The sequence below is a fragment of the Streptomyces sp. x-19 genome, from assembly GCF_046549115.1.
Classification (GTDB): Bacteria; Actinomycetota; Actinomycetes; order Streptomycetales; family Streptomycetaceae; genus Streptomyces; species Streptomyces albulus_C.
Genome location: NZ_JAJPWK010000003.1, coordinates 336897 through 393627, shown reverse-complemented (window position 1 = coordinate 393627; position 56731 = coordinate 336897). Strand labels below are relative to the sequence as shown.

The following is a 56731-nucleotide window of genomic DNA, read 5'->3' as shown; positions in this document are numbered from 1 at the left end:
GCCGGCCCGGAACTCGTCGACCTGCTCGGCCGGTACGGGCTGCGCGGCCGCCTCGGTCCCGGCGACGGCCGCCCCGACGCCCCGGAGCCCGCCGACCCGGCGCCGGACCACACCACCCTCGCCGTGAACTGGTCCGGTGAGGCCGCCCTCGACGTCTGCGCCCTGGTCTGCAAGGGCACCGCCGTGCTCGACGACGACCACTTCGTCTTCTTCAACAACCCCGCCACGCCCGACGGTTCGGTGCGGATGCTGGCCGGCGTGACGGAGGACCGGGCGGCGCTGCGGGTGCGGTTCGCGGACCTGCCGCCGGCCGCGGACCGGCTGGTCCTGGTCGCCGCGGTCGACCCGGAGACCGACCCGGACGCCGATCTCGGCGGCTTCACCGACGCCCGGATCCGCCTGCTGGACGCCGCCGGGACCGAACGGGACCGGCTGCCGGTCTCCGACGGGCGGCCCGGCGAGCGGGCGCTGGTGCTCGGCTCGTTCCGCCGGCGCGGCGACGACTGGCACTTCGTCCTGGGGGGCAGGGGTTACCCCGGGGGGTTGGCCGAGCTGATCGGCGACTTCGGGATCGAGGTGGCCTGACGGCGGTGGTGGCGCCCCGGGCCGACCGGGGCCCGGCCCGGCCGCCCGGTCAGCCCTGCCACAGCCGGGTCAGGACCTCGTTGACGACGTCCGGCCGGTCCTGGTGCGGCATGTGGTCGGTGCCCGGCACCTGCACGTGGCGGGCGCCGATCATCTCGGCGAGGTACTCCCCGCAGGCGGCCAGCGCGTCCCCCACGAACTCCCGGTACGCGGTGTGCGCGGTCTCCCACGTCCCGTTGACGACGGTCTTCGGCATCCGGGCCCGGGCCAGCGGCGCCAGCGGGATCTGCGCGTCCCAGACGGGCCGTTCCCGCATCGCGGTGCGGACCGCCCGCAGGACGCGGGGCGTGAACTCCGGCAGCCGCATCCCGTACGCCTCGGTGGACTGCCGCAGGTACTCCTGCGGGCTCACCTCCCCGGTCTCCTCGGCGCTCGCGTACGCGGCCCGGATCCGCTCCACCGCCGCCCGCACCACGGGGTGCGCGGCGGCGGTGCGCAGCGGCGACGGCTCGATCAGGGTGAGCGACTGGACGGCCTCCGGTCGGGCCGCGGCGGCCAGCATCGCGGCCGCCGCCCCGTACGAGTGCCCCACCAGGTGGGCCCCGTCGCCGAGCAGCCGGCCGAGGTCCTCGGCGTCCACCGCGTAGTCGCTGCGCTCGACGTCGGGGCTGTCGCCGAAGCCACGCCGGTCCACCAGCTCCAGCCGGAACGCCCCGGCCAGCGGCCGCTGCGCCGCGAAGCAGTCGGTTCCCCAGCTCATCGTGCCGTGCACCAGCAGCGCCCGTGGAGCGCCGGGCAGTGCCTCGTCCCACACCGTCACGTGAAGCGGTTCGTCATTCATACCGGGCCACCCTAGGGCCGGCCGGGTCCCCCGGCCCACCAACAGGCCGGGGGGAGGTGGCGTGTTGCGGGGGATCGGCGGACAACGCCTGGACGAAGGAGATGAGTTGCGCGCGCGACGGCGTCTGGAGCCCTCCGGTACCGGGGCGGGGCGGGGCCCGTCGGCCGCCGGGCCCCGCGGGTCGTGGAGCTGCGGGGGAGGCGGATCCCGGGCGCGCCGGTGCCCGGGCCTGTGACGCTCGGGCGTGCGGTCCGTGCGGTCCGGGCCGGCCTCCGGTACCGGGGCCGTCCGAGGGACAGCGTCGGACACCCCGCCGTGCGGTCATATTCCGAGGGGAAGTGACTGATATCTGTCGGACATGAGCGCGTTCACCCGGTATGCGACGGCGGTGCTGCTCGTCGGGCTGGCCGTCGGCTGCGGCGCCCGGCCGGACGACCCGCCGCGCGCCCCCCGATCCACCCCGCCGCCCGCCGAGCGCCGCCCCGCCCCGCCCGCTGAGCCGCCCGCCCCGCACCACCGCGCCCGCCCCGCCGACGCCGCCCCGGCCCGGCCGTTCACCCTGGTCGCCACCGGTGACGTCATCCCCGCCCACCCCGACGTGCTCGACACGGCGCGGGACGACGCGCCGGTGGACGGCGGCTACGACTTCCGGCCGATGCTCCGCGGCGTCGCCCCCGTCGTCGCCGGCGCCGACCTGGCACTGTGTGACCTCGAAGCGCCGCTCGGCCCACTGAACGGCCCGTTCACCGGCTACCCCGAACTCCAGGCCCCGCCGCAGATCGCCACCGCCCTCAAGGCCATCGGCTTCGACTCCTGTGCCACCGCCTCCAACCACGCCCTCGACCAGGGCGAGGAGGGCGTGCGCCGGACCCTGGAGGCGCTGGACACGGTCGGCCTGCGGCACACCGGCACGGCCCGGAACCCCGTCGAGGCCGCCCGCCCCGCCCTGCTGCGGGCCCCCGGCGGCGCCCTGGTGGCCCACCTGGCCTACACCTACGACGCCGAGGGCGTCCGGCCCCCCGAGGACGCGCCCTGGATGCTGAACCCGCTCGACCCGGCGCGGATCGTCGCCGACGCCCGGGCCGCCCGCCGGGCCGGCGCCGACGTGGTGGTCGTCAGCCCCTACTGGGGCACCGAGTACCGCACCGCCCCCGACGCCCGCCAGCTCCGGCTCGCCCACCTCCTGGCCGCGGCCCGCACCGACGGCCGCCCCGACATCGACCTGATCGTCGGCAGCCGCGCCCACACCCCGCAGCCCTTCGAGAAGGTCGGCGGGACCTGGGTCGTCTACGGGCTCGGCGATCAACTCGCCGGTGTGATGACGCAGGCCCGCGGCGACTGGGGCGCCGCCGCCCGCTTCCGGTTCGCCCCGCCCGCCCGACCCGGTGGGCGCTGGCGGGTCACCCGCGCCGAGTACGTCCCGCTGCTGACCGACGTCGGTCCGCCGGTGCGGGCCCTCGACCTCACCCGCACCCGCGGCCACGACGACGTCCGGAAGGAGATCGACCGGGCCGTGCTGAGCCGGGGTGCCGCGGACGACGGGTTGGTGCGCCGCCGCTGAGCGGCGGTCCGCGGCGCGGGCGCCGACGGGCCGGACCGTGGTCCTCCGGTACGGTCCGCCCGCGCGGTGTGAAACCCTGGTGAAAGAGTGACGACCCCGCCGACGACCGGATCGGCCAGGCCAGGAAAGGACCGGAGGGCAGTGAGCGAGAGTGCGGCCGTCCGGCCCCGTAACCCGCGGGGGCAGGGCGAGCGTCTGCGGGAGGAACTCCTGCGGGCGACCGAGCGCCTCCTGGAGGAGGTCGGCAGCGAGGACGCGCTGTCGCTGCGCGCGGTGGCTCGGGAAGCCGGCGTCGCCGCGCCGAGCATCTACCGGCACTTCGCCGACAAGACCGAACTGGTCTGGGCGACCCTCGAAGTCAGCTACGAACGGCTGGCGCACGCGATGACCGACGCCGCCGCGCAGGCCGAAGAGGACGACCCGGTGGCCCGGCTGCGCGCCCAGCTGCGGGCCTACTGCCGCTACGCCATTGAGCACCCCGCGAACTACCGCCTGCTCTACGAGACCCGGCAGACGCCGGTCGGCCCCGAGCGGCTCGCCGGCCACCCGGCCGGACTGCTGGTCCGCAGCTGGCACCACGCGCTGACCGCCTGCGAGGAGGCCGGCTGGCGGGTGCGCGGTTCGCGGGCCGAGGCGCCGTACCTGCTGTGGTCGGCGGTGCACGGCCGGGTGATGATCTGGCAGGTCATGCCGAGCCGCAAGGACACCAGTCGACTGGACGGGTTCGTGGAGGAGCTCCTCCAACTGCTGCTGGAGCACTGACCCCTCCCCGGACCGTTCGCCCCTCTCCCCGAGGCCCCCTGAGGCCCCGGCCGCCCGTCGGCCGGGGCCTCACGCGTACCCGCCGCCGGCGGTCGAGGAGTGTTCCGTTCGTCACGTTCCCCGGGAAACCCCGAGGCGTTTACCCGATCATTACGGATGTAAGTTTACGGTTGTTAGGCGATGGATCGACTCATGGCGCACACCCGACCGGTGTGCGCGCGAGGAGCGAGATGACCGAGATGACCGACACGACAGTTCCCGCCGCCCCGGCACCGCTGCCCGTGGAACCCCCCAGCGGCTGCCCCTTCGACCCCCCGGCCGAGTTCGGCGCCCTGCGCACCGAGGAGCCGATCTCCAAGATCTCGCTCCCCGACGGCAGTTGGGCCTGGCTGGCCACCCGCTACGCCGACATCCGCGCGATCCTCGGCGACACCCGCTTCAGCTCCGACACCACCCTGCACGGCTACCCGCTCAGCGGCATGACCGGCGGCGGCAACCAACAGAACCGCGGCTTCATCCGCATGGACCCGCCCGAGCACACCCGGCTCCGCCGGATGGTCACCCGCGAGTTCATGGTCAAGCGCGTCGAGGCGCTGCGCCCCGAGATCCAGCGCCTCACCGACGAGCTGTGCGACGCCATGGAGCGCCGCTCCGGCGAGCCCGTGGACCTCGTCGAGGCGCTCGCCCTGCCCGTCCCCTCGCTCGTCATCAGCCTGCTGCTGGGCGTCCCCTACGACGACCACGACGTCTTCCAGCGGCTCACCGGCAAGCTGCTCTCCCGCACCATCGCGGAGCCGGAGCGCGAGGCCGCGCGGGGCGAACTCCGCGACTACCTCGACGCGTTGGTCACCGCCAAGGAGAAGGAGCCGGGCGACGACATCCTCGGCCGGCTGATCGTCGAGCAGCAGCGCACCGGCGAGATCACCCACGACGACGTCGCCGCCTTCGCCGCCCTGCTGCTGATCGCCGGGCACGAGACCACCGCCAACATGATCGGCCTCAGCGCCCTCACCCTGATGCAGGACCCCGACTCCGCCGAGCGGCTCCGCCAGGACCCGACGCTGATCCGCGGCGCCGTCGAAGAACTGCTCCGCTTCCACAGCATCATCCGCAACGGCCCGCGCCGCGTCGCCACCACCGACATCGAGATCGACGGACAGCTCATCCGCGCCGGCGAGGGCGTCGTGGTGGCCGTCCCGTCCGCCAACCGCGACGCCACCGTCTTCGCCGACCCCGACCGCCTCGACGTCGGCCGGGCCAACGCCCAGCACCACGTCGCCTTCGGCTACGGCATCCACCAGTGCCTCGGCCAGGCCCTGGCCCGGGTCGAACTCCAGGTCGTGATAGCCACCCTGCTCCGCCGCTTCCCCACGATGCGGCCCGCCGTGCCGGTCGAGGAGATCCCGTTCCGCACGGACATGGCCATCTACGGCTGCCACGCCCTGCCCGTCACCTGGTGACCGGCCGCACCGGCCGACCCACCGCCCCCACCGACCCCCACGGAGCCACCGCCATGAAGATCACCCTCGACGCCGACAAGTGCTGCGCCGCCGGCCAGTGCGTGCTGATCGCCCCCGAGGTCTTCGACCAGCGCGACGAGGACGGCGTGGTCGTCCTGCTCGACGCCGCACCCCCCGCCGAACAGCACACCGCGGTCCGCGAGGCCGCCGCCATCTGCCCCGCCGCCGTGATCGAGGTGCAGGAATGACGACCCGCCCGATCGCCGTCGTCGGCGCCTCCGCGGCCGGGATCACCGCCGCCGAGGCCCTGCGCCGGGCCGGCTGGACGGGCCCGCTGACCCTGATCGGCGACGAACCCCACCTCCCGTACGACCGGCCGCCGCTGTCCAAGCAACTGCTGCACGGCGCCTGGGAACCAGCGCGGCTGATGCTGCGCACCGCCGAGCAGCTCGCCCCGCTCGACCTCGACCTGCGGCTCGGCACCCGGGCCACCGGCCTCGACGTCGCCACCCGCACCCTCACCCTCGACGACGGCCAGCGCCTGGCCTGCGCCGGCGTCATCATCGCCACCGGCGTGGCCGCCCGCACGCTGCCCGCCGCCGACGGCCTCACCGGCGTCTTCACCCTGCGCACCCTCGACGACGCGCTGGCGCTGCGCGACCGACTGTCCGGCGGAGCCCGCCGGCTGGTCGTGGTCGGCAACGGCGTCCTGGGCTGCGAGGCCGCCGCGGTGGCCCGGGAGCTCGGACACGAGGTCACCCTGATCGGCCGGGAACCCGTCCCGATGGCCGCCGCCGTCGGGCCCGGCATGGGAGAACTCCTCGCCGACGAGCACCGGGCCCGCGGCGTCCGGCTGCTCACCGGCGAGGTGGCCGCCTTCGAGCCCGCCGACGCCGCCGCGGACCGCCCGGTGCAGGTCGACGGCGTCCGCCTGGCCGACGGCAGCCGGCTCCCCGCCGACCTGGTGCTGCTCGCCATCGGATCCGAGCCCGCCGTCGGCTGGCTGACCGACCCGGCACTGGACACCACCGACGGCCTGGGCTGCGACGCGTACTGCGCCGCCGCCCCCGGAATCTACGCCGCGGGCGACGTGGCCCGCTGGGAGCACCCGGTGCACGGCCGCCCGCTCCGCTTCGAGCACCGGATGAACGCCACCGAGCAGGCCATGGCGGCCGCCCGCAACCTCGTCGCCGAACTCACCGCCGAAGCCGTCAACGGCACCGCGGAAGCCGCCGGAGACGGTGCGGAGCCGCCGGAGCGCCGACCGTTCGCCCCCGTGCCGTACTTCTGGTCCGACCAGTACGGCCTCAAGCTCCAGGCGTACGGCCTGACCACCGGCGCCGACCAGGTGGAGACCACCGTCCTGGACCGGGACGCCCGCCGCGCCGTCGCGCTCTTCGGCCGCGCCGGCCGGGCCGTCGGCGTCCTGGCCTGCGCCCTGCCGCCGCGTCAACTGCGGGCGCTGCGCGCACTGGTCGCCACCCCCGTCCCCTGGGAGGAGGCACGCGACCGGGTCCGGGAGGCCACCACCGTCGGCTGACGCCTGCGCCCGCCGCGCACGGGTGCCGTGCGCACCGCGGACGGTGTCCGATCATGGAGGGATGACCGACTCGTACGTCCGGGTGCGCGGCGCCCGTGAGCACAACCTCCGTGGCATCGACGTGGACATCCCGAGGGACGCGCTGGTCGCGTTCACCGGGGTGTCCGGATCGGGCAAGTCCTCGCTCGCCTTCGGCACCCTCTACGCTGAGGCGCAGCGCCGCTACTTCGAATCGGTCGCCCCGTACGCCCGGCGACTGATCCACCAGGTCGGCGCGCCCAAGGTTGAGGAGATCAGCGGGCTGCCGCCGGCCGTCGCGCTGGAGCAGCGGCGCTCCGCGCCCACCTCCCGCTCCTCCGTCGGCACCGTCACCACCCTCTCCAACACCCTGCGGATGCTGTTCTCCCGCGCCGGCGACTACCCGCCCGGCAGCACCGGGCGGCTCGACTCCGACGCCTTCTCACCCAACACCGCAGCCGGCGCCTGCCCGGAGTGCCACGGACTGGGCACCGTCCACCGCGTCACCGAGGACTCCCTCGTCCCCGACCCGTCGCGCTCGATCCGCGACGGCGCCGTCGCCGCCTGGCCCGGCGCCTGGCAGGGCAAGAACCTCCGCGACATCCTCGCCACCCTCGGCCACGACGTCGACCGCCCCTGGCGCGACCTCCCGGCGGCCGACCGGCACTGGATCCTGTTCACCGACGAACAACCCGTCGTCACCGTCCACCCGGTCCGCGAGGCCGGCCGCATCCAACGCCCCTACCAGGGCCAGTACATGAGCGCCCGGCGCTACGTCCTGCACACCTTCGCCGACTCCAAGAGCGAGACGCTGCGCAAACGCGTCCGCCAGTTCCTGACCGCCGAGCCCTGCCCCGTGTGCGACGGCCGGCGGCTGCGCCCCGAGGCGCTGGCGGTCACCTTCGAGGGCCGCGACATCGCCACCCTCGCGGGCCTCCCGCTCGGCGCCCTCGCGGAGTTCCTCCGCCCCACCGTCGCCCGCCCCGACGACGACCCCGCCCCGACCCTCGCCCGCGACCTGGTCGCCCGCATCGAGGTCCTCACCGAACTCGGCCTGGGCTACCTCAGCATGGACCGGCCCGCCCCCACCCTCTCCGCCGGCGAACTCCAACGCCTGCGCCTGGCCACCCAACTGCGGTCCGGCCTCTTCGGCGTGGTCTACGTCCTCGACGAACCCTCCGCCGGCCTGCACCCCGCCGACACCGAAGCCCTGCTCACCGTCCTCGGCCGCCTCAAGGAAGCCGGCAACACCCTCTTCGTCGTCGAACACGACATGGACGTGGTCCGGCACGCCGACTGGCTCGTGGACATCGGCCCGCGCGCCGGGGAGCACGGCGGCCGGGTGCTGCACAGCGGCCCCGTCGCCGCCCTCGCGCACGCCGAGCACTCCGCCACCCGCCGCTTCCTCTTCGCCGCCGAACCGCCGCCCGCCCGCACCCCGCGCACCCCCACCGGCACCCTGACCCTGCACGGCGTCACCCTGCACAACCTCCGCGACCTGGACGCGGCCTTCCCGCTCGGCGTCTTCACCGCCGTCACCGGAGTCTCCGGCTCCGGCAAGTCCACCCTGGTCACCCGGGTCCTGGCCGAGGCCGTCCAGGACCGCCTGGGTGCCGCGGCCGCCCGCCCGGACACCGACGAGCCCGGCGACGACCACGACACCGGGCCGGCGGTGCGCGCCCGGCTCACCGCCACCACCGGACTGGACGCCGTCGACCGCCTGGTCCGCGTCGACCAGAGGCCCATCGGCCGCACCCCGCGCTCCAACCTCGCCACCTACACCGGCCTGTTCGACGCCGTCCGCAAGGTCTTCGCCGCCACCGACGAGGCCCGCGCCCGCGGCTACACCGCCGGCCGGTTCTCCTTCAACGTCCCGGCCGGCCGCTGCGGGACCTGCCAGGGCGAGGGGTTCACCGCCGTCGAACTCCTCTTCCTGCCAGGCACCTACGCCCCGTGCGCCGACTGCCACGGCGCCCGCTACAACCCCGAGACCCTCCAGATCACCCACCGCGGCCGCACCATCGCCGACGTCCTCGGCCTGACCGTCGACGACGCCGCGGAGTTCCTCGCCGACGTCCCCGCCGCCGCCCGCAGCCTGCGCACCCTGAAGGACGTCGGCCTCGGTTACCTGCGCCTCGGCCAGCCCGCCACCGAACTCTCCGGCGGCGAGGCCCAGCGCATCAAACTCGCCGCCGAACTCCAGCGGGCCCGCCGCGGCCACACCCTCTACCTCCTCGACGAGCCCACCACCGGCCTGCACCCCGCCGACACCGAGGTGCTGCTGCGCCAACTGCACGGCCTGGTCGACGCGGGCAACACCGTGGTGGTCGTCGAACACGACATGGGCGTCGTGGCCGGCGCCGACCACGTCATCGACCTCGGTCCGGGCGGCGGCACGGAGGGCGGCCGGATCGTCGCCGCCGGCACCCCCGCCGAGGTCGCCGCCGCCCCCGGCAGCCGCACCGCCCGCTATCTCGCCCGCTACGGGGCCCACCGGGACCGTTCTTGACGGTCCGCTAATGTACGCGGGTCAGATCACCCCGCGGTTCCGGCACACGGCGGCCGCGGCACGACGAAGGGGCACCACCCGTGGCAGACATAGAGCAGGCCAGGGCCACGTTCGCGCGGTTCGACGCGGACGGCGACGGCCGGGTCACGCCGGACGAGTTCAAGCACGCGATGGCCGAGATGGGCGACCACCTGGTCACCGGCCCGGTGGCCGAAGCGGTCATCAAGGCCAAGGACACCGACGGCGACGGCCTGATGTCGTTCGACGAGTTCTGGAAGTCCGTCCAGGGCTGAGCCGCGGGACCGGGCCCGCGGCCCGGTCTCACACCCCCTCCGCCGTCCGTTCGTCCACGACCTCGCGCAGCGCCGCCACGGCGCGGGCGAACGGGGGCTGCCCGGCACTGCCGCGCCGCACCACCACCACGAAGCGCCGCACCAAAACCGGCGCCCCGCGCTGGCGGCACCCGCACCAGCGGCGCGAACCCGGCCGACGCCCACGCCGCCAGCAGGAGCCGGTGCCGGTCGGCCGGATCGCCGGCCCGGAATCTGGCTTCCGCCGCCGTGCTCTCAGCGCTCGCCCTGGTCGTGCTGGTGCGGGGGTGAGGCGAGCGCCCCCGGCGTGCCCACCGGCGGCGGGGCCGCCCGGTCACCGGTGCCCCACCGCGACGGCTCGGGGCCCACCGCGAAGCGGAGTCCACGGCCGGCGCGCAGGTCGGCGGTGGTCAGGTAGGTGCGGTCCCGGGGTGTGCCGTCGAGCCGTACGGACTGCACGTAGCGGTGGCTGGTCGACGTGCCGGGGGCCGTGATGGTGAACCGGCCGGCGGGGTAGTAGCGCCGGTCCAGTGCCAGGTCCACCCGGTCGAAGACCGGGGTGCTCAGGCCCCAGGTGTCGGTGCCCGGCTGGACCGGGAAGACACCGATCGCGGAGAGCACCATCCAGGCCGACATCGTGCCCAGGTCGTCGTTGCCGGTCATGCCCGTGGGAGTGTCGGTGAACAGTGTCAGCGCGGCGTGCACCACGTCCGTGGTCTTCCAGGGCTGGCCGGTGGAGAGGTAGGTGTACGGGGCGATCAGGTCGGGTTCGTTCTGCGGGTTGTACTTGTCGGCGTTGTAGTAGTCGTAGGGGCCGTTCACCCACACCTCACGGGCGGTCCTCGCCGGATCGGCGAGCAACTGCCGGTAGGCGAAGAACGAGTCCAGCCGTTCCGTGGCCGCTGTCTTGCCGCCGATCAGGGCCACCATCCCCGGCAGGTCCTGCGGCACCAGCCACTGGTACTGCCAGGCCGTGCCCTCGTGGAAGCCCTCGCTCTTGGCCGGGTCGGCGGGGCCGGTGAACGCCCCCTGCCCGTCCCGGGCCCGGAAGAAGCCGGTGGAAGGGTCGTGGAGGGCGCGGTAGTTGAGGGCCCGGGCGGCGTAGCGGTCGGCGTCCGCGTGGTGGCCGAGGTCGTGGGCCATCTGCGCGAGCATCGCGTCCGCCAGGGCGTACTCCAGGGTCGCCGAGGCGCTGTGGTCGAAGTCGGAGTCACCGGGCTTGGTGTGCGGACGCCCCTTGAGGTACGGCGCGTACCCGTTCTTGAGGTACGCGGCGTTGGCCTCCCGGCCGACGGCGGGGGAGTTTGCCGGCGGCACCCCGTCGGCGTTCTTCTTCAGCGCCGCGTACGCCTCCTCCTCGTGGCCCTTGAGCAGCCCCTGCCGGTGGGCGTTGGTCAGGAACGGGGTCACCGGATCGCCGGTCATGATGTTGGTCTCGACCGTCCCGTAGCCCCACTTGGGCAACCAGCCGCCCTCCGCGTCGACGCGCAGCACCGACAGGGCCATGTCGCGCGCCTCCTGGGGTGCGAGCAGGGACAGCAGCTGGGTCTGGGTCCGGTAGGTGTCCCACAGCGACCAGTTCTGGTAGTAGGTGAACCCCTTTTCCCGGTGCGGGCGTTGGTCCCATCCGGTGTAGCGGCCGTCCACGTCGCTGCCGACGTTCGGGGCGAGGAAGGAGCGGTAGAGGGCGGAGTAGAAGGTCCGGCGCAGCGTGCGGTCGCCGCCGCGGACGCGCACCGTGCCGAGCCGCCGCTCCCAGGCCGCGTCCGCCGCCGCCTTCGCCGCGTCGAAGGAACTCCCGCCCTCCGCACGGAGGTTGCGGGAGGCGCCGGCCGCGTCCACGTAGCTGAGCGCGGTCGTCGCCTCGACGACGCGGTCGGCGCGGGTGTCGAACCGGACATAGGCGCCGTGCCGGCCGGGCGCGGTGGAGTCCCGCGAGCCGGGCGTGACGGTGTCGCCGCGCCACGTCCCGTACGCGGTGAACGGCCGGTTGAAGCGGGTGACGGTGTGGACGGTGTACGGCCGGGTGTCCTGGCAGAAGCCGCGGCCGGTGATCGTGGTGCGGATGGTGCGGGAGTCGACCACCTCGACGTGCGTGGAGACCGTCCGGTGCAGCGACTGGCCGGCGTTGAGCAGCACGTTGGCCTTGTCGGTGGCGGGGAAGGTGTAGCGCTGCTTGCCGGTGCGGGCGGTCGCGGTCAGCTCGGCGGTGATCCCGCCGTACGAGGTGAGTCGGACGCGGTAGGAGCCCGGCCGGGCCGCCTCGCCGTCGTGGGTGTACCCGGCGGCGTACTTCGCGTAGTCGGTCTCGGTGACGTCGCCGGTGGTCGGCAGCACCGGCAGGTCGCCGCCGAGCCCGCAGCCGACGCCGGAGACGTGCACCGCGCTGAAGCCGCGGATGTGGGCGTCGTCGTAGTCGTAGCCGGTGGTGTGCCCGGTGTCAGGAGAGAGCTGCACCATGCCGAACGGCACGGCGGCCCCGGGGTAGGTGTTGCCGTCGTTCTTGCTGCCGATGAAGGGGTTGACGAGGTCGGTGAGGCGGCCGTCGGGCGGCTGGGCGGGGGCGGCGTGCGCGGCCGGGGCGGTGAGCACGCTCCCGAGGAGCACGGCCGCCACCGCGGCGCCCGCGGTGCGCGGCCGGTTGCGTCTGGTCCAGGGCATGGGCAGACCTCCAGGAGTGCCGACAACGTTGTCAAGGCGGGGTCATTCTTGGGTCCCGACCACGGCGCGTCAAGGGCGCCCGATGCGCCACCCCCGCTCGCCCACGGTGGTGCCGTGCAGCCGTCAGAACCGCCTCCGACCGGCCCGGACCAGGCCGTTCCCGCGCCCCTGCCCGTCGCGTCCGTCCGGTACGCCGTCGCACTGGACGCGGCCGAACTCGCCATCGGGCCGGCCCTCACCCCTCCGCACCCCGCGGCGATCCTGCCCCGCGTCGCGCGGACGCTGGAGCGGGCCTCGGAGACGGTCGACGCCGGCTGTGCCACCAGGGCGGCGTCGCGCCGGCCCACACCGCCCGGCTGCACCGCACGGTGGAGGCCCGCTGTCTCGAACTGCTGCGCCGCTGCCCGCGCGACACGGAGCCCGACGTGGACATCTGGGCGTACGTTCCGCGCCGCCGCCTGCCCTGGTGGCTGTGGTGGCACCGGATCGTCGGGCAGCGGTGGCCCGCGGTGCGGCGGCGGACGGGGCGTCGCGGCCGACCCCGTCCGGCGTCAGGCGTCGTGCCCGGCACCCGCCCCGGTCGCCGTGTGGAGTGCCGGTTGCGCCCGCAGCCCGGGCGCCAGCACCGCCGTCACCGCCAGCGACGCCCCGGCGAGCGTCGCGATGGCCCGCCCCGGTGCCGTCCACTCGGCCAGCGCACCGGCCAGGGCGGCGCCCACCCCCTGGAGCGTGAGCATGCCGGCGGAGTGCAGCCCGAGGGCGTGACCGCTCAGCTCCTCGGGGGTCAGCGCCATCAGCCGGTCCTGGAGCAGCAGGCCCGAGGCGTAGCCGACGGTGGCGAGCAGCACCGCCGTCAGCGCCACGGCCGTCGGCGGCCGCACCGCGAAGACCAGGTACGGGCCGGCCAGCAGCAGGCACAGCGGCACCACCAGGCGCTCCGCCCGGCGGCGCGGCACGAACCGGCCGACAACCGTGTCCCCGACCAGCATGCCGAGCGCACCACAGGCGAAGAGCGACCCCGCCAGCGCGGGCGCGTACGGCACGTAGAGCGACTCGGCGCCGACGATCAGGCCGCCCGGCACCCACAACGCGAGGTAGACGCGGCGCCGCCGCCGGTCGGCCCACAGCACCGCGTTGGTGCGCCAGGTCGCGGCCGGCGAGGGGCGGCCGGTGGCGCGCGGCGGTCGCCGGGCCAGTCCTTGGCGGGCCGCTACCGCACCGGCGGCGTGCAGCCCGGCCGCGACCAGCAGCGCCCCGCGCGGCGACACCGCCGCCACCAGCGCCCCGCCCGCCGCGAAGCCGCAGATCTGCACCACCCCGGACGCCATGGCGAACACCGAGCGGCCCAGCAGGTACCCGTCCCGCGTCAGCAGTTCGCCGAGCAGCCCGTAGCGCACCCCGCCGCCCAGCGACGAGAGCACCCCCAGCACCATCAGCACGGCGAACGACGCGGCCACCGGCAGGCCGGGGACGGCCTGGACGGCGGTGCCCGCGCCCAGCAGCAGCCCCAGGGCACCCAGCGCGGCGCGCGGCGGGAGCCGGTCGGCCGCCGACAACAGCGTGGCCGCGCCGACCATCTGCGCCAAGGACGGGCCGAACATGGCGAGCGACGACAACAGCGGGGAGCCGGTCGTCCCGTACACCAGCGTGCCGAGGGCCAGGCCGCCGACCGTCTGGCCGGCCACCTGCCCGGTGGAGGCGATCAGGAGCGGACGGAACTCCGGGGTGCGGAAGAGCTCGCGGTAGCTGCGCATGGCGGGAGTGTCCGGGCCGCCGGGGCGCGCGGCGTACAGTTTCGCGGACCTGCGAAACCCGTGCGGGGGCCGCGCCGGGCGCGCACGGTGGGAGCACGGAACGGGGGCGGTGGCGTGGGCTGGTGGGAGATCACGGCGGACACCCTCGCCGCGGGCCGGTTCGCCCTCTCGCCGCTGGCCGAGACCACCGCGGCCCTGAAGACGCTGCACCGCGGCACCGCCGCGCACCCGGGCGAACGCGCCTGGCTCGACGCCCACCTGCCCGCCTACCGCGCCCGTCTGGCCGCCGACCCGCCCACCGCCCTCCTGGTGCGCTGCGCCCTGCGCCCCACCTGGAACGCGACGTTCCTGACACCCGCCCCGACCGGAGACGCCGACCAGGGCTTCCCCGCCGAACTCGCCCGGGTCCGCGACACCCCGCCGGCCACCGCCCGCGCCGACCTCGTCGAGGCCCTGGCCGGCGCCCCGCTCCCGGCCGCCCTCCGCCACCGCGCCGACCTGCCGGAACGCGCCGCCGCGCTGCTGGACTGGGTCTGGCGGCGCACCGTGCAGCCGGACTGGCCGCGCCGTCGCCGGGTGCTGGAGGCCGACGTGCTGGCGCGCACCGCCCGGCTCGGCAGCGGCGGCTGGGTCGCGGCGCTGGACGGGATGCGCCCCGGCCTGCGCTGGCTCGGCACGAACCGCCTCCAGATCACCGCGCACGACCATCCGGCACGCCAACTGGCCGGTGCCCACCTGCTGTTCGTCCCGGTCACCCCACAGCAGTCCTGGCTCTCCTGGGACACCGACGGGCGCACGCCGCCGCGCTCCGCGGTGGTCTACCCGTGTTCCGGCGCGCTGGCCGAGCCGGGCCGCCCGCCGATACCGGGCGCGCTGACGGCCCTGTTGGGCGGCGGCCGGGCGGCGGTGCTGATGCTGCTGGGCGCGCCGAAGAGCACCACCCAGCTGGTGGCCCTGACCGGCCAGGGCCTGGGCTCGGTCGGCCGGCACCTCCAAGTGCTGCGCGACGCCGGCCTGATCGCCCGCCGCCGGGCCGGGCGCAGCGTGCTCTACCGCCGGACGGACGCCGGGGAGGCGGTCGTACGGGCCGTCACCGCGGGCCCGGAGCCGTCCGGTCCGCCGTCGCCAACTCCGACTTGCGGTAGGAGTACGAGAAGTAGATGACCAGGCCGATCACGAACCACACCGCGAACCGCACCCAGGTCTGCCACTCCAGGAAGGTGATCAGCCACAGCGAGAAGCACACCCCGAGCGCCGGCACCACCGGCATGCCCGGCGTGCGGAAGGTGCGCGGCAGGTCGGGGCGCTTGTAGCGGAGCACGATCACCGAGACGCACACCACCACGAAGGCCAGCAGGATGCCGATGTTGGTCAGTTCGGCGGCCTCCCCGATCGGCAGGAACCCGGCGATCAGCGCGGACGCCGCGCCGACGATCCAGGTGACCCGCACCGGTACGTGGTGGGTGGCGCTGGTCTTGGCGAACCACTTGGGCAGCAGTCCGTCCCGGCTCATGGCGAACCAGACCCGGGTCACCCCCAGCATGAAGGTGAACATCACGGTCAGGATGCCGATGATCGCGCCGACCGCGATCACGTCCGCCAACGTGTCCAGCCCGACCGACTTGAAGGCCGTGGAGAAGCCGCTCTCCGGGTCGATGTGCCGGTAGTTCTGCATGCCCGTCAGCACCAGGCAGGCGAGCACGTACAGCACCATCGAGATGGCCAGCGAGTACATGATCGCCCGGGGCATGTGGCGTTGGGCGTCCTTGGACTCCTCGGCCGCGGTGCTCATCGCGTCGTAGCCGAACACCGCGAAGAAGACGGTGGCCGCCCCGGTGAACGCGCCGGTCACCCCGAACGGGAAGAACGGCCGGTAGTTGGCGGTGTCGAGGTGGAAGAAGCCGACACCGACGACGACCAGCACCACCAGCACCTTCAGCCCGACCACGATCGTCTCGAAGCGGGCCGCGTTCTTGATGCCCAGCGTCAACAGGTAGGCGATCAACAGGCAGAGCACCGAAGCGAAGAGGTCCACCCGGTGCCCCGGGCCGGTGCCCGGCGCGCCCAGCATCCAGAGCGGCAGCTTCAGCCCCATCTCGCCGAGCAGGAACGCGAAGTAGCCGGAGATGCCGATCGCGACCACCGCCACGATCGCGGTGTACTCCAGCAGCAGGTCCCAGCCGATGAACCAGCCGGCGAGCTCGCCCAACACCGCGTAGCCGTAGGTGTAGGCGGAGCCGGCCTTCGGGATCAGCCCGGCGAACTCGGCGTAGGAGAACGCCGCCGCGGCGCTGGCCACGCCCGCGATGAGGAACGAGACCAGGACCGCGGGGCCGGCCTTCTCATGGGCGACGGTGCCGGCCAGCGTGAAGATGCCGGCGCCGATGATGCCGCCGACGCCGATCGCGGTCAGCTGCCACAGTCCCAGCTCACGGGTGAGCTGTTGGCCCGCCGTGCCCTCCGGCTCCTCGATGTGCTCGATGGGTTTGCGGCGCCAGACGCCCTGACCCGCGCGCAGCAGGCGTGCCATGCGTGATCCTTCCGTACGCTCGGTACGTGCCCGTCGTGGTTCGACGGCGGATCATCATGGACCGCCGGCGGCGCGGTACGAAGGCGACGCGGCGGCGGGCAGCCATTCGGCCCCCGGGGCTTCAGCCCGCCTCCTCCAACCGGAAACCGACCTTCAGACCGACCTGGTAGTGATCGATCCGCCCCTCGATGATGTGGCCGCGGACCTGCGTGATCTCGAACCAGTCGAGATTGCGCAGCGTGCCTGAGGCGCGCCTGATGCCGTTCTGGATGGCGGCGTCCACACTCTGCTGGGACGTCCCCACGATCTCGGTCACGCGGTACGTGCGGTCGGTCACGATCTCTCCCTCATCGGGGCGGCGCTCCCCCCGTCCACCTTCCACCGTGCCTCACCCCGGCCCACCCCACCAGCGGGCCGGGACCGGGGGTGTACGGGGGCGAGGGGCGGCCGCGAGGTGGAGTGCGGCCTGGTCGGCGATGGCGAGTTCGGCGCAGAGGCTGTTCGACGCCTGGTTCGGCGAGGCGATCGACGCCCGCCTCCTGGCCGCGTGCGTCGGCCGGGAGTGGCGCCGCTCCGCTGCTGAGCAGGGCTGCTGACGGTGGTTTCCGGGGCGTGCCGTACCTATGAGGCGTGGCCAGCGGGCGCGGCGTCGCGCGTTTCCACCGACTCGGCGGCGCGGTCGGCCAGGTCCTCCCATGGACGAGGGGCGACGACCGACGCGCCGGCGGCCCGTGCCTGCGCGGCGAGCCACCGGCCGTACAGGACGCTGACGCGTGCGCGATGGCGTTGTGGTCCGGCCTCCGGTTCCCGGCGCAGGTAGTTGGCCGTCACCTGGGCCTCGTCGTCCTCGTGGAGGAAGACGGCACGGACCGGACCTCCGGGCGTCGCCGGTCCGGGCAGGACGTAGTCCCCTTCCAGGATCACCGGGGTGTCGGTGCCCACGTGGTTGGCCACCACCGCCTCGATCGCCGGCGCCAGCGCCTCGGCGATCGCGATCTGCCGCTCGACCACCGACTCGGGCGCCTGACGGGCGGCTTCCGGGTGGGTGCGCCAGAAGTGGACCTCCGGCAGGTGCTCGGGCAGTGTCACCGCGAGGAGGGCCTCCACGATGTCGTCGACCTCCACGACGGGGACGTCGTAGCGCCGTGCCAGTGCCCGGCCGACGCCGGTCTTCCCCATCCCCGATGCGCCCCCGACGATGAGCACCCGCCAGTCGGGAACACTCCGCACCCCATCCGTACCGTTCACGCGGGCAGGGTAACGGGGGTTCGCCCCCGCGTTCACGTTCCGGGAGGCCGGAAGGGAGTTCAGCAGGGCGGCCGCGGTCGAAGGTGAGGGAGTACGCCAGGCTTGCCGTCCCCCTGACCGGCGAGCGGCGACGTCAACGTGGGGCTGGTGCATGGCGTTTCGGGCGTGCGGGGGAGTTCGGGCAGGGGACGGATCGGGGGTTCCCCGGCGGCAGCCAGCGAGTGGCCGTTAGCGTGGGCGACAACGGATTCGCGATCGGAGCCAGTCCCGCATGACCCGCATGACCTACGAAGAACCGCACTACGTGCTCGTTCAGGCCCGCGGTGAGTCGTCCGCGCTGTACGAGGCGGAGGGGCCCTGGGCCTACGAGGACCTCGGTTCCTTCACCCGCACCATGGCGTTGGACGACTACCGGTTGGGCCTCCCGGCGGATCTGGCCGACGCACTGCGCTCCTGGTCGCTGTCCCGCCCGCGGGAGGGCTTCGCCTCCCGCCCGGACCTGCGAGAACACGTCGGGCAGGGGTCGGCGATCGCCCAGCGACTGGCACGGCACCTCGGGCCGTCGTGGGCGGTGCGCTACTGGGACGAGCGCCAGAAATCGGCGAAGTGGGCGTGCTGGGGCTGTGACCGCCTGCACTGGGATCGCGACAGTCACGGCGCACGGCCGCACCCCGTTGACCTCACGGTGGAGGGCGAGTTCACGTTCGGTCCGCTGCGCGCGGAGGGATTCGGGGACTTCTTTCCCGACGATCCCGTCGCCGCGCTGACCCTGTCCGACGATCTCGTCGCCGCCCTGTACGGGTGGGCGAAGACCATCGACGTCACGCTGAACCTGGACGTGCGGGACCGGGAGGACGGCAAGTACGACGCCGAGTGGGAGCGGCTGTTCCACGACGGGGCGGAGCTGGCACGACGCGTCGCCCACGAGGTCGGCCCTGCCCGGAGGGTGACCTACAAGGGCCTGGCGAACGGTGGTCTGGCCGCGATCACGTCCGTCACCTGGCAAGGGGACCGGCAGGTGTAACGCCCGCAGCCCGTGCACCACCGGGCCCGCACTCGGCCGAGTACGGGCCCGGCGCCGAAATCCCCCTGCCGGGGAACCTCCGACCAAGGACGCTAGGGCACCACCGTGACCGGCCAGCGGCCGGCCTTGACCAGCCGCACCGCGACCGAGCCCATGATGCGGTGGCCCGCGGACTCCGAGGCGCCGACCACCACCGCGTCCGCCTTGAGCTCGTCGGCCATCTGCACCATGCCGTTGTACGGGTCCCCGCGCAGCGTGTGGAACTCCCACCGCAGGTGGAATATCCCGTCGAGCCGTTCGGTGGCCTTGCGGATCTCGGCCATCAGCTCCTCGGCGACCTCGTTGGTGGTGTCCATGACCGGTGCGCCCAACGCGGCCCCGGTCGCCAGCACCGGCTGGACGTAGACCATCACCAGCTTCGACCCCTGCCGCCTGGCCAGCCCGGCCGCGTACGCCGCGGCCCGCCAGGACGAGTCGGAGCCGTCGACGCCGACGACGATGACCTTCGGGCCGTCCGTTCCGCGCTCGAACGGCGCGGCTGCGTTGTCCTCCACACCAGGGAGGTTATCCGCACGCCCGGGCAGCCGAACTCAGGGGCCGGGCGGTCGCGCGCCGTCGTCGGGCGCCGCGGGCGCGGGCGGCCAGCGGTCCGCGGCGAGCACCCCGAGCACGTACGCCTTGGCCACCAGTGCGGTGCGGCCCTGGACGCGCCAGCGGCGGGCCAGCCGGGTGAGGTGGTAGTTCACGCCGTCGACGGTCAGTCCCAGTGCGCTGCCGATCGCGGCGGTGGTCGCCCCGCCGGCGGCCAGCGCCAGGATCCGGGCCTCTACGGGGCTGGTGGCGGCGCGTGGCACGGCCGGCGGTGCGGCGGTGGAGCCGGTGTCCTCGCGCAGCAGGGCCAGCAGCGACGGCGGTGCCGCGGACGGGTCGCCGACCGGATCGATCGTCAGCTGCCCCTGCCGCTCGGGCTCGTCGGGTCCGGTCCGCCACCGCACCTCGACCGGGTAGCGGGACCGCCGGCCCAGCCGCAGCGCCTCCATGATCCGGGCGATCTGCGCGGGGTCCCGGGGCCGGAACAGGTCGAGCAGGTTGCGGCCGCGCAGCTGACCGGGGACCGCGCCCCACTGCGCCGCCATCGCCGGATTGGCGATCAGCACCTGGCCGTCCGCCCGGCACACCGCGATCGGTGTGGGGATGCGGTCCAGCAGCATCACGAAGTAGTCGCGGTAGGCGCTGGCCGGGGGCGGGGCGGGCGGGGTCGGCGGCCCGGGGCGCGGGCAGTCCGTGCCGGTGTCGTCCTCCGGCGCACCGCCGTGCGTCGCCCTGCCCATCGTCCGGATTCCGCCCTTTCTACCGTCGCAGCAGCCGTCCCTAGCCCCATCCTCGCCGCAGGCGCAAGGGCGCGCGACGACGAACCACTGCACAATCATGCAGTTCCCCGGAGCGGGGGTGGGCATCGGGCCGGTCACGCTGGAGACATGACCGACACCATCGCGCCCCAGACGGGCGACCGCGCCAGCGCCGTGGGCGTCCCGGTCGCCGACCTCACGGCGACCGGGATCAGCAGCACCCCCCTCCAGCAGGCCATGGACCTCGCCCGGGTCCACGGCCCGGCCTACGTGCGCAAGTTCGGTGCGCGCGAGACGCTCTTCCTCTCCTCCGTCGACCTGGTCACCGAGGTCTCCGATGAGACCCGCTTCGCCAAGGGCGTCTCGGTGGTCCTGGAGAACGTGCGGGAGTTCGCCGGTGACGGTCTGTTCACCGCCTACAACGACGAACCCAACTGGGCCAAGGCCCACGAGCTCCTGATGCCGGCCTTCGCCCTGGGCTCGATGCGGACCTACCACCCGGCGATGCTGAAGGTGGCTCGCCGGGTCACCGCGTCCTGGGACCGCCGGATGGCCGAGGGCCGCCCGGTCGCGGTCGCCGAGGACATGACGCGGATGACGCTGGACACCATCGGACTGGCCGGCTTCGGCTTCGACTTCGAGTCGTTCTCCCGGGACACCCCGCACCCCTTCGTCGAGGCGATGGTGCGCTGCCTGGAGTGGAGCATGACCAAGTTCGCCCGCCAGCCCGACGCCGACCACACCGCAGCCGACGCGGCGTTCCGGGCGGACGCCGACTACCTCGCGTCCGTCGTCGACGAGGTGATCGCCGCCCGCACCGCCAGCGGGGAGCGCCGCGACGACGACCTGCTGGGTCTGATGCTCGCCGCCGGGGAGGGCGAAGCGGCGCACCAGGGGCCGGCCCTCGACCTCGCCAACATCCGCAACCAGGTCATCACCTTCCTCATCGCCGGTCACGAAACCACCTCCGGCGCACTCTCCTTCGCCCTCTACCACCTGCTGAAGGACCCGGTCGCGCTGCGCCTGGTGCAGCGCGAGGCCGACGAACTGTGGGGCGACGAGGCGGACCCGGACCCGACGTTCGAGGACATCGGCAAGCTGGCGTTCACCCGTCAGGTCCTCAACGAGACGCTGCGGTTGTGGCCGACCGCCGCGGCCTTCACCCGTCAGGCCCGCACCGACACGGTCCTCGGTGGCCGCTACCCGGTCGCCGCCGGGTCCCTGGTCACCGTGCTGACCCCGATGCTGCACCGCGACCCGGTCTGGGGCGACAACCCCGAGGCGTTCGACCCGTTCCGCTTCACGCCGGAGGCCGAGGCGGCCCGCTCCCCGCACGCCTACAAGCCGTTCGGCACCGGTGAACGTGCCTGCATCGGCCGGCAGTTCGCGCTGCACGAGGCCACCATGCTGCTGGCCCTGCTGGTGCACCGCTACCGGCTCGTCGACCACGCCGACTACCGGCTCCGCGTCAAGGAGACCCTCACCCTCAAGCCCGACGGCTTCACCCTCGCCCTGGCCCCCCGCACCCCCGCCGACCGGGCCGCGGTGCGCAGTGCGCTGGCCGTGTTGCCCGGCGGGCCCGCCGGAGCGGCGGAGGGCGACGCCACCGGCGCCGCGGCCGACGCGGGCCTGCCCACCCGCGTCCCGCAGGGCACCGGACTGCTCCTGCTGCACGGCACCAACTACGGCACCTGCCGGGAGTTCGCCGAGCGGCTCGCCGACGAGGCCACCGCCCTGGGCTTCGCCACCGAGGTCGCGCCGCTGAACGCGCACGCCGGTGGCCTGCCGACCGACCGACCCGTCGTCCTCGTCGCCGCCTCGTACAACGGTCAACCGACCGATGACGCCGCCGCGTTCACCGCCTGGCTCGGCACCGCCCCGGAGGGCGCCGCGGCCGGTGTCCACTACGCCGTGCTCGGCGTCGGCGACCGCAACTGGGCCGCCACCTACCAGCAGGTCCCCACCTTCCTCGACGACCGGCTGGCCGCCCTCGGCGGCGAGCGGCTGCTGCCCCGCGCCGAGGCCGACGCCTCCGGTGAACTCGCCGGCGCGGTAAGGAAGTTCGGCGCCGCCCTGCGTACCGAGCTACTTATCCGGCACGGTGACCCGGCGAGCATCGGCGACCGGGGCGCGGACGGCGCCGACACCGGCTACGCCGTCACCGCGCTCACCGGCGGCCCGCTCGACGCGCTCGCCGCCCGGCACGACCTCGTCCCGATGACCGTCACCGAGGCGTACGACCTGACCGCCGACGGCTGGTCCCGGCCCAAGCGCTTCCTGCGCCTGGCGCTCCCGGACGGCGTCACCTACCGCACCGCCGACCACCTCGCGGTGCTGCCGGTCAACACCCCCCAGGCGGTGGCCCGCACCGCCGCGGCGCTCGGCGTCGACGCGGACTCCGTGCTGGCGCTGCGCCCGCCCACGGGCCGCCCGGCCCGCGACACGCTGCCGATCGACCGACCGCTGACCGTGCGGCAACTCCTCACTCACCACCTGGAGTTGGGCATGCGCCCGACGCCCGAACAGCGGGCCCTGCTCGCCGCCCACAACCCCTGCCCGCCCGAGCGGCACGCCCTGGAGAACCTTCCCGACGACGATCCGCGCAGCCTCGTCGAGCTGATCGAGGCGCACCCCGCGCTGCGCGGCGCGCTGCCCTGGCCGGTGGTCCTGGAGCTGCTGCCGCCGCTGCGCACCCGCCACTACTCGCTGTCCTCGTCGCCCGCCGCCGACCCGCGCCACGCCGACCTGATGGTCTCGCTGCTGCCCGGAGGCACCGGTTCGACGCACCTGCACGCCGTGCGCCCCGGCGACACCGTGCTGGCCCGGGTGCAGCCGTGCCGGGAGGCGTTCCGTCTCGACCCGGACGACGACACCCCGGTCATCCTGGTCGCCGCCGGCACGGGGCTGGCGCCGTTCCGCGGCGCCGTCGCCGACCGCGTGGCGGCCGGCCGGACGACCCCGGCCCGGCTCTACTTCGGCTGCGACGACCCCGACGGCGACTTCCTGCACGCCGCGGAGTTCGCCGCCGCCGAGCGGGCCGGCGCCGTCGCCGTCCGCCCCGTCTTCAGCGCCCGCCCCGAGAACGGCCACCGCTTCGTCCAGCACCGGATCGCGGCCGAGGCCACCGAGGTGTGGGAGCTGTTGCGGGCCGGCGCCCGGGTGTACGTCTGCGGCGACGGCAGCCGGATGGCGCCCGGGGTCCGGGACGCCTTCCGTGCGGTGCACCGCGAGCGCACCGGCGCGTCGGAGCAGGAGTCCCAGGCGTGGCTGCGCGAACTGACCGCTGCCGGCCGCTACGTCGAGGACGTCTACGCGGCGGGCTGACGCGCCACGGGGCGCCGGCGGCGGGTGCGGTCCTCGCGCACCCGCCGCCGGTGCGTCACGCGTCGGTGCGCGCGGGCCGCCCGACGGCCCCCGAGAACTGCACCACCAGCAGCACCACCCCGGTCATGAGGAAGTTCCGCACCGCGGCCTCGACCCCGTTCCACTGCTTTGACTGCCACATCGCGAACCACTCGCCGCCGATCGCCCAGAAGCCGGCCCCGAACAGCACCATCATCATCAGCAGCCCCACGGTGGCCAGTTGCCGCGCCCGCCCGGCGCCGCCGGACCGCCCGCGCACGACCCACAGCGCGGTCGCCGCGAGCAGCACCAGTGCCGCCACCGACTCCCAGGCGATCACCGCGACGTAGGCGGCGTCCTGCGCGCCCCGTGAGGTGACGGCCCGCCACATCAGGTCCGGGTCCTGGAAGGTGGTGTCCATCGCCAGCACATGCCGGACGTACTCCCGGTTGGTGCCGAAGTCGGTGATGTTGCCGAACGCGACCAGCGCTATGTAGAGAGCCACCGTCCCCGTCAGCACCGCCGCCGTCCATGACAGCCCGCCCGAGCCGGCCCCGTCGTTCCCCCGGATCCGCATCCGCACACCCTTTCGCTTGATCGTTTGCGTCGCTGACCGTACCGCGCCCGTCGTCGTTCCGCTCGCCGACCGACAACTCCCGTACTCTGCTCACCGACCTGGCGGGACACGAGGGGAAGCGGGGCGCATGAACAGGAAGCGGTGTGCGGGGACGGTGGCCGTCGCGGCGGCGGCGGTGATCGCGGCGAGCGGCCCGGCGGGGGCCGGGACGGCCGCCCCCACGACCTACGGCACCAGCACCGCGGTGGGGGTGCACAACGCCTACGAGAAGGCCAAGTACCCCTATTTCGCCGATGCGTTGGACTCCGGTGCCGCACTCGTCGAAGTGGACGTCTGGACCAACGGCCTGGGCGGTTCGTGGCGCGTCTCGCACGGCAACCCGCTCGGCAACAACAACAACTGCGTCGGCGCGGCCACCGCCGACGAACTGCGCAGCAAGGACCGCAACCAGGACTTCGCCGGCTGCCTGGCCGACCTGCGGGCCTGGCACGACGCCCACCCCGGCCACCGCCCGATTCTGGTCAAGGTCGAGATGAAGGACGGCTTCAACGCCAAGGGCGGCCGCGGACCGGCCGAATTCGACGCCCTGATACGCCAGAAGCTGGGCGACGCGGTCTACGGGCCCGGCGACCTGGCGCACGGCCACCCCACCCTCGACGCGGCGGTGCGGGCCGGCGGCTGGCCGCCGCGCGCCGACCTGGCCGGGAAGTTCCTCTTCGAGCTGATACCGGGCACCGTCGAGGAGAAGAACCCGTTCGACAAGCTGTGGACCGACGTCGAGTACGCCGGCCACCTGAGGGACCTCGCCGCCCGCGGCCAACTCGCCCGGGCCACCGCCTTCCCCGCCGTGCACGGCGCCGCCCCGGGCGACCCCCGGGACCGCTACGCCGACCCGGCGCTGCGCCCCTGGTTCGTGGTGTTCGACGGCGACGCCGCCACGTACCTCGACGGCTCCATCGACACCTCCTGGTACGACGCCCGCCACTACCTGCTGGTCATGACCGACGCCCACAAGGTCCCGCCGGCCCTGGACCCCACCCGCCCCACCGAGACGGACGCCCTGGCCCGGGTCGGCAAGCTCGCCGCCGCACACGCCAGCTTCGCCACCGCCGACTGGTACCCGCTGCCGTCGGTCCTCGCCACCGTCCTCCCGCGCGGCGGCGCCTGAGCGGGGCCGGGGCCGGGCCGCCCGCTAGCCGCGGGTGGCCCGCCGGTACAGCGCCGCCACGTCCGCCCCGAAGCGGCTGCTGTACGACGTGTTGTCGTCACCGCCCCCGTCCTGACCGCCGATCAGCCCGATCAGCGAGCCGGTGCCGGTCACCGGATCGAGGTCGGTGAGCATCGGACCGCCGCTGGTCCCGGCCGGGAAGCCGGCGCAGGGGAAGCGCAGTTGGCCCGGGCCCTCGGCGTCGGCGGTGTGCCGGCAACTGACCGGGGTGTCGCGGTCGGACGGGTAGCCGGTCAGCTGCGCCGGCCGGCCGGGCGGCGCGTCGAACCGCATCCGTTCGGCACCGGTGACGTCCTCGATCCGCTGGTCCGTGCCGCCGTGCCGGCGTACCCGGAGGAACGCCACGTCGTGGTCCGGGTCCCGGTCGCTGATCCAGCGCGGGTCCACGTAGACGCGGGTGGGCACCCACAGGCCGTAGGGCGCGATCCCGTCGTGCAGGCCGGGGGCGAACACCAGCCGGGTGCGGAAGCCGCCGTCGTGGACGCAGTGCGCGGCGGTGGCGACGAGGTTGCCGGCGGGGGAGTGCACCACGCTGGCCGTGCAGTAGTGCCCCGCGTCGCCGTCGTCGCCGGGCGAGAAGAGCGCCCCGACCGGCGGCGAGGGAGCCGCCGCGCTGGCCGCCAGCGGGCGGGAGGCGGGCAGCGGTGCCGGGGCGTCACCGGTCCGGCGCACGGCGACGACCCGTGGGCCCGGTGACTCGCGGTACGGCCCGGCCAGCACCGCGGCGGCCGCCCGGTCGCCGGCCGACCGCGAGGCGACGTACGTCCCGGTGACCGGGTCCCCGGGCGCCACGGACGGATCCTGGTGCGCGGCCTTGAGCGCCAGCGCCGTGCCGCCCACGACGACGGTGAGCACCGCGAGCGCCGCCGTCACCCGCAGCGGCACCCCGGCGCGGGCCCGGCCGGTGCGGATCGGGCCGCCCGTTCCCGGCCCCGTGGGCGCCGGCCCGGACCGGCCGTCCGCCGGCCGTGCGTCCCGTGTCGCCGCCGCCCCGGCCCCGCGTTCGCTCGTCTCCACCAGGTGCCGCCTCGCCGCTTCAGTGGGCGCGGCCGCACCGCGCACCGTCGTGCGGGGCGGGGGCAGCGCCGGAACCAGACATTTCAACCAGTCTGATGCACGGAAGCGTCTCGTGGTTCGGTTCGAGGCCCGATCACGCGTGCGCGTGCGCCGACCGGGTGACGCCGAGACCGGCCAGGTTGTGCCGGATCAGCGTCTCGGCCATGTGGAACTCGTTGGGGAAGTCCATCGGGACGATGCCCAGCCCCCGCCAGGCGCTGCCCTCGGCACCGTCCAGCAGGTCCTTGACCCGTGGGTTGAGGCGGTCGGCGTTGGACCGCGGCGGGAGCAGGGCGGCGGTCGAGACGTAGTTGACGAAGAGCTTGCCGGGCTCGGCGACCGCCTTGCGGAACTGGGCCTCGACCTTGGGGTACTTCCCGATCGGCTCGGCCATGTAGTCGTCCTGGACGTCGAACAGCGCCGGGTCGGCGTACCGCACACCGCCCAGCCCGTCCGAGTCGGCCAGCAGCACGACCCGGCCCCGGGCCTCGCCCAGCGTGGGCAGCCCCGCGTCCAGCCGGAACAGCGACCGGTAGCCCTTGCCGTCCAGATAGCTGACGAAGACCTGCCGGAACTCCTCGGCGGAGACCTCCGAGTACTCCTGCTTGACCCGCATCAGCACGGTCTCGGTGGGGTGCGCCCGCAGGAAGTCCCGGCAGGCGTTGAGCACGTCACCGAACATCAGCTCCTGGTAGAACGCGCCGTGGTGGATCGCGAAGACGCCGTCGATGGCCCGGCAGCGCACGTCCAGGAACCGGATGCCGGCGGCGAGTTGCTCGGCGACCGAGGTGTTCTGGCAGGCCACCCACGGCCCGCCGATCCGGGCCCCGGAGTCGTGGGTGCCGGGGATGCTCAGTCGCTGCACGGGCGTGCCGTCGCCGAGCGCGGACATCCAGTCCTGTACCGAGACCGCGGTGGGGGTCGCGGCCGCCGCGGTCCCCCCGCCGCCGAGGCCCGCGAACAGCCCGGCGGCGGACAGTCCCGCCGCGCCCCTGAGGAAACCCCGCCGATCCAGCGCCGTGGCCATGCCCTGCCCCTTAGTCGAGCCCGTGTGGCTCCGTACGCGGCGGGTGCACCCGACGGCGCGTACGGATGTGCGATCGGGGCATCGAACCACATCGACGGGCGGCCGGGTACCCGCAGGTCGCGCGCCGGCCGGATCGGCACCGCTCAGACGCGCAGCGCCAGGGACAGCGCGAACCGGCCCTCGCGGTCGGTCCACCACTCGGTCAACTTCATTCCGGCGGCGGCGAGTTCGCTGCGGACCCCGTCCTCGCGGAACTTCGCCGAGACCTCCGTGCGCACCTCCTCGCCGGCCGCGAACGGCACGACCAGGTCGACGCCGGGGACCTTCACGGTCAGTTCGGTGCGGGCCCGCAGCCGCATCTCCATCCACTCCTGCCCGGCGTTCCACCGTGCGACGTGGTCGAAGGCGTCCGGGTCGAAGTCGCCGCCCAGCTCGCGGTTGATGACCGCCAGCACGTTCTTGTTGAACTCGGCGGTCACCCCGCGGGCGTCGTCGTACGCGGCGACCAGGGTGGCCTCGTCCTTGACCAGGTCGGTGCCGAGCAGCAGGGCGTCACCGGGGGCGAGCAGGTCGTGCACCGAGCTCAGGAACGCGGCCCGCTCCTGGGGCAGGAGGTTGCCGATGGTGCCGCCGAGGAAGGCCAGCAGTCGGGGGCCGGGCGTCGGCGGGAGCGCCAGGCCCTGCTGGAAGTCGGCGACGAGGGCGTGCACGGTCAGGTCCGGATGTTCCTTCAACAGCCCCTCGCCGGCGGCCCGCAGCGCGGACTCGCTGACGTCGACCGGCAGGTAGGCGTCCAGGTCGGCGAGGGCGCGGAGCAGGTGACGGGTCTTGTCGGAGGAACCGGACCCCAGCTCGATCAGGGTGCGCGCGCCGGTGGCGGCGGCTATCCGGTCCGCGGTGGCGCGTAGGATCTCGCGCTCCGCGCGGGTGGGGTAGTACTCCGGCAGGGTGGTGATCTCGTCGAACAGCTCCGAGCCGCGGGCGTCGTAGAACCACTTCGGCGGAAGCTGCTTGGGCGTGCGGGACAGTCCGGCGACGACGTCGGCGCGCAGGGCGGCCGCGGTGGCGTCGGCGGGCAGGGTGCGGGTGAGGCTGAGCGGGCTCACGTTGCGGGCTCCTTGAGCGGGGTGAGACGGACCTCGGTGGGGGTGGCGCACAGCAGCGTGCGGTCGGGGACCTCGGTCCAGTGGGGGGACTCGTCGTAGGGCTCGGAGGCGACCACCCGGCCGCCGCCGGGGACGGCCCGGTGGAACAGGGTGTCGCCCCAGGTGGTGCCGGTGATGCCGGCGCCGTCGGTCAGCAGCAGGGTCAGTCGGGAGCCGGGCGCCGCCGCGGCGACCTCCTCCACCGTGGCGGCCAGCGCCCGGCCCGGGTCGTCGCCGGCGACCAGCCGGCGGTGCACCAGGGCCCACAGGAACGCGGAGTCGCTGCGGGCCTGGAGGCGCAGCAGCTCCACCGGGGGCAGCCCGGCGGCCAGCGGCGCCATGGTGTCGGGCCAGCCGGCCACCGCGCCGTTGTGGCTGAAGAGGTATCGCCCGGTGGCGAACGGCGCGGCGGCCGCCTCGGCGTCCGCGCCGGCGACGGTGGCGTCCCGGACGGCGGCCAGCAGCGACCGGGTGCGGACCACCCGCGCCAGGTCCGGCAGTTGCTCGTCGGCCCAGATCGGCCCGGCCCGCCGGTAGCGGGCCGGCACCGGATCGTCGGGCGCGTACCAGCCGACGCCGAAGCCGTCCGCGTTGACCGTCCCGTGCCGCTGCTGGCGCGGCGCCCAGGACTGCCGGTAGAGGCCGTACGGCGGATCCAGGACCACCCGCCCGAACGGGATCTCCGGTCCGACGTACGCGAGATGACGGCACATCAGGCGTCGTCCGCGGCCGGGCCGGCGTCCCGGGCGGTGCGGAAGCCGGCGAAGATCTGCCGCCGCACCGGGAGGTCCCAGTTGCGGAAGGTGCCGCGGCAGGCGACCGGGTCCACCCCGAACGAGCCGCCGCGCAGCACCTTGTGCGCACTGCCGAAGAACACCTCGGAGTACTCCCGGTAGGGGAAGGCGGCGAAGCCGGGGTAGGGCAGGAAGTCGCTGGCCGTCCACTCCCACACGTCGCCGATCAGCTGGTGCACGCCGAGCGGCGAGGCGCCCTCGGGGTAGCTGCCGACCGGTGCCGGTCGCAGGTGCCGCTGGCCGAGGTTGGCGTGCTCCGGGGTGGGGTCCGCGTCGCCCCACGGGTAGCGCCGGTCCCGGCCGGTCGCCGGGTCGTGCCGGGCGGCCTTCTCCCACTCCGCTTCGGTGGGCAGCCGCCGCCCGGCCCACCGCGCGTAGGCGTCGGCCTCGTACCAACTGACGTGCAGCACCGGCTCGTCGGGTGGTACCGGCTCGGTCACCCCGAACCGGCGGCGCAGCCACTGCCGGCCCTCCCGCCGCCAGAACAGCGGGGCCCGCAGGCGGTGCTCGCGCACCTGCGCCCAGCCCTGCGGGTCCCACCAGCGCGGGTCGTCGTAGCCGCCGTCCTCGATGAAGCGCTGGTAGGCGCCGTTGCTCACCGGGGCGGTGTCGAGGAGGAACGGCGGCACCGACCGCCGGTGTGCGGGCCGTTCGTTGTCCAGGGCCCACGGTTCGGTGGACGTCCCCATCAGGAACGGCCCGCCGGGCACCAGGACTTCGGACGGCAGGGGGCCGGCCGGCGCGGGCGGCGGTTCGGGCGCGTCGAGCACCGGCGGGCCCGCGCGCAGCTGGTGGGTGATCAGCATCGTCTCGTCGTGCTGCTGTTCGTGCTGCGCGATCATCCCGAAGGCGAACCCGGCGGACAGCAGCGGACCGCCGTGCAGTTCGGCGCGCTCCAACACGTCCAGCACCCGGCCGCGCACCTCCGCCACGTAGCCGCGGGCCTCGGCCGGCGCCAGCAGCGGCAGCGCGGGCCGCTCGGCCCGCGGGTGCTCGAAGGCGTCGTAGACGGAGTCGATGTCCGGGCGCAGCGCGTCGCGGCCGCCGACGGTGCGCAGCAGCCACTGCTCCTCTTGGTTGCCGATGTGCGCCAGGTCCCACACCAGGGGGGACATCAGCGGGGAGTGTTGGGCGATCAGGTCCGGGTCCTCGACGCAGCCGGTCAGCGTGCGGGTGCGGTCGCGGGCGGCGAGCAGCGCCGCGGCGGCCCGCTCCCGGAAGGGTTCGCAGTCGATGGTCACGGGCTGTCCTTCCCACGGACGAGGCGGCTCTCGGCCGCGGCGGGCAACGCGTCCAACTGGTCGTCGGCCGGGCAGCGGCCGCGCGCCACGTAGCGCTCGGTGAACTCCGCGACCGCCGCGCGGATCGCGGGGGCGGCGCCCAACCGGGGCAGCGCCTCCTGCGCGGCGGCGAAACAGGTCACCGCGGCGGCGTGCAGTTCGGGGTCGGTCAGTGCGTCCCGGGCGGCGGCCCGCCACAGCGGGTTCTCCGGCGCCGGACGCCAACCCGCCGTCTCCGCGAGGGGCTTGACCGTGCGGTAGGCGTACTCGGCGGCTTCCGGGTCGTCGAACAGGGCGGCCGTGACGGCCAGCGGCACGATCCACCCGTCCGGGCCGGGCTGCGCGTCGATCATGCGCAGCTCCAGGTGGCCGCGCGGCCGGACCGGCGGGAAGAGCGTGGTGACGTGGTAGTCGAGGTCCGCCCGCGTCACCGGCCGCGGCCGGCCGGTGCGGATCCACTCCCGGAACGTCAGGCCCTCCGGCGCGTGCCAGGGTCCGTCCGGGCGTTGGACGCACATCACCGGTGCGTCCAGGGCGTAGCGGGCCCAGGCGGCGCGCGGGTCGGGGTCCGCGGACGGGGCGAAGGTGCGGCCCGGGTCGAGCTGAGCCCAGATGGCCTGGCGGGTGGTGCGGTATCCGGTCGGCCGTCCCTCGGCGAGCGGGGAGTTGGCGAACGCGGCGGCCAGCACGGCGCCCAGCAGGTGCGCCAGCACCCACCGTCGGCCCAGCCCGAGCGGTCCGGGCTCCTCGTGCCCGGCGTCCACGCAGACCTGGACCGAGGCGGTGCCGCACATCATCGCGCGGCCGGCCGGTCCGCGGCGGTCGAAGTACGCCTCCATGGCGTCGTAGCGCGGGGCGAGGAGTACCCGCCGCGGGGGGTGCCAGGGGTTGTGGCCGTGGCCGGCGAGGCCGAGGCCCAGCTCCCGCAGGGTGGGGCGGACCAGGGCGAGGTCGGCGCTGACCGCCTCGACGCAGGCGGTGAGGGAGGTGGCGGGCAACGAGCTGAGCTCCAGTTGGCCGCCGGGTTCGAAGGTGAGGCAGGAGTCGAGCGGCAGGGCGCGCAGGGCGTCCTCCGCGGCGTGCATCCGGTCGGGTGCGACCGGACATCGGGGGTTGCGGGCGTCGTGGACCAGCAACTCGATCTCGACGCCGAGGCGTCGGGGTGGACCCGTCTTGAAACATATCCCGCGCAGATACGCTTCGAGCTCCGCTTCTGACACTGCCGGCCGTACGGGCATCGCTTCCCTCTCCCCTCCGGGGCGGCGGCTGGATCGCCGCCCTCCACCTAAGCCGGTGCCGGCGGTCCCCTCAAGAGCGCGTGCCGGCGGTGGGCGGCCCGGTGTCGGGGACCGGGCAGGTGGGACGGGGGAGGACGGCCGGAAATCCGGTACGCCCGTTCGGGTGCCGGGTGCCGGGTGCCGGGTGCCGGGTGCCGGGTGCCGGGGCGAGGGGAGGCGGCGGACGCGCCTCCCCGCTCTCGGCGGCGCGGCGGGCCCGCTACTGTCGGTAGCCGGCCAGGAACCGCCCGATCCGGCTGATCGCCGCGTCCAGGTCGTCGGCGTGGGGGAGGGTGAGGATCCGGAAGTGGTCCGGGCGCGGCCAGTTGAAGCCGGTGCCCTGGACGACCTGGATCTTCTCCCGCAGCAGCAGGTCGAGCACGAACTTCTCGTCGTCGTGGATCTTGTGGACCGCGGGGTCGAGGCGGGGGAAGGCGTACAGCGCGCCCTTGGGCTTGACGCAGGAGACGCCCGGGATGTCGTTGAGCCGCTCCCAGGCCCGGTCGCGCTGCTCCCGCAGGCGGCCACCGGGCAGGACCAGGTCCTCGATGCTCTGCCGGCCGCCGAGCGCCGCCTGGATGGCGTACTGCGCGGGGGCGTTGGGACACAGGCGCATCGACGCCAGGGTGTCCAGTCCCTCCAGGTAGTCCGCGGCGTGTTCCTTGGGACCGGACACCACCAGCCACCCGGACCGGAAGCCGGCCACCCGGTACGACTTGGACAGTCCGCTGAAGGTCAGGCACACCAGGTCCGGTGCGAGGACCGCGGCGTGGTGGTGCACGGCGTCGTCGTAGAGGATCCGGTCGTAGATCTCGTCGGCGAAGACCATCAGCTGGTGGCGGCGGGCCAGGTCGAGCATGCCCTCCAGCACCTCGCGCGGATAGACCGCACCGGTGGGGTTGTTGGGGTTGATGATCACCAGGGCGCGGGTCCGGTCGGTGATCTTCGAGGCCAGGTCGTCGAGGTCCGGCAGCCAGTCGGCGCCCTCGTCGCAGACGTAGTGCACCGGCGTGCCGCCGGCGAGCGAGGTGACCGCCGTCCACAGCGGGAAGTCGGGGGCCGGGATGAGGACTTCGTCCCCGTCGTCCAGCAGTGCCTGGATCGTCATCGAGACCAGTTCGGAGACGCCGTTGCCCAGGTAGACGTCGTCGACGTCGACGTCGGGCAGCCCGGCCTCCTGGTAGCGCTGGGCCACCGCGCGGCGGGCCGCCAGGATGCCGCGGGACTCGGTGTAGCCGTGTGCACGGGAGAGGTTGCGCATCACGTCCTGGAGGATCTCCTCCGGGCACTCGAAGCCGAACAGCGCCGGATTGCCGGTGTTCAGCCGCAGGACGCTGTGGCCGGCCTCCTCCAGCGCGTTCGCGTGCTCGATCACCGGTCCGCGGATCTCGTAGCAGACGTCGGCCATCTTGCTGGACTGCTTGAACTGCATGCGGCGGCCTCCTCCTTCTCTCGCCCGCCGCGGGGTGCGGCAGCACTCGTGACACCGTACTTGGTTTTCCCAACGTCGCACTTGGAAAATCCAATCACATGTCTATGCTGGTGTCATGCCGCGCCGAAGTTATGACCAGTACTGCGCCGTCGCCCGGGCCCTGGACGCCGTGGGCGACCGCTGGACGCTCCTGATCGTCCGGGAACTGCTCGGCGGCTCCCGGCGGTACACCGACCTCCACGCCGACCTGCCGGGCGTCAGCACGGACATGCTCGCCTCCCGCCTGAAGGACATGGAGCGCGACGGACTGCTCACCCGCCGCCGCCTCCCCCCGCCCGCCGCCGCCTCCGTCTACGAACTCACCCCGCGCGCTCACGCCCTGCTCCCCGCACTGACCGCGCTCGCCGACTGGGGCGCCCCGGCGCTCGGCGAACAGCGCCCCACCGACGCGGTCCGCGCCCACTGGTTCGCGCTCCCGCTGATGGCCCGGCTCGCCCGACACTTCGCCGACGGCCCGGTGCGCACCGTCGACGTCGCCCTGGACCAGGGCGCGTTCCACGTGGTGCTGGACCCGCACGACCCCGTCGCCGCCCGCTACGCCGACGGCCCGGCCGCCCACCCCGACGCCGTCCTGCGGATGGACACCGCCACCTGCGTGGCCCTCGCCCACGACCGCTTCTCCCTCGCCGAGGGCCTCGCGGCCGGCTGGATCGAGGAGTCCCGTCCCGAGGACCGCACCACGGACCCGACCGCGGTCTGAGCGGCCGGCCGTACCGTCCGACGGCCGTCCCGTCCGCCGGCGGAACCGTCCCCGTCGGCCGCCGCCGCGCCCTTGCCGCCGTTCACCGGGCGTGCCACCGTCCGTCCGGTGAACGCGGACCCACCGCCGTCCCCGCCACCCTCCGGGACGGTCCACTGGCACACCCACGACGTCGTCCTGCACCCCGACCGGGTCGTCAAGCGCTTCCGGCGGGCCGAAGGGCGCGACCCCTTCGTGCGCGAACGGCGCGCGCTGCTGCTGCTCGGCAGGCACGCCCCGGGCATCGCTCCGGTCCTCCTGGACGTCCGGGACCCGACGGGTGCGGCGGCCCCGCCGACCCTCGTGACGTCCCGGCTCCCGGGCGCCTGCTTGCGCGGAAGGCCGCTCGGGTCTCGGGAGTTGACGGCCTGGGCGCGGGCCGTCCAGGCCGTCCACGCCGCCCTGCCGCCCGCCGAGCTGGCCCGGCTGCCGCTCCGCCACGGCCACCGACGGGACACCGTCGCGCGGGTGCGCGCCTGGTGCGCGGCGCCGCCGGACCGGCCGCTCGCCCCGGACGTGCGGCGGGCACTGCGCGCCGGCACGGACTGGCTCGACCGGGCGGGGTCCGACGCCCAGGACGCCCGCCGTGCCCTCCCGGCCGACGTCCCGGCCGTGTTCGGCGCGGGCGACGGCAACGCGGCCAACTACCTCTGGGACGGTCGCCGCGTCCGGGTCGTCGACTTCGAGGAGTCCGGCCGCAGCGACCGGGCCTACGAACTCGCCGAGATCGTCGAGCACGTCTCCGCCTGGCAGCCGCACCCGTTCGACACCGCCGCGTTCCTGGGCCGCTTCGCCCTGACCCCGGCCGAGTCCGCCCGCCTGCGGGAGTGCCGCACGCTGCACGCCCTGATGTGGCTCTGCCTGCTCGCGGCCGACGATCCCGCGCATCCCAGGAACCCGCCCGGCACCGCCGCACGGCAGGCCCGGCGGCTGTGGCGGCGGCTCGACGACGCCCCGTAGCGGCCCGGCCGGGTGCCCCGCCATTCGGCCGCACTGATGGGGCGTCAGGCAGGGGGCCGGGCGAGGCTTCAGGGCATGGAACGAGTGCGGTGGACACCGAAGCGGGCGCGGGTCGGCGGGGTGGTGCTGGCGGTGTGGGTGCTGCTCGCCGGGGTGGTGCCGCCCTCCGGGGCGATCGGCGCCGCGCGGCCGCCGGAGCGGGCGGGCCGGGGATCGGCGTGGCTGCCGTTCTGGGGCGACGTCGAGGGCGCCTACCGGGACGCGTTGGCGCACGCCGACCAGCTCCACACCGTCAGCCCCTTCTGGTACGAGACGACGGGGGAGCGCGCGGTCACCGGCCGGCCCGGCGCGGTCCGGCCGGAGGTCGTCGCGGGGCTGCACCGGGCCGGGATCGCGGTGGTGCCGACGGTGACCGAGACGCTGGACGCGGCGGCGATGGGGGAGTTGCTGCACGACCCGGTGCGCCGGCGGGCCCACGTCGAGACGCTGTCGGGGGTGGTGGCGAGCCAGGGGTACGACGGGATCGACCTGGACTACGAGACGATGGCGGTGACCGGCGACGCGGCCGCCCGGGCCCGGGTGCGCAGCGGCTACGTCACCCTCGTCGAGGAGCTCTGCGCGCGGCTGCACCGCCGCGGCAGGACGTGCGTGGTGACGGTGATGCCGCGGATCCGCGGGGCCGGCGCGGCCTTCGCCTACCGGCGGCTGGGCGCGCTCGCCGACACCGTGCGGTACATGGGCTACGACCTGCACTGGTCGCTGGGCGAGCCGGGCCCGCTGTCGTCCAAGGGCTGGTACGCGCGGATCCTGCGCGACGCCACCGCCGAGGTGCCCCGGGATCGGATCGAGGTGGCCTTCCCCGGCTACGGCTGGGACTGGGTGCCCGGCAGCGGCCGGCGCGCCACCCACCTGACCTGGCACGAGGCCGAGGCGCTGCGCCGGCGGGTCGGCGCCCGGTACGCCTTCGACGCGGACTCCGGCACCCCGCACTTCCGTTATGCGCGCGGCGGTGAGCGGCACGAGGTCTGGTACCAGGACGCGCGGGGCGTCCGGGCGCAGCTGCCGCTGCTGGCGGCGTACGGGGTGCGGGGGCGGGGGCGGGGGCTATGGGCGCTCGGGTTCGAGGATCCGGGCGTCTGGGCCGCGTTCCGCGGCGAGCAGGCGGAGCGCGGCCTCGGACGGTGAGCCGTCGGCGGCGGTGTACATCAGGACGGCCTGCCCGGAGCCGTCCGGGGTCTGCAGCATCTCGAAGTCCAGGGTCAGGTCGCCCACCAGCGGATGGTGGAGGTGCTTGGTGCCGAAGGTGCAGTTGCTCACCGAGTGGCGCGACCACAGGGCGCTGAACTCGGTGCTCTTCATCGACAACTCGCCGATCAGCTCCGCCAGTTGCTGATCATCGGGGCGCTGGCCGGCGGCCACCCGCAGGGCGGAGACGGCGCGTCGGGTCTCCTCCTCGCGCTCCGGGTACAGCTCGCGGGTGTGCGGGTCGAGGAAGAGCAGCCGCTGGGTGTTGGGTCGGTCCTGGGGGCGGGACGGGCCGTCGAAGTCCAGGTGGCCGGCGAGCAGCGCGTGCCCGAGGCGGTTCCAGGCCAGCACCTCGAAGCGCGGCCCGAGGGCGACGGCCGGCACGCCGGGCACGGCGGCGAGCAGTTGCCGCACGCCGGGGCGCGCGGTGTCGGGGCGGACCGCCGGGCGGCGCCGGCCCGGTGTCGGGCGGGCGAGCTGCCGCAGGTGGGCGCGCTCGTCGGCGGTCAGCCGCAGCGCCCGGGCCAGGGCGTCCAGCACGCCCTCGGAGGCGTTGTGGCTCTGGCCCTGTTCGAGGCGGGTGTAGTAGGCGACGCTGACGCCGGCGAGCTGGGCGAGCTCCTCGCGCCGCAGGCCGGGCACCCGGCGGCGGGCCCCGTAGGAGACCAGGCCGACGTCCTCCGGCTGGAGCCGGGCGCGGCGGGTGCGGAGGAAGTCCCCGAGTGCAACGGGGCCGGTGGCGGGTGCGTCCATGCCGGCCAGTCTGCGCCATGGGGCGGCCGGGTTGCCTGTCCCTGTCATGGCCAGGCTGGCGGCCGGGCGAGGGCGGCCGGCGAGGGCGGTCGTCCGGTGGCCGGGCACCCGGTGGCGGGCCCGGCCGGAACTGTTCCTTCGGGGATACCGACCGCTTAGTATGCCCCGTGGCGGGGGCCGGTTCCGGTCCCGCACCAGCCGTACGTCCGAGGTCTGTGGAGGCATCAGGTGAAGGCATGGCGCGTGCACGCGAACGGGGAGCCGCGAGCGGTGATGCGGCTGGAGGACGTCGCCGACCCGCAACCCGGCCCCGGCCAGGTGCTGCTGCGGGTGCGGGCCGCCAACGTCAACTTCCCCGACGCGCTGCTGTGCCGGGGCCAGTACCAGGTCCGGCCGCCGCTCCCGTTCACCCCCGGCGTGGAGATCTGCGGCGAGGTGCTAGCGGTCGGCGAAGGGGCCGGCGCCGAGGTCGGCGCGCGGGTGCTGGCCCAGCCCGCGCTGCCCGGCGGCGGGTTCGCCGAACTCGCGGTCGCCGACGCGGCGACGGTCCGCCCGGCGCCCGACGCCCTGGACGACGCGGGCGCCGCCGCGCTGCACATCGGCTACCAGACCGGCTGGTTCGGACTGCACCGCCGGGCCCGCCTCCAAGCGGGCGAGACGCTGCTGGTGCACGCCGCGGCCGGTGGCGTCGGCAGCGCCGCCGTCCAACTGGGACGGGCCGCCGGCGCCCGGGTCATCGGCGTCGTGGGCGGCCCCGAAAAGGCCCGCACCGCCCGAGCGCTCGGCTGCGACCTGGTCCTCGACCGGCACACCGACGACCTCGTCGCCGCGGTCAAGGAGGCCACCGGCGGGCGGGGCGCGGACGTGGTCTACGACCCGGTGGGCGGCGACGCCTACGCCAAGTCCACCAAGTGCATCGCCTTCGAGGGCCGGATCGTCGTCGTCGGCTTCGCCGGCGGCACCATCCCCGCGCCGGCCCTCAACCACGCCCTGGTCAAGAACTACGCCGTCCTCGGCCTCCACTGGGGCCTGTACAACACCAAGGACCCGGCCGCCGTCGACGCCTGCCACGAGGAACTGACCAAACTCGCCGCCCGGGGCGCCATCGAGCCGCTGATCGGCGGGCGGGTCCCGTTGTCGGCCGCCGCCGACGCCGTCCAGCGGGTCGCCGACGGGGACTCCGTCGGCCGCCTGGTCGTGCTCCCCGGCGCGGAGGAGGGCCGATGACCGACGCCGCCGACCTGCGCCGGCGCACCGCCGCCCTGCTCGCCGCGCACCCCGTGGCCACCACCGACCGGCTCGACTTCCTGCGCGCCCGCTTCGACGCCGGGCTGGCCTGGGTGCACTTCCCCGAAGGGCTCGGCGGACTCGGTGCGCCGCGCGCCCTCCAGGCCGTCGTCGACGCCGAACTGACCGCCGCCGGCGCCCCGGACAACGACCCCGGCCGGATCGGCATCGGCCTGGGGATGGCCGCGCCGACCGTCCTGCGCTACGGCACCGAGGAGCAGCGGCGGCGCTTCCTGCGGCCGTTGTGGACCGGCGAGGAGGTGTGGTGCCAGCTCTTCAGCGAGCCCGGCGCCGGCTCCGACCTGGCCGGACTGGCCACCCGCGCGGTCCGGGACGACGGCGGGGACTGGGTGGTCGACGGCCAGAAGGTGTGGACCTCCAGCGCCCACCTGGCGCGCTGGGCGATCCTGGTCGCCCGCACCGACCCGACGGTCCCCAAGCACCGCGGCATGACGTACTTCGTGTGCGACATGACCGACCCCGGTGTCGAGGTGCGGCCGCTGCGCCAGATCACCGGCGAGGCGGAGTTCAACGAGGTCTTCCTCACCGGCGTCAAGATCCCCGACGCGCACCGCCTCGGTGAGGTCGGCGACGGGTGGCGGGTCGCCCAGACCACGCTGATGAACGAGCGGGTCGCCATCGGCGGCGCCCGCACCCCGCGCGAGGGCGGGATGGTCGGGGTCGCCGCGGCCGCCTGGCGCGCCCACCCCGAACTGCGCACCCACGACCTGCACCAGCGGCTGCTGAAGCTCTGGGTCGACGCGGAGGTCGCCCGCCTCACCGGCGAACGGCTGCGCCAACAACTGACCCAGGGCCAACCGGGCCCCGAAGGCAGCGGCATGAAACTGGCCTTCGCCCGCCTCGCCCAGCAGATCAGCGGCTGGGAGGTGGAGTTCCGCGGCGAGGACGGCCTCACCTACGACGACTGGACGCTGCGCCGCCCCGAGGGCGTCGACTTCACCGGCCGGGTGGCCGGCTACCGCTACCTGCGCGCCAAGGGGAACTCCATCGAGGGCGGCACCTCCGAAGTGCTGCTCAACATCGTGGCCGAGCGCGTCCTGGGCCTCCCGCCCGAGCCGCGCACCGACAAGGACGTCGCGTGGAAGGACCTCCCCCGATGACCGGCACCGACGAGACCGCACCCGACCTGCTGTACTCCGCCGAGGAGGACGCGCTGCGCACCGCCGTCCGGGCGCTGCTCACCGACCGCTGCGCTCCGGCCGCCGTCCTCGCCGACCTGGAGACCGGCCGTCCGTACGACCCGGAGCTGTGGCGGGCCCTGACCGCCGAGATCGGAGCCGCCGGGCTGCTGGTCCCCGAGGAGCTCGGCGGGCAGGGCGCCGGTGCCCGCGAGGCCGCCGTCGTCCTGGAGGAGTTGGGCCGGGCGGTCGCCCCGGTGCCCTACCTGAGCAGTGCGGTGCTCGCGGTCACCGCGCTCCTCGGCTGCGACACCGACCGGGCCGAGGTCGCCGGCCCGCTGGCCGAACTCGCCGCGGGCCGCACCGTCGGGGTGCTCGCCGTCCCGCTGCCGACCGCCCCCGGCGGGCCGGGCGCGGCGACCGTGCGGGCGGACGCGGCCGGCGCGCTCACCGGGCGGATCACCTCGGTCGCCGACGCCGCCGGCGCCGGGTTGCTGCTCGTCCCGGCCGAGGGCCCGGACGGGCCGGCGCTGTACGCCGTGGACGCCGCGGCGGACGGCGTGCGCACCGAGCCGCTCACCCCGCTCGACCTGACCCGCCCGCTGGCCCACGTGGTGCTCGACGGGGCCCCGGGCCGCCCGCTGGCCCACGGGGCGCGGGCCCGGAGCGCCGTGGACCGGGCGTTGCGCACCGGCGCCGGGCTGCTCGCCTCGGAACAGCTCGGCCTCGCCGAGTGGTGCCTGGAGGAGACCGTGCGGTACACCGGCGAGCGCACCCAATTCGGGCGCCCGGTCGGGTCGTTCCAGGCGCTCAAGCACCGGATGGCCGCGCTCTGGCTGGACGTCGTCTCGGCCCGGGCGGCGGCCCGCAACGCCGCCGACGCGCTGGCCGCCGACCGCCCCGACGCGCCGATGGCGGTCGCGGTGGCACAGGCGTACTGCGCGCCGGTCGCGGTGCGCACCGCCGAGGAGTGCGTCCAACTGCACGGCGGCATCGGGATGACCTGGGAGCACCCGGCGCACCTGTTCCTCAAGCGCGCCAAGGGCGACGAACTCGCCCTCGGTGCGCCGGGGCGCCACCGGGAGGCGCTGGCGGGCCTGGTCGACCTGGCCGCGCCCTAGCCCGGCGGCCCGGCGGCCGGTGCGCCCCGGCGGTTTTCGTCGGTGACGGCGAACGGGCGGCTGAAGGCGTGGGCGGTGCCGTTGCCGGCGGCGACCTCCAGCGCGTAGGCCCGGCCGGGCGGCACCGCGGGCAGCGTCACCAGGGCCTCGCCGGCACGCGCCGCGCCGGCCCGCGGGGAGACCAACGCCAGTCGCTGTATCCGGCCGCGGCCGGCGGTCGCGCTCAGCCAGACGTCCACCTCGGCGCCGGTGGAGTTGGTCCAGGCGACCGGGAAGCTGCCGTTGGCCCGCAGGTTCACGGGGCCGGCGGGCGCCGTGACCTGGATCGTCCCGGCCGGTCGGGACCCGGCGGGGCGGACGGTGGCCGGGTCCCGCGCGGCGGGCGCCGCCCGGAGCGCCGGGTCCGCGCCGGCCGGCCCGTCGCGGGTGACGGCGGAGCGGCCGGCGGCGACCGGGCCGGCGGCGGCGGCCGGCGCCGCGGCGGGGGCGGCGGCCCGTTCGGGGCCGCGGTGCGAGGGGGCCAGTTCGAGGACCAGCGTGCAGCCGACCGCGGTGGCGGCGACCGCGACGGCGAGGGTGTTGGCCGTCTCGGCGACCCTGCCCATCGTGTCCTCCTTTGCTCGGGGGAGGGACGGCCGGAACCTGCCCCGCGACCTTGATCATCAAAAACCCGCGCCCGGTGACCACCTGCCTGGACAGTTCCGGCGCGACAGGCCCCGGAACGGGAGGGATACTGCGCGCCGCAGGCGACCCATGGGTAAAGGGTGAGTAAAGCGCGAGGGTGTCTGGAAAGTGCGGTTCGGGTAGCGTCGGAGCCATGAAGACCGCAACCCGCCGTGTGCTGATCGGACCGGTGCTCCTGCTGCTGGCGGCCCTCCTCGCGATGGTCACGGTGGCTGCGCCCGGGGCGCATGCCGCGGGTGGGCTGGACGAGGCGGCCGCGGCGCTGCGGAGGGGCCCGGTCTACGTCGACCCCCGCGCCTCAGGTCAGTTTTCGGCCAGCCAGGCGGATGCCCTCACCAAGAAGATCAAGGACTCCGGCAAGCCGGTCTTCGTCGCCGTCCTGCCCCGGACCTCCGACTACCAGCCGGCCACGCTGCTGCGGGACCTCCGGACCAAGGTCGGCATCGCCGGTGTCTACGCCGTCGAGCTCGGTGACGGCTTCAACGCCGGCGCCGACCCCCGGGTGATGCCGCGCACCGCCGTCCAGAACCTCGTCGGCGCCGTCAACCGCTCCGCGTACCCGACCGTCTCCGAGCGCGTCAACAGCTTCGTCGACACCGCGGTCACCGAAGCCCACGGGCACGCCCCGGCTTCCTGGGGCGGCGCCGCCGGCGGCTTCGACACCGGCACCGCCATCGGCCTCGGCGCGCTGATCGTCGTCGGGGGCGGCGGCGCCTACGCCATCGCCCGCCGCAACCGCCGCAAGCGGGCCGAGGAGGAGCGCGCCGCCCTCGAAGACCTGCGGATCGTCGTCGACGAGGACATCACCGCGTTCGGCGAGGAACTGGACCGGCTGGACTTCGACCCGGGCGAGGCCGGTGCCGACGACGCGATGCGCGCCGACTACGCCCGGGCCCTGGACGCCTACGAGGACGCCAAGTCGGCGATGGCCGCGGCCGAGCACCCCGGCGACGTGCAGGCGGTCACCAAGGAGCTGGAGGAGGGCCGCTTCACGCTCGCCACGCTGGCCGCGCGCCGCACCGGTCAGCCGCTGCCGGAGCGGCGGCTGCCCTGCTTCTTCGACCCCCGGCACGGCCCGTCGGTGGTGGACGCGACCTGGGCCCCGCCCGGAGGCGCGGAGCGCACCGTCCCGGTCTGCGCCGCCGATCGGAGCCGACTGGAGGACGGCCGCGAGCCGCTGGCCCGCACCGTCCGCACCCCGCAGGGCGACCGCCCCTACTGGGACGCGGGCCCCTCCTACGCCCCCTGGGCCGGCGGCTACTTCGGCGGCGGACTGCTCCCCGGCCTCCTGGTCGGCACCACCCTCGGCCACCTGATGGCGGCCGGCCCCGCCTACGGCGCCGACTTCGGTGGCTACCAGGGCGCGGAGGGCGGCGACGTCACGGGTGCCGACTTCGACCCGGGGGACTTCGGCGGTGGCTTCGGCGGCGACGGCGGCTTCGGCGGCGGCGGTGACGGGGGCTTCGGCGGCGGCGACTTCTGACCGCGGCGGGCCACCCGGCGCCGGCTACCGGGTCCGGCCGTCGCCCGCCACCACCCGCTTGGCGCCCAGCAAGCGGGCGTACCGCGGCCGCACCGCGAAGTCGGCGTAGGTCCACACCACCGGGCGGCCCACCTCCCGGCACAGGTGCAACACCCGGTCCGGGCCCAGGTGGACGCCGACGTGCGCGCCGTACCCGGCGGGCCGTCCGGCGACCGGGCCGGCGTCGAAGAGCACCAGGTCCAGCGGGCCCGGCGGGGCGGTCGGCCGGGTCGCGGCGCGGTCCGCCCAGAGTTCGGCCGACCGCAGCGGCGGCACCCGCAGTCCGAAGTGGCCCAGCACGGCGTAGGCGTAGCGCTGGCAGTTGGCGCCCCCGGTGAGGTCCGGGGGCGGCGCCGGGCCGGCCGTCGGTGGTCCGGCCGGGTGTGACGGGCATTCAGGTGTCCCGGCTCCCGGATGGCGGGCGGCCGAGTAGGCGACGTTGCGCAGCGCCCGGGGCAGCGCCTCGCATGCGACCGGGCCGTGAGCGGTGGGGACTTGGGGGCGATCGGGAGAGGTCACCGGGCCATGATGCCGGCGCTCTTCCCGGTGCTGCCCGGCGCGGTGTCGAGGAGTCTCGACTAGGGCTGATCCATGCACACGCCCACGTCCGGATCCGCCGGGCCCGACGTGTACTCGACACCGCGAGGAGACCCCGATGGAACGCCGCATTCCCAAAGCCGCGCTGTGGAGCGCGGCCGCGGCCGCCGTGCTGGCGGCCGTCGCCCCGAACGGTCCGGCGCGGGCCGTGCCGCATCCCGACCCCAGCCCCCAGCCCTCCCAGCGGGGCATGCTCGACGCGATGCGCCGGGACCTCGGCCTCTCGCCGGTCCAGGCCCGCACCCGGCTCGCGCAGGAGGCCGAGGCCCAGCACACCGCGCTCGCGGTGCGCCGGGTGCTGGCCGCGCCGCCCGCCGGGATGTGGTTCGACACGTCGCTCGGCCGGCTGGTCGTCGCGGTGACCGACGCCGCCGACGCCCGTCGGGTGCGGTCCGCCGGCGCGGTGCCCAAGACCGTCCGGCACAGCCGGGCGACGCTGCGCGGCATGGTGCAGCAGATCGCCGAGCGGGCCGGGCGCGGGGTGCCCGGCGTCACCGGCTGGGGCATCGACGAGCGCGCCAACGGGGTGGTGGTGCGGGTCGACCGCGCGGCGCGCACCAACCGCACCGCCGGTTTCGAGACCACGGTCCGCCAGCTCGCGGTCCGTTCGCGGGTGCCGGTCTCCGTCGAGCGCAGCGACCAGGCGCCGCGCCAGCAGAGCGGCACGGTCGTCGGCGGCGAGCGCTGGATGCCGGGCACCGACGGCATCTGCTCGATCGGGTTCTCGGTGACCGGTCCCAGCGGGCTCCGCGGCTTCGTGACGGCCGGTCACTGCACCTTGAAGGCCAACCAGCCCGCGTACGGCAAGGACAGCAGCCGGCTGGGCACCTCCAACCAGGGCGGGTCGCACAGCGTCAACGGCTACGGGGGCGACTTCGGCCTGGTGACGGTCGACCAGCAGGGGTGGAAGCTGAGCCCGTCGGTGGCCGGTCAGGGCGGCAGCCCGGTGACCGTCACCGGCTCCCAGGAGGCGATCGTCGGGATGTCGATCTGCCACTCGGGCCAGACCAGCGGCTGGCGCTGCGGCGAGGTGACCCGCACCGACCAGACCGTGGACTACGGCAACACCGTCATCTCCGGCCTGTCCTTCACCAACGCCTGCTCCGCGGCGGGGGATTCGGGCGGTTCGTACGTCACCCAGCCCGGCGCCCCCAAGGCCGTCGGCGTGCACTCCGGAGGCGGTGCCGCGACGTGTGACGTCGGCGGGGACACCGTCACCATCTTCCAGCCGATCGACGAGCCGCTGCGGAAGTGGGACCTGAAGCTGGTGACCGGCACCCCGTGAGCCGCGGCCCGGTCCCGGGAGCCACCGCGGCCCCAGCAGATCAGGGGCACCCGGGACCGGTTCATGACCACACCTTTACGTACTGTTTAATGGCAACCGCATAATTGCGAGCCATTCGCAACAACAGTCGATCTTCAAAAGGGGTGTGGGCAATGACGTCCCGGTCCATACGGCGCGTGGCCGCCACCGCGCTGGCGGCCACGATGGCGCTCACCGCGGCGGCCTGCGCCGCGCCGAACGAGGGCCGGGGCGGCGGCAAGCCCACCGACACCGCGGTCGTCGGCATCGCCTACGAGCCCGAGACGCTCAGCCCCCTCCTGGGATACGGCAAGGACGGCAACTCCAAGATCTTCGACGGGCTGCTCACCCACGACGCCGAGATGCGTCTGAAGCCCGCACTGGCCGCCGCCCTCCCCAAGGTCACCGACGGCGGCACGACCTACACCTTCACCCTCCGCCCGGGCGTGAAGTTCAGCGACGGCAAGCCCTTCACCGCCGACGACGTGGTCTTCACCTACGCGACCATCCTGGACGAGAAGACCAACAACGCCTCCAAGGCCGAACTGGACGCCCTCGACAAGGTCGAGAAGAAGGACGACCGGACCGTCGTCTTCCACCTGAAGTACCCGTACGCCCCGTTCGCCGAGCGCACCGTCCTGCCCATCGCCCCCCAGCACCTCGCGGGCCGACAGGACGTCAACACCGGGTCCTTCACCACCCACCCGGTCGGCACCGGCCCCTACGTCCTCACCAAGTGGTCCAAGGGCGAGAAGCTCACCTTCACCGCCAACCCGCACTACTGGGGCGGCGCGCCGAAGGTCAAGCACTTCACCATGGCGATCATCAAGGACGACGACATCCGCGCCACCCGGCTGCGCTCCGGCGACCTCGACGGCGCCATCCTGCCGCCGGAACTCGCCGCCACCTTCAAGGCCGACCAGGGCCGCAAGACCGTCGCCGCCAAGACCTTCGACTACCGCAACGTCACCCTGCCCAGCGCCAACCCGGTCACCGGCGACCGCGCCGTCCGTCGGGCGCTGGACCTCGCCGTCGACCGCCAGGCCATGGTCAAGGGCATCCTCAGCGGCGCCGGCAAGCCCGCCTACGGACCGGTGCCGACCGACAGCCCCTGGTTCGCCAAGGGCACCGAGCGCCCGCACGACCTGGCCAAGGCCCAGCAGATCCTCGACGAGGCCGGCTGGAAGAAGGGCCCCGACGGCGTTCGCGCCAAGGACGGCCGGCGCGCCTCCTTCACCCTCTGGTACCTCTCCGGCGACAAGCTCCGCCAGCAGCACGCCCTGGCCTTCGCCTCCGACGCCAAGAAGGCCGGCATCGAGGCCAAGGTCGAGTCCGGCACCTGGGAGGCGATCGAACCCAACATGAAGCAGGACGCGGTCCTCGCCGGCGGTGGCAGCCCCGCCGACCCCGACTTCGACCAGTACCTGCTGCTGCACTCCTCGCTCGCCGGCGACGGCTTCAACAACATGTCCCGGTACGCCAACGACACCGTCGACGACCACCTCGTCGCCGCCCGCCGCACCGACGACCACCAGGCCCGCAAGAACGCCTACGACGCCGTCCAGCGCGAACTGGTCAAGGACCCCGCCTACGTCTTCCTCACCCACGTCGACCACCTCTACGTCATCGACGACCGCTGGCAGGGCCTGACCACCCAGGTCGAACCGCACGACCACGGCCTGGCCTCCGGCCCCTGGTGGAACGTCGAGGACTGGCAGCCCACGAAGTGACCGCGCCGACCTCGCTGCCCTGGGGGCCGATGGCGCGGATGACGGCACGGCGGGCGCTGACCGCCGTGCCGGTCCTGCTCGCCGTCACCCTCGGGGTGTTCGCGATCGCCGCCGCCTCGCCCTTCGACCCGGTGCGCGCCTACGCCGGCACCGCCGGCCTCACCGCCTCCCAGGAGAACCTCGACCAGCTCCGCCACAACCTGGGCGTCGACCAGCCGCTGCTCACCCGCTGGTGGGACTGGCTGACCGGCGCCCTCACCGGCGACCTCGGCGACTCCGCGAGCCTGCGCGCCCCGGTCTCCCAGGTCATCGGCGAACGCCTCGGCTGGTCGGTGCTGCTGTGCGCCCTGGCCTTCGCCCTCGCCGTGGCCGCCGGCACCGTCCTCGGCGTCCTGGCCGCCCGGCGCCGCGGCGGCGCCGTCGACCGCGCCGTCACCGCCACCGCCTACGTGCTGGAAGCCGCCCCGCCCTACTGGCTCGGTCTGCTCGCCGTCTGGCTGGGCGCACTCAAACTCGGCGTGCTGCCCGCCGGCGGCCTCACCGACACCGGCAGCGACCTCGTCACCGCCGGCCAGGCCGCCCGCCACCTCGTGCTGCCGGTGCTGGTGCTCGCCGTCTCCCAACTCCCGTGGTTCGTGCTCTACGTCCGCCAGGGCGTCGCCGACGCGCTGGCGGAGGACCCCGTGCGCGGCGCCCGCGCCCGCGGCCTGCGCGAACGCACCGTGCTGCGCCAGCACGCGCTGCGCTCCGGCCTGCTGCCCGTGCTCACCCTGATCGGCTCCCGAGTGCCCGAACTCATCACCGGCGCCCTCCTGGTGGAGACCGTCTTCAGCTGGCCCGGCATCGCCGCCGCCACCGTCCAGGCCGCCACCAGCGTGGACTTCCCGCTGCTGGCCGCGCTGACGGCGCTCGCCACCGCCGCCGTCCTGGCCGGCAACCTGCTGTCCGACCTGCTCTACGGGTTGGCCGACCCGAGGGTGGGGTTCGATGGCTAGCGCCAGCACGTCCGCCGCGCCACCGCAAAGCCGGCGCGGCACCGGCTCCCGGCGCGCCCTGCGCCTACGGATCTGCGCCGGCATCCTCGCCGCCGTCGTCCTCGCCGTCGTCCTCGTCCCACTGCTGTTCCCCCTGGACCGGCAGGCCGTGGACCTCGCCGCGAAGCTCCAACCACCCTCCGTCGCCCACCCGTTCGGCACCGACGAGGTCGGCCGCGACCTGCTGCTCCGCTGCGTCTACGGACTGCGCGTCTCGCTGCTGGTCGGGGTGGTCGCCGCCGTGGTCGCCACGGTCATCGGCACCGCCGTCGGCGCCCTGGCCGGCGCGCTCGGCGGCTGGGCCGACCGCACCGTGATGCGCCTGGTCGACCTCTTCTCCTCCGTGCCGCACCTGCTGCTGGGCATCTTCATCGTCGCCATGTTCCGGCCCGGCGTCTGGCCGGTGATCGTCTCGGTGGCGCTGACGCACTGGCTGTCCACCGCCCGGATCGTCCGCGCCGAGGTGCTCTCGCTGCGCTCCCGACCCCACCTCGACGCGGCCCTCACCGGCGGCGCCTCCCGCTGGCGGGTGACGTCCCGTCACCTGCTGCCGGCCGTGCTGCCGCAGGCCGCACTCGCCGCCGTGCTGATGGTGCCGCACGCCATCTGGCACGAGTCCGCGCTCTCCTTCCTCGGTCTGGGGCTGCCCGCCCACGAGGCGAGCCTGGGCATCATGGCCAACGCCGCCCGCAGTTCCCTGCTGGCCGGCGACTGGTGGCCCACCCTCTTCCCCGGCCTGTTCCTCGTCGTGCCCACCCTCGCCGTCGCCGGCCTGGCCGGCGCCTGGCGGGAGCGGCTCAACCCGCGCCGCCGATCGGAGCTGATGCTGTGACCGCCCACGGGACCGCGGCGGACGCCGCCCGCCCGACACCCGACCGGAACCCCGGCCCGGCCGGCGCCACCGCCGAGCGTCCCCTGCTCACGGTCCGCGACCTGACCGTCCGCTTCCGGATGCCCGGCGGCCGGTCCGTCGCCGCGGTCACCGACGCCGCCTTCGACCTGGCACCGGGCGAATGCCTGGTCCTCGTCGGCGAGAGCGGCTGCGGCAAGTCCGTGCTCGCCTCGGCGCTGCTCGGCCTGCTGCCCGGCAACGCCGAGGCCACCGGCACCGCGCTGCTCACCGACGCCCGCGGCACCACCGACCTGCTGGCCGCCGGCGAGGCCGAACTGGCCCGCTCCGTGCGCGGCCGCCGCATCGGACTGATCCCGCAGAGCCCGGCCGCCCACCTCACCCCCGTCCGCACCGTCCGCGCCCAACTGGAAGAGACCGTACGGGAGTTGACCGACACCCCGCGCGGACCCACGCTGCGGTCGGCCGCCGAGCGGATCGCCGAACGCGCCGCCTTCCCGACCGGCCACCTCGACCGCCACCCGCACCAACTCTCCGGCGGCCTCGCCCAGCGCGCCGCCACCGCCCTCGCCCTGGCCGGCGACGCCCCGCTGCTGCTCGCCGACGAACCGACCACCGGCCTCGACCGCGACCTGGTCGACCGCACCGTCGACGAACTCCGCCGGCACCTCGCCGCCGCACCGTCCCCCACCGCCGCGAACGGCACCGGCCGCGCCCTGCTGATGATCACCCACGACCTGACGGCGGCCGAGCGGATCGCCGACCGGGTCGCCGTGATGTACGCCGGCCGGATCGTCGAACTCGCCGACGCCCCGCGGTTCTTCGGCACCCCCGGCCCCCGCCACCCCTACGCCCGCGGCCTGCTGGACGCCCTGCCCGAGCGGGCCTTCACCCCCATCCCCGGGATGCCGCCCGAACTCGGCGCCCTACCCGACGGCTGCGCCTTCGCCGCCCGCTGCGACCGCGCCACCGCGCGCTGCGCGACGCTCCCCGCACCGCGCGACGGCGTCGCCTGCCACCACCCGGGCCCGCCGAAGACGGAGACCGACCGTGCTCGAACTGCGTGACATCACCGCCGGATACGACCGCCGCGCCCCCGTCGTACGCGGCGTGTCGCTGGCCGTCGCCCCGGGCGAAGCGGTCGGCCTGCTCGGCCCGAGCGGCTGCGGCAAGTCGACCCTGGCCCGGGTCGCCGCCCTGCTGCACCGCCCCGACGCCGGCACCGTCGTCCTGGACGGCACGCCCGCCCGCGGCTGGCGCCACCGCGCCCCCCGCACGCAGCGCACCGCCTTCGGCGTCCTCTTCCAACAGCCCCGACTGTCCGCCGACCCCCGACTGCGGCTCGCCGACGTGATCGCCGAACCACTGCGCGCCACCGGACGGAAGGCCGAAGTAGCCGACCGGCTGGGAGAGTTGGGGCCGCTCGTCGGCCTCGGTGCGGAACTGCTCACCCGACGCCCGCACGAGGTCAGCGACGGCCAGCTGCAACGCGCCTGCCTGGCCCGCGCCCTGGTGCTCCGCCCGCGCTGGCTGATCTGCGACGAGATGACCGCGATGCTGGACGCCTCCACCACCGCCGCCCTCGTCGCCGTCGTCGAGTCCTACCGGCGGGAGAGCGGCGCCGGACTGCTCGCCGTCGGCCACGACCGCACGCTCCTGGAACGCTGGTGCGACCGCACCGTCGGCTGGGCGGAGCTGGCAGCGACCGCCGGAATGCCGGGCGCGGGCTGAGCGTTCACCCTACGATGGTCCGGCGCGTGACGGACGAGCACCATGATGCTGGAAGTGATCAACGGTGAGACAGGAGCGATCGTGACCGAAGCGACGCATGTGACGGCCGAGGCGGACACGGCTGCGCCCTTCACCGTGCCGATCACCGTCCGCGGCTACGAGACCGACACCCAGGGCCACCTCAACCAGAGCGTCTACCTCCAGTACGCCGAGCACGCCCGCTGGTCCCTCCTCCAGGCCAGCGGCATCCCGCAGCGCGCACTGGTGGCCCGCGGCATCGGCCCGGTCACCGTCGAAACCACCATCCGCTACCTGCGGGAGCTCCACGCCGGCGACGAGGTCGAGGTCAGCTGCCGGTTCGTGTGGGGCGAGCGGAAGACCTTCGTGATCGAGCAGTCCGTCCACCGGACCGACGACGGCACCCTCGCCGCCGAGATCCGCGCGGTCTGCGGAATCCTGGACCTCACCGAACGCCGCCTCGTGAAGGACCCGCGCACCGCCCTCGGCGAACTCGCCACCGACCCCGCGCTCCTGGGCCTCGACCAGCCGTAGGCGCGCCCACCCCACCCTGCCCCACCGCACGGTCCGCGCTCACGACCGCTGCGGCACCACCGTCACCTCCGTGCCGGCCGCCCGCACCGCCCGGACCTGCTCCGCCGGCAGCCCGTCGTCGGTGATCAACAGATCGAAGTCGGACAGCGGCGCCAGCGCGTACAACCCCTCCTTGGCGAACTTGGTGTGGTCGACGAGCAGCACCCGCCGCGCCGCGCTCTCCATCATCGCCCGCTTGACCTGCACCGTCTCCGGTGAGGTGTGGTAACAGCGGCCCTTGGCCACGGCCGTCGTCGACAGGAACAGCACGTCCGCCCGGTAGGCCCGCACCGCGTCCGCGGTGTGCAGCCCCATGAACGCGTCGTACGCCGGGAAGTACGCCCCGCCCAACGTGATCAGCGAGATCCCCGGCTCCTTGGCCAGCGTGGTGATCGCCGGCAGCGAATTGGTGAGCACCGTCAGTGGCGCGTGCTCGGGCGCCTGGTGCGCCAGCATCAGACAGGTGGTGCTGTCGTCCAACAGCACCGTCTGCCCCGGCGTCAGCAACGCCGCCGCGGCCCGCGCCAACGCCTGCTTGGTCGCCGCCATCGTCGCCATCCGCTCCGCGACCGTGCCGTGGAAGTGCGCCGACGGCAGCCCCGTCGCCCCGCCCCGCACCTTCCGCAACCAGCCCTGCGCCTGCAGCGCGTCCAGGTCCCGGTGGGCGGTCATCAGGCTGATCCCGAACTCCGCGGTCAGCTCCGAGGTCCGCACGAACCCCCGCGCGACCACCGTCTCCCGGATCCGGCGCCGCCGTTCCTCCTGGGCCTCGACCCGGTCCATCGCCCCGTTCCCTCCGGTTCGCACCGCGGTCACCCACGTGAAGGCGCCGCGTGATGTTCACACGAAGGTAACGCGGGCCACCGGGTGCAGGTGCCCGCCGGACGCGGTTCCGTCCCGATGCCTCACGGCAGCTCCCCGCCGCGATGGGAACATTCCGGCCGCCCTTGACGGCCCTTTCGCGCGAGCGGTTGCATCACCGCGTCGTCCACCGGCCCCCGAGGCTCCCGCCACCCCTCCCGCCGGCCCGGACCACCCGCATCCGTCCCGCCGCACACAAGGGGAGCTTCGATGACGAACCCTCCGCTGCCCGCGCCCCGCGCGCTCCCGGCCCGCCTCGGCATCCCGCCGACCCTCGCCTGGGGATACCTCGGACTGCTCCTCTTCATGATCGGCGACGGCGTCGAATCCGGATACCTCTCGCCGTACCTCATCGAACGCGGCATCCCCGAGTCCCGGGTCGCCCTGCTCTTCACCGTCTACGGCATCGCCGCGGCCATCGCCGCCTGGCTCTCCGGAGTCCTCTCCGACCTGTGGGGCCCGCGCCGCGTGATGGCGACCGGCCTGGCCGTCTGGGCCGCCTTCCAGCTCCTCTTCCTCACCGCCGCGCTCCCGCTCACCAGCTACCCCCTGATGCTCCTCGGCTACGGCCTGCGCGGCCTGGGCTACCCGCTCTTCGCCTACGGCTTCCTCGTCTGGATCGCCGGCGTGGCACCCCGGGCCCGCCTCGGCACCGCCATGGGCTGGTTCTGGTTCGCCTTCACCGGTGGACTCCCCACCCTCGGCTCCCTCGTGGCCAGCGGCCTGATCCCGCGCATCGGCGCCTACGCCACGCTCTGGGCCGCCCTGGCACTGGTCGTCGCCGGCGGACTGACCGCACTGCTACTCGTCCGCGACGCACACGGCGCGCCCCGCCCCCGCACCGCGGGGGAGGGGCCACTGGCCACCCTCGTCGGCAGCGTCACCGTCCTGTGGCGCAACCCCCGGGTCGGCGCCGGCTCCCTCGTCCGGGTCATCAACACCGCCTCGCAGTTCGGCTTCTTCGTCGTCCTGCCGGTGCACTTCACCAAGACCGTGGGCTTCACCCTCACCCAATGGCTGCACCTGCTCAGCGCGATGTTCGCCACCAACATCTTCGCCAACCTGCTGTTCGGCGTGGTCGGCGACCGCATCGGCTGGCGCCGCACCATCGCCTGGTGCGGCGGCGCCGGCTGCACCCTGAGCACCCTGACGCTGTTCTACGTCCCCACCGCCGCCGGCCCCAACTTCCCGCTCGCCCTCCTGGTCGCCGCGTTCTACGGCGCTACTCTGGCGGGATACGTACCGATATCAGCGTTGATGCCCTCCTTGGAACCGCGGCACAAGGGTCAGGCACTGGCGGCGCTCAACCTCGGCGCCGGCGCCAGCACCTTCGTCGGACCCGCCGTCGTCGCCGCCTTCGTCGGGCCGCTCGGCGTCGAAGGGGTGGTCTGGATCTTCGCGGGGATGTACGCGGTGAGCTGCGCCCTCACCCTCCTGCTGAAACTGCCGGACCCACCGGAACCGGCAGCCACCGTCCGCACCGCCGCCGCGCACCCCACCGAACGCCCCGGCGCGAAGGGACTGAGCTGATGTCCGTCCTCACCATCGACGCCGGCACCACCGTCATCAAGTCCGTCGTCTTCGACGACCAGGGCCACGAGACCGCCGTCTCCCGCATCGCCACCGACGTCCTGCGCCCCCACCCCGGCTGGGCCGAACAGGACATGGACGCCGTCTGGCGGGCCGTCGTCCACACCGTCCGCGACGTGCTCACCGACCTCACCGACCCGGTCCGGCTGATCGCCTTCACCGCCCAGGGCGACGGCGCCTGGCTCGTCGACGACCACGACCGCCCCACCGGCCCCGCCATCCTCTGGTCCGACGGCCGAGCCGGCGACCTCCTCACCACCTGGCAGCACGACGGCCTCCTCGAAGCCGCCTTCCGCCGCAACGGCTCCCTGACCTGCGCCGGCATGCCCAACGCCCTCTTCGCCTGGCTCGCCGCCCACGACCCGGACCGACTGGCCCGCTCCACCACCTCGCTCACCGCCGCCGGCTGGCTCTTCCTCCGCCTCACCGGCATCCGCGCCACCGACGAATCCGACGCCTCCGCCCCCTTCCTCGACCACGCCACCGGCGACTACGACCCCGCCATCCTCGACCTCTTCGGCCTCACCGACCACGCCCGCCTCCTGCCCACCGTCCTCGCCGAGGACCAACGGACCGCCGAACTGACCACCGCAGCCGCCGACCAACTCGGCCTCCCCACCGGCCTCCCCGTCGTCATGGCCCCCTACGACATCGCCGCCACCGCCCGCGGCGTCGGCGTCGTCAACCCCGGCCAGGCATGCAGCATCCTCGGCACCACCCTGTGCACCGAAATCGTCCGCACCGGCATCGACACCACCGGCGAACCCTCCGGCGTCAACATCGCCTACCGCGGCCGCGAACGCGTCCTCCGCGCCTTCCCCACCCTCAACGGCGCCGAAGTCCTCGGCTGGGCCGCCCGCCTCCTCCACCTGCCCGGACCACCCGAACTCTCCCGCCTCGCCTTCGAAGCCGAACCCGGCGCCCGCGGCCTGATGTTCCTGCCCTACCTCTCACCCGCCGGCGAACGCGCCCCGTTCCTCGACCCCACCGCCCGCGGCTCCTTCTGGGGCCTGACCCTCGACCACACCCCCGCCGACCTCGCCCGCGCCGTCTTCGACGGACTCTCCCTCGTCCTGCGCGACTGCCTGACCGCCGCCCGCACCGACGTCACCGAACTGCGCCTGTGCGGCGGCGGCGCCAACAGCGACGCCTGGTGCGCCCTGATCGCCGACGCCACCGGCGTGCCCACCGCCCGCTCCGGCGACACCGAGATCGGCGCCAAGGGCGCCTTCCTCACCGGCCTGGTCCGCACCGGCGCCGTCAGCAGCATGCACCGCGCCGCCGACACCTACGTCCACGTGCAACGCCGCTGGCAACCCGACCCCGAGCGCACCGCGTTCTACGCCGCCCTCCACGAGGACTTCCTCGCCTGGCGCGGCCTCGCCCGCACCGACGGCTGGCGCACCACCGCCACCTGGCGCCCGGAAACCACCACCCGCCGCACCGACCCCACCCACCACCCCGCCGAGCAACCCGCCCCAGGAGGCATCCGTGTCTGACCCGCACGCCCCCGGACCCACCGGCCACCACCCCGGCCCCGACGGCATCTGGCTCGGCCTCGACCTCGGCACCCAAAGCGCCCGCTGCCTCGCCGTCGACGGCACCGGCACCCTCCTCGCCACCGCCGCCCGCCCCCTCACCAGCAAGCGCACCGGCAACCGCCACGAACAAGACCCCCACCAGTGGTGGACCGCGCTCGCCGAAGCCTGCCGCGAAGCCCTCACCGGACTCGACACCCGCCGCATCCGAGGACTGGCGATCGACGGCACCTCCGGCACCCTCCTCCTCACCGACCCCCACGGCACCCCCCGCACCCCCGGCCTCATGTACGACGACGGCCGCGCCACCGAACAGGCCGAAGCCGTCAACGCCGCCGGCGCACCCGTCTGGCAGGAACTCGGCTACCGCACCATGCCGCCCTCCTGGGCCCTGCCCAAACTCCGCTGGCTCCTCGACGACGACCCCACCCTGCGCACCGGCTCCCGCCTCCTGCACCAAGTCGACCTCATCACCTGGAAACTCGCCGGCCACCAACTCCCCAGCGACACCAGCCACGCCCTCAAAACCGGCTACCACCTCATCGACGAACGCTGGCCGCACGAGGTCACCGACCGCCTCGGCATCCCCACCGACCTGCTGCCCGACGTCGCCCGCCCCGGCACCGTCCTCGGCACCGTCTGCCCGGCCGCCGCCGACGCCACCGGCATCCCCGCCGGCACCACCATCGTCGCCGGCATGACCGACGGCTGCGCCGCCCAGATCGGCGCCGGCGCCCTCACCCCCGGCGCCTGGAACGCCGTCCTCGGCACCACCCTCGTCCTCAAAGGCAGCAGCGACCACCTCATCCGCGACCCCGCCGGCGTCGTCTACTGCCACCGCGGCCCCGGCGACACCTGGCTGCCCGGCGGCGCCTCCAGCAGCGGCGCCGGCGTCATCTCCCAGTACTTCCACGGCGAGAACCTCGACGTCCTCACCGACCAGGCCGCCGCCCTCGACCCCGACGCCGTCGCCTACCCCCTCGTCTCCACCGGCGGCGAACGCTTCCCCTTCCACGCCCCCGAAGCCGAACCCTTCATCCTCGGCGACGTCCCCACCCGCGCCACCGCCTTCCACTCCTACCTCCTCGGCGTCGCCTGCCTCGAACGCCTCTGCTTCGACTACCTCGACCTCCTCGGCGCCCCCACCGACGGCCCCCTCACCTACACCGGCGGCGCCACCCACAACACCTACTGGTGCCGCCTGCGCGCCGAAGTCCTCGGCCGCACCGTCCACGTCCCCGAACACGCCGAAGGCGGCCTCGGCATGGCCGTCCTCGCCGCCACCTCCACCGGCGCCACCCTCACCGAAGCCGCCACCGCCATGGTCCGCCCCGGCACCGAGATCCGCCCCGCCCCCGACCGCACCACCCGCTACCTCCCCGTCTACCACCGCTTCGTCGACGAACTCACCCGCCGCGGCTGGCTCGCCCCCACCGTCGCCGACCACGCCCTCAGGAGGGCCACCCAGTGACCGACTTCCTCCTCGTCCGCCACGGCGAGACCGTCTGGCACGCGGAGAACCGCTACGCCGGCCGCTCCGACGTCCCCCTCACCGACCGCGGCCGCGAACAGGCCCGCACCCTCGCCCACTGGGCCACCACCGCCGACCTCACCGCCATCTGGACCTCCCCCCTGACCCGCGCCCGCCTCACCGCCGCCCCCGCCGCCGACGCCTGCGGCCTCACCCCGCACGTCGACGAACGCCTCTACGAACTCGACTTCGGGCAGGGCGAGGGCCTCACCCGCGACGAAATGCGCCAACGCTTCCCGCGCGGCGTCGCCGACTTCCTCGCCGACCCCGCCGACCACCACCTCCCCGGCGGCGAACACCCCCGCCACGCCGCGGAACGCGCCGCCGCCTGCCTCACCGACATCGCCCGCGACCAACCCCACGGCCGCATCCTCGTCGTCGCCCACTCCACCCTCATCCGCGTCCTGCTCTGCCACCTCCTCGGCATCCCCCTCGCCGCATACCGCCGCACCTTCCCCGAACTCCACAACGGCGCCCTCACCGAAATCCGCCTCGACGGCACCCACACCGCCCTCCTCCGCCTCAACGCCCCCACCCACACCGAAACCCCCGCC

At 74.7% G+C, this 56731-nt stretch carries 50 protein-coding genes (2 of these 50 only partly in view); 30 read left to right on the top strand and 20 right to left on the bottom strand.

All coding sequences use genetic code 11. The features are described from left to right. A protein-coding gene (locus ACLJT4_RS10415) for a restriction endonuclease (RefSeq protein ID WP_411122010.1) crosses the window boundary here: on the top strand, window positions 1-585 show its end. The gene continues 1500 nt to the left of window position 1, outside the view; 585 of the gene's 2085 nt are visible here — the last part of the coding sequence; the start codon falls outside the window, past its left edge; it ends in the stop codon at window positions 583-585. A 49-nt stretch (window positions 586-634) separates the two neighbouring features. Here ACLJT4_RS10415 and ACLJT4_RS10410 read toward each other — a convergent pair whose 3' ends face one another. Then, complete coding sequence (locus tag ACLJT4_RS10410; RefSeq protein ID WP_411122009.1) at window positions 635-1426, bottom strand: alpha/beta fold hydrolase; 792 nt, start codon at window positions 1424-1426, stop codon at window positions 635-637. Between the two features lie 358 nt (window positions 1427-1784). Between ACLJT4_RS10410 and ACLJT4_RS10405 the strand changes: the two genes are divergently transcribed. The 7 genes from ACLJT4_RS10405 (at window position 1785) to ACLJT4_RS10375 (ending at window position 9569) form a co-directional block, all read left to right on the top strand. Next, the gene (locus ACLJT4_RS10405; RefSeq protein WP_411122008.1) at window positions 1785-2987 is read left to right on the top strand and encodes a CapA family protein; all 1203 of its coding nucleotides are present in this window, start codon (window positions 1785-1787) and stop codon (window positions 2985-2987) included. Between the two features lie 141 nt (window positions 2988-3128). After that, window positions 3129-3749: a TetR/AcrR family transcriptional regulator gene (locus ACLJT4_RS10400; protein WP_016575198.1), complete on the top strand. Its 621-nt coding sequence runs from the start codon at window positions 3129-3131 to the stop codon at window positions 3747-3749. A 230-nt stretch (window positions 3750-3979) separates the two neighbouring features. Then, a complete protein-coding gene (locus ACLJT4_RS10395) occupies window positions 3980-5209 on the top strand; it encodes a cytochrome P450 (protein ID WP_411122007.1) in 1230 nt (409 codons plus the stop codon). Between the two features lie 53 nt (window positions 5210-5262). After that, window positions 5263-5457 (top strand): ferredoxin, encoded by a 195-nt coding sequence (locus ACLJT4_RS10390; RefSeq protein WP_016577284.1) that lies wholly within the window; start codon window positions 5263-5265, stop codon window positions 5455-5457. Further along, window positions 5454-6749, top strand: coding sequence for an NAD(P)/FAD-dependent oxidoreductase (locus ACLJT4_RS10385; protein ID WP_411122006.1), 1296 nt, complete (start codon window positions 5454-5456; stop codon window positions 6747-6749). The genes ACLJT4_RS10390 and ACLJT4_RS10385 overlap by 4 nt, the downstream gene beginning before the upstream one ends. Window positions 6750-6810: 61 nt before the next feature. Then, window positions 6811-9276 carry an excinuclease ABC subunit UvrA gene (gene uvrA, locus ACLJT4_RS10380; RefSeq protein WP_411122005.1) on the top strand — a complete coding sequence of 822 codons (2466 nt, stop codon included), beginning with the start codon at window positions 6811-6813 and terminating at the stop codon, window positions 9274-9276. A gap of 80 nt (window positions 9277-9356) precedes the next feature. Continuing rightward, the gene (locus ACLJT4_RS10375) at window positions 9357-9569 is read left to right on the top strand and encodes an EF-hand domain-containing protein (protein WP_016576356.1); all 213 of its coding nucleotides are present in this window, start codon (window positions 9357-9359) and stop codon (window positions 9567-9569) included. Window positions 9570-9842: 273 nt separating this feature from the next. Here the strand turns inward: ACLJT4_RS10375 and ACLJT4_RS10370 are convergent, their stop codons facing one another. Together ACLJT4_RS10370 and ACLJT4_RS10365 are read right to left on the bottom strand one after the other, a co-directional pair. Next, on the bottom strand, window positions 9843-12248 hold the full coding sequence (locus ACLJT4_RS10370; protein ID WP_411122004.1) for a GH92 family glycosyl hydrolase: 2406 nt from the start codon (window positions 12246-12248) through the stop codon (window positions 9843-9845). A gap of 551 nt (window positions 12249-12799) precedes the next feature. After that, the gene (locus ACLJT4_RS10365; RefSeq protein WP_411122003.1) at window positions 12800-14002 is read right to left on the bottom strand and encodes an MFS transporter; all 1203 of its coding nucleotides are present in this window, start codon (window positions 14000-14002) and stop codon (window positions 12800-12802) included. Between the two features lie 114 nt (window positions 14003-14116). Between ACLJT4_RS10365 and ACLJT4_RS10360 the strand changes: the two genes are divergently transcribed. Beyond that, window positions 14117-15166, top strand: a complete 1050-nt coding sequence (locus ACLJT4_RS10360; RefSeq protein ID WP_411122002.1) for an ArsR/SmtB family transcription factor — start codon at window positions 14117-14119, stop codon at window positions 15164-15166. On the opposite strand, the gene ACLJT4_RS10355 is transcribed toward ACLJT4_RS10360, so the two are convergent. The 3 genes from ACLJT4_RS10355 to ACLJT4_RS10345 all read right to left on the bottom strand — a co-directional run bounded on the left by ACLJT4_RS10355 (window position 15093) and on the right by ACLJT4_RS10345 (window position 17780). Further along, on the bottom strand, window positions 15093-16532 hold the full coding sequence (locus ACLJT4_RS10355) for an amino acid permease (RefSeq protein WP_411122001.1): 1440 nt from the start codon (window positions 16530-16532) through the stop codon (window positions 15093-15095). The genes ACLJT4_RS10360 and ACLJT4_RS10355 overlap by 74 nt on opposite strands. Window positions 16533-16653: 121 nt before the next feature. Further along, window positions 16654-16869 (bottom strand): dodecin, encoded by a 216-nt coding sequence (locus ACLJT4_RS10350; RefSeq protein ID WP_016575010.1) that lies wholly within the window; start codon window positions 16867-16869, stop codon window positions 16654-16656. Between the two features lie 284 nt (window positions 16870-17153). Beyond that, a complete protein-coding gene (locus ACLJT4_RS10345) occupies window positions 17154-17780 on the bottom strand; it encodes a hypothetical protein (protein ID WP_411122000.1) in 627 nt (208 codons plus the stop codon). A 271-nt stretch (window positions 17781-18051) separates the two neighbouring features. Here ACLJT4_RS10345 and ACLJT4_RS10340 point away from each other — a divergent pair, with 271 nt between their 5' ends. Next, on the top strand, window positions 18052-18804 hold the full coding sequence (locus tag ACLJT4_RS10340) for a hypothetical protein (protein WP_411121999.1): 753 nt from the start codon (window positions 18052-18054) through the stop codon (window positions 18802-18804). A 92-nt stretch (window positions 18805-18896) separates the two neighbouring features. Here ACLJT4_RS10340 and ACLJT4_RS10335 read toward each other — a convergent pair whose 3' ends face one another. Continuing rightward, window positions 18897-19358, bottom strand: coding sequence for a universal stress protein (locus ACLJT4_RS10335; protein ID WP_016575016.1), 462 nt, complete (start codon window positions 19356-19358; stop codon window positions 18897-18899). A gap of 36 nt (window positions 19359-19394) precedes the next feature. Beyond that, window positions 19395-20135, bottom strand: coding sequence for a PAS domain-containing protein (locus ACLJT4_RS10330; RefSeq protein WP_411121998.1), 741 nt, complete (start codon window positions 20133-20135; stop codon window positions 19395-19397). 147 nt (window positions 20136-20282) lie between these two features. Here ACLJT4_RS10330 and ACLJT4_RS10325 point away from each other — a divergent pair, with 147 nt between their 5' ends. After that, window positions 20283-23477: a cytochrome P450 gene (locus tag ACLJT4_RS10325; RefSeq protein WP_411121997.1), complete on the top strand. Its 3195-nt coding sequence runs from the start codon at window positions 20283-20285 to the stop codon at window positions 23475-23477. Between the two features lie 55 nt (window positions 23478-23532). Here the strand turns inward: ACLJT4_RS10325 and ACLJT4_RS10320 are convergent, their stop codons facing one another. Then, window positions 23533-24072 carry a DUF2165 domain-containing protein gene (locus tag ACLJT4_RS10320; RefSeq protein WP_020930866.1) on the bottom strand — a complete coding sequence of 180 codons (540 nt, stop codon included), beginning with the start codon at window positions 24070-24072 and terminating at the stop codon, window positions 23533-23535. 127 nt (window positions 24073-24199) lie between these two features. Between ACLJT4_RS10320 and ACLJT4_RS10315 the strand changes: the two genes are divergently transcribed. Further along, window positions 24200-25240: a phosphatidylinositol-specific phospholipase C domain-containing protein gene (locus ACLJT4_RS10315; RefSeq protein WP_411121996.1), complete on the top strand. Its 1041-nt coding sequence runs from the start codon at window positions 24200-24202 to the stop codon at window positions 25238-25240. Between the two features lie 24 nt (window positions 25241-25264). Here ACLJT4_RS10315 and ACLJT4_RS10310 read toward each other — a convergent pair whose 3' ends face one another. The 7 genes from ACLJT4_RS10310 to ACLJT4_RS10280 all read right to left on the bottom strand — a co-directional run bounded on the left by ACLJT4_RS10310 (window position 25265) and on the right by ACLJT4_RS10280 (window position 33311). Then, a complete protein-coding gene (locus tag ACLJT4_RS10310; protein WP_411121995.1) occupies window positions 25265-26317 on the bottom strand; it encodes a trypsin-like serine peptidase in 1053 nt (350 codons plus the stop codon). A gap of 133 nt (window positions 26318-26450) precedes the next feature. Next, window positions 26451-27383 (bottom strand): phosphatidylinositol-specific phospholipase C, encoded by a 933-nt coding sequence (locus ACLJT4_RS10305; protein ID WP_411121994.1) that lies wholly within the window; start codon window positions 27381-27383, stop codon window positions 26451-26453. Between the two features lie 143 nt (window positions 27384-27526). Then, entirely contained in the window at window positions 27527-28489 is a 963-nt protein-coding gene (gene egtD / locus ACLJT4_RS10300) for an L-histidine N(alpha)-methyltransferase (RefSeq protein ID WP_411121993.1), read from the bottom strand. Continuing rightward, the gene (gene egtC, locus ACLJT4_RS10295) at window positions 28486-29241 is read right to left on the bottom strand and encodes an ergothioneine biosynthesis protein EgtC (RefSeq protein ID WP_411121992.1); all 756 of its coding nucleotides are present in this window, start codon (window positions 29239-29241) and stop codon (window positions 28486-28488) included. The genes egtD and egtC overlap by 4 nt, the downstream gene beginning before the upstream one ends. Next, window positions 29241-30563 (bottom strand): ergothioneine biosynthesis protein EgtB, encoded by a 1323-nt coding sequence (gene egtB / locus ACLJT4_RS10290; protein ID WP_411121991.1) that lies wholly within the window; start codon window positions 30561-30563, stop codon window positions 29241-29243. The genes egtC and egtB overlap by 1 nt, the downstream gene beginning before the upstream one ends. Then, complete coding sequence (egtA, locus tag ACLJT4_RS10285) at window positions 30560-31840, bottom strand: ergothioneine biosynthesis glutamate--cysteine ligase EgtA (protein ID WP_411121990.1); 1281 nt, start codon at window positions 31838-31840, stop codon at window positions 30560-30562. The genes egtB and egtA overlap by 4 nt, the downstream gene beginning before the upstream one ends. A 259-nt stretch (window positions 31841-32099) precedes the next feature. Further along, complete coding sequence (locus tag ACLJT4_RS10280; RefSeq protein WP_411121989.1) at window positions 32100-33311, bottom strand: pyridoxal phosphate-dependent aminotransferase; 1212 nt, start codon at window positions 33309-33311, stop codon at window positions 32100-32102. A 115-nt stretch (window positions 33312-33426) separates the two neighbouring features. Here ACLJT4_RS10280 and ACLJT4_RS10275 point away from each other — a divergent pair, with 115 nt between their 5' ends. From ACLJT4_RS10275 to ACLJT4_RS10265, 3 genes are all read left to right on the top strand, one after another. After that, window positions 33427-34071: a winged helix-turn-helix transcriptional regulator gene (locus ACLJT4_RS10275; RefSeq protein ID WP_411121988.1), complete on the top strand. Its 645-nt coding sequence runs from the start codon at window positions 33427-33429 to the stop codon at window positions 34069-34071. Window positions 34072-34179: 108 nt separating this feature from the next. Beyond that, window positions 34180-35070, top strand: a complete 891-nt coding sequence (locus tag ACLJT4_RS10270) for an aminoglycoside phosphotransferase family protein (protein ID WP_411121987.1) — start codon at window positions 34180-34182, stop codon at window positions 35068-35070. 75 nt (window positions 35071-35145) lie between these two features. After that, window positions 35146-36255 (top strand): glycosyl hydrolase family 18 protein, encoded by a 1110-nt coding sequence (locus tag ACLJT4_RS10265; RefSeq protein ID WP_411121986.1) that lies wholly within the window; start codon window positions 35146-35148, stop codon window positions 36253-36255. Here the strand turns inward: ACLJT4_RS10265 and ACLJT4_RS10260 are convergent. Then, a complete protein-coding gene (locus tag ACLJT4_RS10260) occupies window positions 36175-37068 on the bottom strand; it encodes a helix-turn-helix transcriptional regulator (RefSeq protein ID WP_411121985.1) in 894 nt (297 codons plus the stop codon). The genes ACLJT4_RS10265 and ACLJT4_RS10260 overlap by 81 nt on opposite strands. Before the next feature lie 228 nt (window positions 37069-37296). Here ACLJT4_RS10260 and ACLJT4_RS10255 point away from each other — a divergent pair, with 228 nt between their 5' ends. The 3 genes from ACLJT4_RS10255 to ACLJT4_RS10245 are packed head-to-tail and all read left to right on the top strand — an operon-like array spanning window position 37297 to window position 40615. Continuing rightward, on the top strand, window positions 37297-38295 hold the full coding sequence (locus ACLJT4_RS10255; RefSeq protein WP_402539364.1) for an NADPH:quinone oxidoreductase family protein: 999 nt from the start codon (window positions 37297-37299) through the stop codon (window positions 38293-38295). Continuing rightward, window positions 38292-39476 (top strand): acyl-CoA dehydrogenase family protein, encoded by a 1185-nt coding sequence (locus ACLJT4_RS10250; protein ID WP_382465009.1) that lies wholly within the window; start codon window positions 38292-38294, stop codon window positions 39474-39476. The genes ACLJT4_RS10255 and ACLJT4_RS10250 overlap by 4 nt, the downstream gene beginning before the upstream one ends. Next, entirely contained in the window at window positions 39473-40615 is a 1143-nt protein-coding gene (locus ACLJT4_RS10245) for an acyl-CoA dehydrogenase family protein (RefSeq protein WP_411121984.1), read from the top strand. Before ACLJT4_RS10250 ends, ACLJT4_RS10245 begins: the two co-directional genes overlap by 4 nt. On the opposite strand, the gene ACLJT4_RS10240 is transcribed toward ACLJT4_RS10245, so the two are convergent. Beyond that, window positions 40612-41220: a hypothetical protein gene (locus ACLJT4_RS10240; protein ID WP_411121983.1), complete on the bottom strand. Its 609-nt coding sequence runs from the start codon at window positions 41218-41220 to the stop codon at window positions 40612-40614. The two genes, ACLJT4_RS10245 and ACLJT4_RS10240, sit on opposite strands and share 4 nt — an antisense overlap. Window positions 41221-41432: 212 nt before the next feature. Between ACLJT4_RS10240 and ACLJT4_RS10235 the strand changes: the two genes are divergently transcribed. Further along, a complete protein-coding gene (locus ACLJT4_RS10235; protein WP_411121982.1) occupies window positions 41433-42782 on the top strand; it encodes a hypothetical protein in 1350 nt (449 codons plus the stop codon). A gap of 24 nt (window positions 42783-42806) precedes the next feature. Here the strand turns inward: ACLJT4_RS10235 and ACLJT4_RS10230 are convergent, their stop codons facing one another. Next, window positions 42807-43340: a cell wall hydrolase gene (locus tag ACLJT4_RS10230; protein WP_411121981.1), complete on the bottom strand. Its 534-nt coding sequence runs from the start codon at window positions 43338-43340 to the stop codon at window positions 42807-42809. Window positions 43341-43476: 136 nt separating this feature from the next. Here ACLJT4_RS10230 and ACLJT4_RS10225 point away from each other — a divergent pair, with 136 nt between their 5' ends. The 7 genes from ACLJT4_RS10225 to ACLJT4_RS10195 all read left to right on the top strand — a co-directional run bounded on the left by ACLJT4_RS10225 (window position 43477) and on the right by ACLJT4_RS10195 (window position 50618). Further along, on the top strand, window positions 43477-44703 hold the full coding sequence (locus tag ACLJT4_RS10225) for a S1 family peptidase (RefSeq protein WP_411121980.1): 1227 nt from the start codon (window positions 43477-43479) through the stop codon (window positions 44701-44703). Window positions 44704-44855: 152 nt separating this feature from the next. Next, window positions 44856-46451 (top strand): ABC transporter substrate-binding protein, encoded by a 1596-nt coding sequence (locus tag ACLJT4_RS10220; protein ID WP_411121979.1) that lies wholly within the window; start codon window positions 44856-44858, stop codon window positions 46449-46451. 38 nt (window positions 46452-46489) lie between these two features. Beyond that, window positions 46490-47446, top strand: a complete 957-nt coding sequence (locus tag ACLJT4_RS10215) for an ABC transporter permease (RefSeq protein ID WP_411122352.1) — start codon at window positions 46490-46492, stop codon at window positions 47444-47446. Beyond that, complete coding sequence (locus ACLJT4_RS10210; RefSeq protein ID WP_411121978.1) at window positions 47439-48317, top strand: ABC transporter permease; 879 nt, start codon at window positions 47439-47441, stop codon at window positions 48315-48317. Before ACLJT4_RS10215 ends, ACLJT4_RS10210 begins: the two co-directional genes overlap by 8 nt. Beyond that, a complete protein-coding gene (locus ACLJT4_RS10205) occupies window positions 48314-49402 on the top strand; it encodes an ABC transporter ATP-binding protein (RefSeq protein WP_411121977.1) in 1089 nt (362 codons plus the stop codon). Before ACLJT4_RS10210 ends, ACLJT4_RS10205 begins: the two co-directional genes overlap by 4 nt. Continuing rightward, window positions 49386-50066, top strand: coding sequence for an ABC transporter ATP-binding protein (locus ACLJT4_RS10200; RefSeq protein WP_411121976.1), 681 nt, complete (start codon window positions 49386-49388; stop codon window positions 50064-50066). The genes ACLJT4_RS10205 and ACLJT4_RS10200 overlap by 17 nt, the downstream gene beginning before the upstream one ends. A 42-nt stretch (window positions 50067-50108) precedes the next feature. Continuing rightward, window positions 50109-50618, top strand: coding sequence for an acyl-CoA thioesterase (locus ACLJT4_RS10195; RefSeq protein WP_411121975.1), 510 nt, complete (start codon window positions 50109-50111; stop codon window positions 50616-50618). Between the two features lie 39 nt (window positions 50619-50657). Here the strand turns inward: ACLJT4_RS10195 and ACLJT4_RS10190 are convergent, their stop codons facing one another. Beyond that, a complete protein-coding gene (locus ACLJT4_RS10190) occupies window positions 50658-51440 on the bottom strand; it encodes a DeoR/GlpR family DNA-binding transcription regulator (RefSeq protein ID WP_411121974.1) in 783 nt (260 codons plus the stop codon). Between the two features lie 288 nt (window positions 51441-51728). Between ACLJT4_RS10190 and ACLJT4_RS10185 the strand changes: the two genes are divergently transcribed. The 4 genes in view from ACLJT4_RS10185 to ACLJT4_RS10170 are tightly spaced (each overlapping or abutting the next) and all read left to right on the top strand, a layout consistent with a single transcriptional unit that may run on beyond the window. After that, window positions 51729-53048 carry an MFS transporter gene (locus ACLJT4_RS10185; protein WP_411121973.1) on the top strand — a complete coding sequence of 440 codons (1320 nt, stop codon included), beginning with the start codon at window positions 51729-51731 and terminating at the stop codon, window positions 53046-53048. Further along, a complete protein-coding gene (locus ACLJT4_RS10180; RefSeq protein ID WP_411121972.1) occupies window positions 53048-54607 on the top strand; it encodes an FGGY family carbohydrate kinase in 1560 nt (519 codons plus the stop codon). The genes ACLJT4_RS10185 and ACLJT4_RS10180 overlap by 1 nt, the downstream gene beginning before the upstream one ends. Beyond that, window positions 54600-56117: an FGGY-family carbohydrate kinase gene (locus tag ACLJT4_RS10175; RefSeq protein ID WP_411121971.1), complete on the top strand. Its 1518-nt coding sequence runs from the start codon at window positions 54600-54602 to the stop codon at window positions 56115-56117. The genes ACLJT4_RS10180 and ACLJT4_RS10175 overlap by 8 nt, the downstream gene beginning before the upstream one ends. After that, window positions 56114-56731, top strand: partial view of a histidine phosphatase family protein gene (locus ACLJT4_RS10170; RefSeq protein WP_037683698.1) — the 5' portion only. 12 nt of this gene lie beyond the right edge of the window; only the first 618 of its 630 coding nucleotides appear in the window; it begins with the start codon at window positions 56114-56116; its stop codon lies beyond the right edge, outside the window. The genes ACLJT4_RS10175 and ACLJT4_RS10170 overlap by 4 nt, the downstream gene beginning before the upstream one ends.

Coding starts and splice junctions, on each gene's coding strand:
- ACLJT4_RS10180 (WP_411121972.1), top strand. CDS start 53,048: ATGTCCGTCCTCACCATCGACGCCGGCACCACCGTCATCAAGTCCGTC.
- ACLJT4_RS10225 (WP_411121980.1), top strand. CDS start 43,477: ATGGAACGCCGCATTCCCAAAGCCGCGCTGTGGAGCGCGGCCGCGGCC.
- ACLJT4_RS10340 (WP_411121999.1), top strand. CDS start 18,052: ATGACCCGCATGACCTACGAAGAACCGCACTACGTGCTCGTTCAGGCC.
- ACLJT4_RS10320 (WP_020930866.1), bottom strand. CDS start 24,072: ATGCGGATCCGGGGGAACGACGGGGCCGGCTCGGGCGGGCTGTCATGG.
- ACLJT4_RS10235 (WP_411121982.1), top strand. CDS start 41,433: ATGAAGACCGCAACCCGCCGTGTGCTGATCGGACCGGTGCTCCTGCTG.
- ACLJT4_RS10410 (WP_411122009.1), bottom strand. CDS start 1,426: ATGAATGACGAACCGCTTCACGTGACGGTGTGGGACGAGGCACTGCCC.
- ACLJT4_RS10365 (WP_411122003.1), bottom strand. CDS start 14,002: ATGCGCAGCTACCGCGAGCTCTTCCGCACCCCGGAGTTCCGTCCGCTC.
- ACLJT4_RS10370 (WP_411122004.1), bottom strand. CDS start 12,248: ATGCCCTGGACCAGACGCAACCGGCCGCGCACCGCGGGCGCCGCGGTG.
- ACLJT4_RS10210 (WP_411121978.1), top strand. CDS start 47,439: ATGGCTAGCGCCAGCACGTCCGCCGCGCCACCGCAAAGCCGGCGCGGC.
- ACLJT4_RS10260 (WP_411121985.1), bottom strand. CDS start 37,068: ATGGACGCACCCGCCACCGGCCCCGTTGCACTCGGGGACTTCCTCCGC.
- ACLJT4_RS10215 (WP_411122352.1), top strand. CDS start 46,490: ATGACGGCACGGCGGGCGCTGACCGCCGTGCCGGTCCTGCTCGCCGTC.
- ACLJT4_RS10190 (WP_411121974.1), bottom strand. CDS start 51,440: ATGGACCGGGTCGAGGCCCAGGAGGAACGGCGGCGCCGGATCCGGGAG.
- ACLJT4_RS10385 (WP_411122006.1), top strand. CDS start 5,454: ATGACGACCCGCCCGATCGCCGTCGTCGGCGCCTCCGCGGCCGGGATC.
- ACLJT4_RS10330 (WP_411121998.1), bottom strand. CDS start 20,135: ATGGGCAGGGCGACGCACGGCGGTGCGCCGGAGGACGACACCGGCACG.
- ACLJT4_RS10250 (WP_382465009.1), top strand. CDS start 38,292: ATGACCGACGCCGCCGACCTGCGCCGGCGCACCGCCGCCCTGCTCGCC.
- ACLJT4_RS10315 (WP_411121996.1), top strand. CDS start 24,200: ATGAACAGGAAGCGGTGTGCGGGGACGGTGGCCGTCGCGGCGGCGGCG.
- ACLJT4_RS10405 (WP_411122008.1), top strand. CDS start 1,785: ATGAGCGCGTTCACCCGGTATGCGACGGCGGTGCTGCTCGTCGGGCTG.
- ACLJT4_RS10395 (WP_411122007.1), top strand. CDS start 3,980: ATGACCGAGATGACCGACACGACAGTTCCCGCCGCCCCGGCACCGCTG.
- ACLJT4_RS10245 (WP_411121984.1), top strand. CDS start 39,473: ATGACCGGCACCGACGAGACCGCACCCGACCTGCTGTACTCCGCCGAG.
- ACLJT4_RS10305 (WP_411121994.1), bottom strand. CDS start 27,383: ATGGCCACGGCGCTGGATCGGCGGGGTTTCCTCAGGGGCGCGGCGGGA.
- ACLJT4_RS10265 (WP_411121986.1), top strand. CDS start 35,146: ATGGAACGAGTGCGGTGGACACCGAAGCGGGCGCGGGTCGGCGGGGTG.
- uvrA (WP_411122005.1), top strand. CDS start 6,811: ATGACCGACTCGTACGTCCGGGTGCGCGGCGCCCGTGAGCACAACCTC.
- ACLJT4_RS10220 (WP_411121979.1), top strand. CDS start 44,856: ATGACGTCCCGGTCCATACGGCGCGTGGCCGCCACCGCGCTGGCGGCC.
- egtC (WP_411121992.1), bottom strand. CDS start 29,241: ATGTGCCGTCATCTCGCGTACGTCGGACCGGAGATCCCGTTCGGGCGG.
- ACLJT4_RS10185 (WP_411121973.1), top strand. CDS start 51,729: ATGACGAACCCTCCGCTGCCCGCGCCCCGCGCGCTCCCGGCCCGCCTC.
- ACLJT4_RS10325 (WP_411121997.1), top strand. CDS start 20,283: ATGACCGACACCATCGCGCCCCAGACGGGCGACCGCGCCAGCGCCGTG.
- ACLJT4_RS10195 (WP_411121975.1), top strand. CDS start 50,109: ATGATGCTGGAAGTGATCAACGGTGAGACAGGAGCGATCGTGACCGAA.
- ACLJT4_RS10355 (WP_411122001.1), bottom strand. CDS start 16,532: ATGGCACGCCTGCTGCGCGCGGGTCAGGGCGTCTGGCGCCGCAAACCC.
- ACLJT4_RS10275 (WP_411121988.1), top strand. CDS start 33,427: ATGCCGCGCCGAAGTTATGACCAGTACTGCGCCGTCGCCCGGGCCCTG.
- ACLJT4_RS10280 (WP_411121989.1), bottom strand. CDS start 33,311: ATGCAGTTCAAGCAGTCCAGCAAGATGGCCGACGTCTGCTACGAGATC.
- egtA (WP_411121990.1), bottom strand. CDS start 31,840: ATGCCCGTACGGCCGGCAGTGTCAGAAGCGGAGCTCGAAGCGTATCTG.
- ACLJT4_RS10390 (WP_016577284.1), top strand. CDS start 5,263: ATGAAGATCACCCTCGACGCCGACAAGTGCTGCGCCGCCGGCCAGTGC.
- ACLJT4_RS10240 (WP_411121983.1), bottom strand. CDS start 41,220: ATGGGCAGGGTCGCCGAGACGGCCAACACCCTCGCCGTCGCGGTCGCC.